Annotated in this window: 53 protein-coding genes, 2 tRNA genes and 1 other RNA gene; 21 read left to right on the top strand and 35 right to left on the bottom strand. The window is 63.1% G+C overall.

Translation table 11 applies throughout. The features are described 5' to 3' along the window. Positions 1 to 59 precede the first annotated feature (59 nt). Positions 60 to 2,024 (top strand): adenylate/guanylate cyclase domain-containing protein, encoded by a 1,965-nt coding sequence (locus tag AYK65_RS01250; RefSeq protein ID WP_046120058.1) that lies wholly within the window; start codon positions 60 to 62, stop codon positions 2,022 to 2,024. 73 nt (positions 2,025 to 2,097) lie between these two features. Here AYK65_RS01250 and AYK65_RS01245 read toward each other — a convergent pair. Beyond that, positions 2,098 to 2,182 (bottom strand) — tRNA-Leu (locus AYK65_RS01245). A 1,062-nt stretch (positions 2,183 to 3,244) separates the two neighbouring features. Further along, a complete protein-coding gene (locus AYK65_RS01235) occupies positions 3,245 to 3,574 on the bottom strand; it encodes a DUF6665 family protein (protein ID WP_081157817.1) in 330 nt (109 codons plus the stop codon). 287 nt (positions 3,575 to 3,861) lie between these two features. On the opposite strand from AYK65_RS01235, the gene AYK65_RS32300 reads away from it, so the two are divergent. After that, positions 3,862 to 5,436, top strand: coding sequence for a hypothetical protein (locus AYK65_RS32300; protein WP_046120059.1), 1,575 nt, complete (start codon positions 3,862 to 3,864; stop codon positions 5,434 to 5,436). A 199-nt stretch (positions 5,437 to 5,635) separates the two neighbouring features. On the opposite strand, the gene rpsA is transcribed toward AYK65_RS32300, so the two are convergent. From rpsA to aroA, 3 genes are all read right to left on the bottom strand, one after another. Continuing rightward, complete coding sequence (gene rpsA / locus AYK65_RS01225) at positions 5,636 to 7,342, bottom strand: 30S ribosomal protein S1 (protein ID WP_026613612.1); 1,707 nt, start codon at positions 7,340 to 7,342, stop codon at positions 5,636 to 5,638. Positions 7,343 to 7,501: 159 nt separating this feature from the next. Further along, a complete protein-coding gene (gene cmk / locus AYK65_RS01220; RefSeq protein WP_026613613.1) occupies positions 7,502 to 8,140 on the bottom strand; it encodes a (d)CMP kinase in 639 nt (212 codons plus the stop codon). Next, on the bottom strand, positions 8,140 to 9,507 hold the full coding sequence (gene aroA / locus AYK65_RS01215; RefSeq protein WP_081157816.1) for a 3-phosphoshikimate 1-carboxyvinyltransferase: 1,368 nt from the start codon (positions 9,505 to 9,507) through the stop codon (positions 8,140 to 8,142). The genes cmk and aroA overlap by 1 nt, the downstream gene beginning before the upstream one ends. 296 nt (positions 9,508 to 9,803) lie before the next feature. On the opposite strand from aroA, the gene AYK65_RS01210 reads away from it, so the two are divergent. Together AYK65_RS01210 and AYK65_RS01205 are read left to right on the top strand one after the other, a co-directional pair. After that, the gene (locus tag AYK65_RS01210) at positions 9,804 to 10,193 is read left to right on the top strand and encodes a TIGR02300 family protein (RefSeq protein WP_026613615.1); all 390 of its coding nucleotides are present in this window, start codon (positions 9,804 to 9,806) and stop codon (positions 10,191 to 10,193) included. 242 nt (positions 10,194 to 10,435) lie between these two features. Then, positions 10,436 to 10,511 (top strand) — tRNA-Ala (locus AYK65_RS01205). 71 nt (positions 10,512 to 10,582) lie between these two features. Here AYK65_RS01205 and AYK65_RS01200 read toward each other — a convergent pair. Next, positions 10,583 to 11,011, bottom strand: a complete 429-nt coding sequence (locus tag AYK65_RS01200; RefSeq protein ID WP_051440411.1) for a cupin domain-containing protein — start codon at positions 11,009 to 11,011, stop codon at positions 10,583 to 10,585. 258 nt (positions 11,012 to 11,269) lie between these two features. Here AYK65_RS01200 and AYK65_RS01195 point away from each other — a divergent pair, with 258 nt between their 5' ends. Next, positions 11,270 to 12,058, top strand: a complete 789-nt coding sequence (locus AYK65_RS01195; RefSeq protein WP_081157815.1) for a YdcF family protein — start codon at positions 11,270 to 11,272, stop codon at positions 12,056 to 12,058. A 115-nt stretch (positions 12,059 to 12,173) separates the two neighbouring features. Further along, positions 12,174 to 12,809 carry a trimeric intracellular cation channel family protein gene (locus AYK65_RS01190; protein ID WP_026613617.1) on the top strand — a complete coding sequence of 212 codons (636 nt, stop codon included), beginning with the start codon at positions 12,174 to 12,176 and terminating at the stop codon, positions 12,807 to 12,809. 59 nt (positions 12,810 to 12,868) lie between these two features. On the opposite strand, the gene irrA is transcribed toward AYK65_RS01190, so the two are convergent. Continuing rightward, complete coding sequence (gene irrA / locus AYK65_RS01185; protein WP_026613618.1) at positions 12,869 to 13,291, bottom strand: iron response transcriptional regulator IrrA; 423 nt, start codon at positions 13,289 to 13,291, stop codon at positions 12,869 to 12,871. Positions 13,292 to 13,658: 367 nt separating this feature from the next. Between irrA and fabA the strand changes: the two genes are divergently transcribed. The 3 genes from fabA to fabI are packed head-to-tail and all read left to right on the top strand — an operon-like array spanning position 13,659 to position 16,257. Beyond that, a complete protein-coding gene (gene fabA, locus AYK65_RS01180; RefSeq protein WP_046120062.1) occupies positions 13,659 to 14,174 on the top strand; it encodes a 3-hydroxyacyl-[acyl-carrier-protein] dehydratase FabA in 516 nt (171 codons plus the stop codon). 51 nt (positions 14,175 to 14,225) lie between these two features. Next, positions 14,226 to 15,446: a beta-ketoacyl-ACP synthase I gene (gene fabB / locus AYK65_RS01175; RefSeq protein ID WP_081157814.1), complete on the top strand. Its 1,221-nt coding sequence runs from the start codon at positions 14,226 to 14,228 to the stop codon at positions 15,444 to 15,446. 4 nt (positions 15,447 to 15,450) lie between these two features. Continuing rightward, positions 15,451 to 16,257, top strand: coding sequence for an enoyl-ACP reductase FabI (gene fabI, locus AYK65_RS01170; RefSeq protein ID WP_026613621.1), 807 nt, complete (start codon positions 15,451 to 15,453; stop codon positions 16,255 to 16,257). A gap of 233 nt (positions 16,258 to 16,490) precedes the next feature. Here the strand turns inward: fabI and AYK65_RS01165 are convergent, their stop codons facing one another. From AYK65_RS01165 to rimP, 10 genes are all read right to left on the bottom strand, one after another. Continuing rightward, complete coding sequence (locus AYK65_RS01165; protein ID WP_026613622.1) at positions 16,491 to 17,507, bottom strand: class I SAM-dependent methyltransferase; 1,017 nt, start codon at positions 17,505 to 17,507, stop codon at positions 16,491 to 16,493. Between the two features lie 128 nt (positions 17,508 to 17,635). Further along, positions 17,636 to 19,789, bottom strand: a complete 2,154-nt coding sequence (gene pnp / locus AYK65_RS01160; RefSeq protein ID WP_081157813.1) for a polyribonucleotide nucleotidyltransferase — start codon at positions 19,787 to 19,789, stop codon at positions 17,636 to 17,638. Positions 19,790 to 20,250: 461 nt separating this feature from the next. After that, on the bottom strand, positions 20,251 to 20,520 hold the full coding sequence (gene rpsO / locus AYK65_RS01155) for a 30S ribosomal protein S15 (RefSeq protein WP_026613624.1): 270 nt from the start codon (positions 20,518 to 20,520) through the stop codon (positions 20,251 to 20,253). Between the two features lie 226 nt (positions 20,521 to 20,746). After that, entirely contained in the window at positions 20,747 to 22,465 is a 1,719-nt protein-coding gene (locus tag AYK65_RS01150) for a sensor histidine kinase (RefSeq protein WP_026613625.1), read from the bottom strand. Positions 22,466 to 22,732: 267 nt separating this feature from the next. After that, the gene (gene truB, locus AYK65_RS01145; protein WP_026613626.1) at positions 22,733 to 23,668 is read right to left on the bottom strand and encodes a tRNA pseudouridine(55) synthase TruB; all 936 of its coding nucleotides are present in this window, start codon (positions 23,666 to 23,668) and stop codon (positions 22,733 to 22,735) included. An 8-nt stretch (positions 23,669 to 23,676) separates the two neighbouring features. Further along, complete coding sequence (gene rbfA, locus AYK65_RS01140; protein WP_026613627.1) at positions 23,677 to 24,084, bottom strand: 30S ribosome-binding factor RbfA; 408 nt, start codon at positions 24,082 to 24,084, stop codon at positions 23,677 to 23,679. 274 nt (positions 24,085 to 24,358) lie between these two features. Then, positions 24,359 to 27,025, bottom strand: a complete 2,667-nt coding sequence (infB, locus tag AYK65_RS01135; RefSeq protein ID WP_046120067.1) for a translation initiation factor IF-2 — start codon at positions 27,023 to 27,025, stop codon at positions 24,359 to 24,361. Between the two features lie 105 nt (positions 27,026 to 27,130). Continuing rightward, on the bottom strand, positions 27,131 to 27,823 hold the full coding sequence (locus AYK65_RS01130) for an RNA-binding protein (protein WP_026613629.1): 693 nt from the start codon (positions 27,821 to 27,823) through the stop codon (positions 27,131 to 27,133). A gap of 5 nt (positions 27,824 to 27,828) precedes the next feature. Beyond that, positions 27,829 to 29,445 carry a transcription termination factor NusA gene (nusA, locus tag AYK65_RS01125; RefSeq protein ID WP_081157812.1) on the bottom strand — a complete coding sequence of 539 codons (1,617 nt, stop codon included), beginning with the start codon at positions 29,443 to 29,445 and terminating at the stop codon, positions 27,829 to 27,831. A gap of 45 nt (positions 29,446 to 29,490) precedes the next feature. Further along, the gene (gene rimP / locus AYK65_RS01120) at positions 29,491 to 30,108 is read right to left on the bottom strand and encodes a ribosome maturation factor RimP (protein ID WP_026613631.1); all 618 of its coding nucleotides are present in this window, start codon (positions 30,106 to 30,108) and stop codon (positions 29,491 to 29,493) included. A gap of 259 nt (positions 30,109 to 30,367) precedes the next feature. Between rimP and AYK65_RS01115 the strand changes: the two genes are divergently transcribed. Continuing rightward, positions 30,368 to 31,996, top strand: a complete 1,629-nt coding sequence (locus tag AYK65_RS01115) for an MFS transporter (RefSeq protein WP_046120068.1) — start codon at positions 30,368 to 30,370, stop codon at positions 31,994 to 31,996. Positions 31,997 to 32,256: 260 nt separating this feature from the next. On the opposite strand, the gene arsK is transcribed toward AYK65_RS01115, so the two are convergent. Next, a complete protein-coding gene (arsK, locus tag AYK65_RS01110; RefSeq protein WP_046120069.1) occupies positions 32,257 to 33,489 on the bottom strand; it encodes an arsenite efflux MFS transporter ArsK in 1,233 nt (410 codons plus the stop codon). 1 nt (position 33,490) lies between these two features. Further along, positions 33,491 to 33,856, bottom strand: coding sequence for an ArsR/SmtB family transcription factor (locus AYK65_RS01105; protein ID WP_081157811.1), 366 nt, complete (start codon positions 33,854 to 33,856; stop codon positions 33,491 to 33,493). A gap of 42 nt (positions 33,857 to 33,898) precedes the next feature. Between AYK65_RS01105 and AYK65_RS01100 the strand changes: the two genes are divergently transcribed. Next, complete coding sequence (locus tag AYK65_RS01100) at positions 33,899 to 34,417, top strand: DUF6428 family protein (protein WP_081157810.1); 519 nt, start codon at positions 33,899 to 33,901, stop codon at positions 34,415 to 34,417. A 102-nt stretch (positions 34,418 to 34,519) separates the two neighbouring features. On the opposite strand, the gene AYK65_RS01095 is transcribed toward AYK65_RS01100, so the two are convergent. From AYK65_RS01095 to ffs, 6 genes are all read right to left on the bottom strand, one after another. Continuing rightward, positions 34,520 to 35,818, bottom strand: a complete 1,299-nt coding sequence (locus tag AYK65_RS01095) for a lytic murein transglycosylase (protein ID WP_244559942.1) — start codon at positions 35,816 to 35,818, stop codon at positions 34,520 to 34,522. 10 nt (positions 35,819 to 35,828) lie between these two features. Beyond that, on the bottom strand, positions 35,829 to 36,434 hold the full coding sequence (gene recR / locus AYK65_RS01090; RefSeq protein ID WP_026621831.1) for a recombination mediator RecR: 606 nt from the start codon (positions 36,432 to 36,434) through the stop codon (positions 35,829 to 35,831). 49 nt (positions 36,435 to 36,483) lie between these two features. Continuing rightward, positions 36,484 to 37,095, bottom strand: a complete 612-nt coding sequence (locus AYK65_RS01085; protein ID WP_046120113.1) for a LysE family translocator — start codon at positions 37,093 to 37,095, stop codon at positions 36,484 to 36,486. Between the two features lie 139 nt (positions 37,096 to 37,234). Beyond that, positions 37,235 to 37,558 (bottom strand): YbaB/EbfC family nucleoid-associated protein, encoded by a 324-nt coding sequence (locus tag AYK65_RS01080; RefSeq protein WP_026613638.1) that lies wholly within the window; start codon positions 37,556 to 37,558, stop codon positions 37,235 to 37,237. Between the two features lie 62 nt (positions 37,559 to 37,620). After that, the gene (locus AYK65_RS01075; RefSeq protein ID WP_046120071.1) at positions 37,621 to 39,495 is read right to left on the bottom strand and encodes a DNA polymerase III subunit gamma/tau; all 1,875 of its coding nucleotides are present in this window, start codon (positions 39,493 to 39,495) and stop codon (positions 37,621 to 37,623) included. Positions 39,496 to 39,539: 44 nt separating this feature from the next. After that, positions 39,540 to 39,637, bottom strand: an RNA gene (gene ffs / locus AYK65_RS01070) — signal recognition particle sRNA small type. A gap of 107 nt (positions 39,638 to 39,744) precedes the next feature. Here ffs and AYK65_RS01065 point away from each other — a divergent pair. Then, a complete protein-coding gene (locus AYK65_RS01065; protein WP_026613640.1) occupies positions 39,745 to 40,149 on the top strand; it encodes an HIT domain-containing protein in 405 nt (134 codons plus the stop codon). Between the two features lie 2 nt (positions 40,150 to 40,151). Continuing rightward, positions 40,152 to 41,132, top strand: coding sequence for an NAD(+) diphosphatase (nudC, locus tag AYK65_RS01060; protein ID WP_026613641.1), 981 nt, complete (start codon positions 40,152 to 40,154; stop codon positions 41,130 to 41,132). A 162-nt stretch (positions 41,133 to 41,294) separates the two neighbouring features. On the opposite strand, the gene AYK65_RS01055 is transcribed toward nudC, so the two are convergent. From AYK65_RS01055 to AYK65_RS01045, 3 genes are all read right to left on the bottom strand, one after another. Then, complete coding sequence (locus AYK65_RS01055) at positions 41,295 to 41,432, bottom strand: DUF1127 domain-containing protein (RefSeq protein WP_065285016.1); 138 nt, start codon at positions 41,430 to 41,432, stop codon at positions 41,295 to 41,297. Between the two features lie 353 nt (positions 41,433 to 41,785). Further along, on the bottom strand, positions 41,786 to 42,640 hold the full coding sequence (locus AYK65_RS01050) for a prephenate dehydratase (RefSeq protein ID WP_026613642.1): 855 nt from the start codon (positions 42,638 to 42,640) through the stop codon (positions 41,786 to 41,788). 13 nt (positions 42,641 to 42,653) lie between these two features. Then, on the bottom strand, positions 42,654 to 43,406 hold the full coding sequence (locus AYK65_RS01045; protein WP_081157809.1) for a 3-deoxy-manno-octulosonate cytidylyltransferase: 753 nt from the start codon (positions 43,404 to 43,406) through the stop codon (positions 42,654 to 42,656). A 156-nt stretch (positions 43,407 to 43,562) separates the two neighbouring features. Here AYK65_RS01045 and AYK65_RS01040 point away from each other — a divergent pair, with 156 nt between their 5' ends. Continuing rightward, on the top strand, positions 43,563 to 44,207 hold the full coding sequence (locus AYK65_RS01040; RefSeq protein ID WP_034885806.1) for a c-type cytochrome: 645 nt from the start codon (positions 43,563 to 43,565) through the stop codon (positions 44,205 to 44,207). Between the two features lie 275 nt (positions 44,208 to 44,482). Further along, the gene (locus AYK65_RS01035) at positions 44,483 to 45,580 is read left to right on the top strand and encodes a branched-chain amino acid aminotransferase (protein ID WP_081157808.1); all 1,098 of its coding nucleotides are present in this window, start codon (positions 44,483 to 44,485) and stop codon (positions 45,578 to 45,580) included. A gap of 23 nt (positions 45,581 to 45,603) precedes the next feature. Here the strand turns inward: AYK65_RS01035 and AYK65_RS01030 are convergent, their stop codons facing one another. Together AYK65_RS01030 and AYK65_RS31370 are read right to left on the bottom strand one after the other, a co-directional pair. Beyond that, on the bottom strand, positions 45,604 to 46,548 hold the full coding sequence (locus AYK65_RS01030) for an AEC family transporter (protein ID WP_046120072.1): 945 nt from the start codon (positions 46,546 to 46,548) through the stop codon (positions 45,604 to 45,606). A 10-nt stretch (positions 46,549 to 46,558) separates the two neighbouring features. Then, positions 46,559 to 46,765, bottom strand: a complete 207-nt coding sequence (locus tag AYK65_RS31370; protein ID WP_026616793.1) for a hypothetical protein — start codon at positions 46,763 to 46,765, stop codon at positions 46,559 to 46,561. Positions 46,766 to 46,818: 53 nt separating this feature from the next. On the opposite strand from AYK65_RS31370, the gene AYK65_RS01025 reads away from it, so the two are divergent. Both AYK65_RS01025 and AYK65_RS01020 read left to right on the top strand, forming a co-directional pair. Beyond that, positions 46,819 to 47,094 carry a BON domain-containing protein gene (locus AYK65_RS01025; RefSeq protein ID WP_046120073.1) on the top strand — a complete coding sequence of 92 codons (276 nt, stop codon included), beginning with the start codon at positions 46,819 to 46,821 and terminating at the stop codon, positions 47,092 to 47,094. A 60-nt stretch (positions 47,095 to 47,154) separates the two neighbouring features. Then, positions 47,155 to 47,610 (top strand): SRPBCC family protein, encoded by a 456-nt coding sequence (locus AYK65_RS01020; protein ID WP_026616791.1) that lies wholly within the window; start codon positions 47,155 to 47,157, stop codon positions 47,608 to 47,610. A gap of 10 nt (positions 47,611 to 47,620) precedes the next feature. On the opposite strand, the gene AYK65_RS01015 is transcribed toward AYK65_RS01020, so the two are convergent. Next, entirely contained in the window at positions 47,621 to 48,559 is a 939-nt protein-coding gene (locus AYK65_RS01015; RefSeq protein WP_026616790.1) for a LysR family transcriptional regulator, read from the bottom strand. A gap of 137 nt (positions 48,560 to 48,696) precedes the next feature. On the opposite strand from AYK65_RS01015, the gene AYK65_RS01010 reads away from it, so the two are divergent. Continuing rightward, positions 48,697 to 50,145 (top strand): MFS transporter, encoded by a 1,449-nt coding sequence (locus AYK65_RS01010; RefSeq protein WP_081157807.1) that lies wholly within the window; start codon positions 48,697 to 48,699, stop codon positions 50,143 to 50,145. 219 nt (positions 50,146 to 50,364) lie between these two features. After that, positions 50,365 to 51,234: a ferritin-like domain-containing protein gene (locus AYK65_RS01005; protein WP_081157806.1), complete on the top strand. Its 870-nt coding sequence runs from the start codon at positions 50,365 to 50,367 to the stop codon at positions 51,232 to 51,234. A 126-nt stretch (positions 51,235 to 51,360) separates the two neighbouring features. Here AYK65_RS01005 and AYK65_RS01000 read toward each other — a convergent pair whose 3' ends face one another. Genes AYK65_RS01000 through AYK65_RS00985 form a run of 4 tightly spaced genes read right to left on the bottom strand, consistent with a single transcriptional unit; the run spans position 51,361 to position 54,333 of the window. Continuing rightward, complete coding sequence (locus AYK65_RS01000) at positions 51,361 to 52,164, bottom strand: ABC transporter ATP-binding protein (protein ID WP_026616787.1); 804 nt, start codon at positions 52,162 to 52,164, stop codon at positions 51,361 to 51,363. A gap of 11 nt (positions 52,165 to 52,175) precedes the next feature. Then, complete coding sequence (locus AYK65_RS00995; protein ID WP_026616786.1) at positions 52,176 to 52,880, bottom strand: ABC transporter permease; 705 nt, start codon at positions 52,878 to 52,880, stop codon at positions 52,176 to 52,178. Then, positions 52,880 to 53,605 carry an ABC transporter permease gene (locus AYK65_RS00990; RefSeq protein ID WP_026616785.1) on the bottom strand — a complete coding sequence of 242 codons (726 nt, stop codon included), beginning with the start codon at positions 53,603 to 53,605 and terminating at the stop codon, positions 52,880 to 52,882. The genes AYK65_RS00995 and AYK65_RS00990 overlap by 1 nt, the downstream gene beginning before the upstream one ends. A gap of 29 nt (positions 53,606 to 53,634) precedes the next feature. Further along, the gene (locus AYK65_RS00985) at positions 53,635 to 54,333 is read right to left on the bottom strand and encodes a GntR family transcriptional regulator (RefSeq protein WP_026616784.1); all 699 of its coding nucleotides are present in this window, start codon (positions 54,331 to 54,333) and stop codon (positions 53,635 to 53,637) included. 188 nt (positions 54,334 to 54,521) lie between these two features. On the opposite strand from AYK65_RS00985, the gene speB reads away from it, so the two are divergent. Next, positions 54,522 to 55,589, top strand: coding sequence for an agmatinase (gene speB / locus AYK65_RS00980; RefSeq protein ID WP_081157805.1), 1,068 nt, complete (start codon positions 54,522 to 54,524; stop codon positions 55,587 to 55,589). A gap of 51 nt (positions 55,590 to 55,640) precedes the next feature. After that, positions 55,641 to 56,483 carry a lysine/arginine/ornithine ABC transporter substrate-binding protein gene (locus AYK65_RS00975; RefSeq protein WP_081157929.1) on the top strand — a complete coding sequence of 281 codons (843 nt, stop codon included), beginning with the start codon at positions 55,641 to 55,643 and terminating at the stop codon, positions 56,481 to 56,483. Positions 56,484 to 56,597 lie beyond the last annotated feature (114 nt).

Genomic DNA, 56,597 nt, shown 5'->3' with positions numbered 1-56,597 from the left:
AATCCGGTGCAATGCTGCAAAGATCGACTGCGAATCCGGATCGAAGGGACACTGAACGCATGCAAGGCTCCGACGGAAACAGGCGTCCCGAGACCTGGACGAGCTCGCTCCGGTCGCTGCTCGGTGTCACGATGGTGGTGATGCTCATCGTCGTGTCCGCCACCTTGGTGGGGCTCGATTACCGCCGCGCGCGGAGCGCCGCGATCGCGAATACCGAGGAGCATATGGGCGCGTTCGTCGGCCGCCTCGTCGACCGCCTCGGGGTGCTTTCGGGCGATACGTCGGCCGTCGTCGGCCTCGTCGCCTCCGTTGCCAATTCCTTCCTGGTGCCGCCGCCGGAGCGCATGATCGACAAGGTGGCGGTGCTGCGCGAGGGCATCTCGCGCTCGCCGCACATCGACGGCGTCTATGTCGGCTATCCGAACGGCGGATTTTTCCACATGGTCGATCTGAGGTCGGCTGCCTGGCGCATGGCGCTCGATGCACCGCGCGGCGCGACGCTTGCCGTCCGCTCCATGGAAAGAAACGACCAAGGCAAGCCCTTCGATCGTACGATGTTCCTCGATGCGAGCGGTCTTGTGTTCGCTGAGCGCCGGTCGGCCCCAACCGGCTTCGACCCGCGAAACCGGCCCTGGTACCGCGCCGCCGTCAACGGCAAGGCTCCGGTCGCTACCGGCCCTTACGAAATGGCGACGACGAAGAATTTCGGGATGACGATATCGCAGGCCCACCGCGGCAATGCGAAGATCGTCATCGGAGCCGACGTCGTGCTTGACACGATCACGGACTTCTTGTCCCGCGAGCGGCTAACCGGCGATTCGGTGTCGTTCATTCTCGATGCCGTCGGGCGACCGATCATCCACTCCGATCCGCTGATGATGCAGCGCATCATGGCGGCGAAGGATCGCGACGGACCGGTGGCGGCACCGCAAGGCAATCCGCTGATTGAGAGCATCCGGCTCAACCCGCCTCCCCCAGGCAAGGCCGGTTTCGTGGACGTCGGCGACCGCACTTATCTCGCCATCGTCGCCCCGCTCGAATCGACCCTGCTCCTGTCGGGACACCGGGTCGTCGTCGCCGCCCCGCTCGACGAGCTGATGGCGGCTGCCAACGATACGCTGGTTCAGGGTCTCGCGATTTCTGGCGCCGTCGTGGTGCTCGCCATTCTGTTAGCGCTCGTTCTTGCCCATCTGATCACCAAATCGCTCAATCAGCTTACCGCCAGCGCCCAACGGCTGCAGGATCTGGATTTCACCACGCCGATCGACGTGCCCTCGCGTGTCGCGGAAATCTCCATGCTCAATGGCGCGATGAACAAGGCCCGCGACGCGATCTTCACCTTCGCGCTCTATGTGCCGAAGGAACTGGTGCGCAAGGGCATAGAATCCGGACATTTCGCCGGCCGCGCCGGCTGGCGCCAGGAGGTGACGGCGCTTTTCACCGACATCTACGATTTCACCACGATCAGCGAGCGGCATTCGCCGGAAGAGGTGGTCGCGATGCTTTCGGGATATTTCGACCTTTTCAGCGAGGTCGTCGCCGCGCATGAGGGGACCATCATCCAGTTCCTCGGCGACTCGGTCTTTGCCATGTGGAACGCGCCGGTCGCCGACGCACGCCACGCCGAACACGCCTGCCGCTGCGCGCTCGCGGTCGAGGAGAGGCTGGAAGCCTTCAACGCGGACCAGCGCGCAAAGGGCCTGCCGGAATTCCGCACCCGCTTCGGCATCCACACCGGCACGGCAGTCGTCGGCAGCGTCGGCGCCAAGGAGCGGCTGCAATATACGGCGATGGGCGACACGGTGAATGTAGCCTCGCGGCTCGAAGGCATGAACAAGGATTACGGCACGACGATCCTCGCAAGCGGTGCGGTGGTGGCGCAATGTGAAGATGTGGTGACTTTTCGCCCGCTTGGTTCCGCCCAGGCAAAGGGCCGTGCCTCGGCGCTCGAAATCTACGAAGTGGTGGGTGCGTCCATGATGGCTACGGCGGGTGACAGCGCCGAGACGGGAACGGCGGCATAAACAAAAAAAGCCCGGAAAACCGGGCCTTTTTTGACATCCGAACCGCCGAGCGCGGATTTACGGAAGAAGGAAATGGTGCCCAGAAGAGGACTCGAACCTCCACGCCTCGCGGCACAGGTACCTGAAACCTGCGCGTCTACCAATTCCGCCATCTGGGCGACGGACCGGCATGTAAAAGGCCATGGCCGAAGTGTCAATGGGCATTTTGAAGTTTTCCTGCCGGATCGCCAAAAAGCCCCGCGCAACAGTAGCGCGTCGCATTCAAACGTAATCATGCGATGCGCTTAGGTCTTTGTTTTTGTGCATGTCGTCGTTCCAAAACCGCTCCACGTTTTTGAACGGCATGCATCACCGGCGTCGTCCGTCTGCACCGGTCTTCTCCAGCGATAGGGAAAGAAATTCAGTGACATGCGTCCCAGACAGGCGCATGCTTGGGGACGGCGGATCGGGGCGGAAATCCGGTCGCTTCACTGCGTGATTCCTCAGGGTCGGAAACGATGCAAGGACAAGGTCATGCAGCGGCTGAAAGCGCTACGGCGAGCCGCGTCTCGTTGGATGCGGGAGCGCTGGAAAGCATGCGCGTACCCGGCGTCATGAATAAACACGCGAAAACAAACGTCTATGAAGCAGGGACACAATCGGAAAGCAAAGGCTTTCGGAAAGTGAGGATGAAATGACGAAATTTCGGAATTTCGTTATCAGCTGCGCAGTCGTCGCCACCTCGATAATCCCCTCTGTCACGCCTGCACAGGCCATGCCGCGTCCGGTGCTCGACATCGCGAGCACGGCACCTGCAGATCTACAGAACGTAACGCACCGCGGGCGCTATGGCTGGGGCGGCCCGCGCTTCTATGGCGGCTGGGGGAACGGCTTTTATCCGGGCTGGCACCGCCATCGACGGTCTGGCATAAGCCTGCAGTTCAACTTCGGCCCGAGCTACCCGCGGTATTATCCTGGGCGCTACTACTACGGGAACCGCTATTATTACGGCCCCCGCTATTACGGCCCTGGCTATTACCCCGGTTACTACCCCCGCCGCTACTATCGCCCTAGTTACTACGGCCATCGGTACTACCGACCCGGCTATTACGGGGGCGCCATCGTCCGGGGTTGGTAAGGGCGCACTCGTAGGAGGCGCTGCGGCGGCTCCGCCGGCCTCCTTGATTCTTTGAAGCTGCGACGTGGGCAGACTGCCGCGTCCGCCGTCGCGGACGCGCGGACTATCGTTTTCTGACGATCCCGAGGCGCGCCATCACTTCCTTCGGGATGCCGTAGCGGCGCACCGCATCGCGGCTATCGCGAAGACCGCAGATCTCGCGCTGGATGAGGAAGGCCCAGACGGCGTCGGCCGCCTCGTCGAGCAGCCGTTCGCGCTCGGCCGGCTCGTGCCTGCTGCCACCGTAACCGTTCAAGGCGGCGATCGCCTTCTCGACCTTCAGCCCATGGCGCCCGAGGGCGTCGGCGCGCTCGGCCATCAGCTCGTATTCGAGAACGTTCACGCCGGAGGCGAGATCGAAGCGGCGCAGCGATTGTGGCGGACGAACTGTCATCAAAGCTCCTTCGGTCCAAGCAGGATGGACCCGCAAAGGCGCTCTCGCAAGGGGCTGCGTATCCTCGGATCCCGCTTAGCGCCGTGGCTTTGGTTAACATTCGATAAACTTCTTCGGCTTATTCTCGGCCATCACGCCTTTAGCCCTAGAGTGCCGGGCGTCTGCCTTTACGCGCGGCTGGGCCGATCCGCCGGCCGCGACGCGCATGAGGCGCCCCTCCAACAGAAAGGAATTCGACGGCGAGCGCGGTACTTGGCGGCATCGGTGAGCGGGAATTGGAGATCAGGATGCTGACGCCCATTGTTACGATCAGGACTGCGATCGGCGCCGGTGAGGACGCGACGCCAAGCGTGCACCGTCCGTCGCTCCCGGCCGGCTCGCGTGCCGAAGCGATCCAGAAGATCCTCGATGCGCTGATCCTCCACCTCTCCGGCGAGGAGGTCCTTTCCAAGGACGCGCTGGTGAAGCTGATCGGGGATCTGGCGCTGATCCTCAAATTTCCGCCCCTGCCACAGGAGAGCGGACGCGCCTTCGTTCGCCGGCTAATCAACTTGCTCGAGGCGATGCCTCTGCCGGAACGCATTGTCCTGGAGCGGCAGCTCAACGGGCGCAGCCTCGCGCAACGCATTGCCCTCCTGGCAGTAATGCCGGTGAGCCGCGCGGGCGCATCGCCGCCCGATCAAACCCCGTTTCGAAGCCTGCCGCTGCCGAGTGCGGTGCCGCCATCGTTTCCCACCGCAAGGGTGCTGCCGACCGGCGACGTGGCGCTGCTGCAGGCCTTGCTGCGGGAAACCTATGGCGCAGACACCGACAGCCTCGGAGCCCGAGAGATATTGGAGGATAAAGCGCCGGAGACCGAGCCCGAGGAGACAAGCCGGGCGGAACCGCAGCGGATGTCGAAAGCGGCCGGGAACGCTCCATCCTCTCGGCCTACAGAAACAGCAACGGCTGGGAGGATCGGGTCAGGTTTGGCGCAGGAGCGGGCGGCGGCTGTCGAGACGTCATTGTCGGAGGGCTCCGAAGGAGGCTCCCAAGAGGTCTTGACCGACCACATCACCGTGCCGCAGCCGGGCGGAACCGGTGAAGCGACGAATTCGGAGACGCCATCAGACGTCACATCGGAAAACGTCGAAGCGGCTGCCACCGAAGCCGACAGGGCGATAGCGGAGGGCAGCATCGAAGAGGTCATCGACAGCCTCGAGTCGGACGGAACATACGGCCCCCCGCGCACTGGGGACGAGGATGCGCAACGAGCGCCGCGGGCGCCGGTTCGGAACGGAACGGAAAGTCCCAATCCACGCGTGTCGGTAGAGAGCGTGAAGGCGATCATCCAAGAGAGTCTCGTCCTTCCGGCGACAGCAGAAGCGGGGCGGCCGACGATGGCGGAAAGCGTCGATGCCGATCCCCGCGAGGCCGATACGGCGCCACGGGCGCGCGAGAGCGCCACCATTAACAGAAATGTCGCGGCTGGCGGCGAAGCGCCGGGCGAGCCCACATCCGCCGACGGGGAGGACGTAGCGTTCGCCGACGTACCTCCCCGGTCGGGGCCACGACAGGCCGGCGAGGATGCCGGAACGCCGCAGGCAATCGCGCGGCTTGTCGAGTTCGGCCTTCCGCGCGAGGCCATTCCCTTCACATTGGTGCCCTACCCGCCGGCGCCTGCGGAAATCAAGAGCGAAGCCGATGAGGCGGACCGGCGCCAGCGGGACGATCACGAGGCGGACGCACGAGGCGACGAAGGAGAGCAGGAAGGCCGCGGCCAGGCGCAGGAGCACGCCGGCGGCGGCGAAAGCGACCAGGAGGAGGAGCCAGCCGCAACCGACGCCTATGACCTTTACCGGAAACTCGGCGGCCTCGGCTGAAGGCAACGTCTGCATTACCGCTCCCCTAACCCTCGCCCCGCACGCGCTAAGGCGGACTACGCAGGGCATCGCCGCTCCTTCGCCCCGCCCTCGGGAGAAGCTGGCCGGCGGGCCGGATGAGCGGCGGATATGCGATGCCCACGAAAAAGCCCGCGGAGATCGCTCTCCGCGGGCTTCTCTTATTTCCGTTGTACAACGGTTATTCGTTGCTCTGGCGGTTCTTGAGGGCCGCGCCCAGGATGTCACCGAGCGAAGCGCCCGAGTCGGACGAACCGAACTGTGCCACCGCTTCCTTCTCTTCCGCGATTTCCAGAGCCTTGATCGAAAGCTGGATCTTGCGGTCCTTCTTGGAGAAGTTGGTGACGCGGGCGTCGACGAGTTGGCCGACCGAGAAACGCTCCGGACGCTGTTCGTCGCGGTCGCGCGAGAGATCGGCGCGGCGGATGAAGGTGGTGATGTCCTCGTGGTTGACGAGCTTCACCTCGATGCCGCCATCGTTGACGCCGATGACCTCGGCCGAAACAACGGCGTTCTTGCGCAGTTCGCCGGAAGCGGCAGCTTCACCGACCGCATCGCGGCCGAGCTGCTTGATGCCGAGCGAGATGCGCTCCTTCTCTACGTCCACATCGAGAACGACGGCACGAACGACGTCGCCCTTGTTGTATTCCTCGATGACCTGCTCGCCCGGACGGTTCCAGTCGAGGTCGGAGAGGTGGACCATGCCGTCGACGTCGCCTTCGAGGCCGATGAACAGGCCGAATTCGGTCTTGTTCTTGACCTCACCTTCGACTTCCGTGCCAGCCGGATGGCTGTGCGCGAAGGCCTGCCAGGGGTTCTCGAGCGTCTGCTTGAGGCCGAGCGAGATGCGGCGCTTGGTCGGGTCGACTTCGAGAACGACCACGTCGACTTCCTGGCTGGTGGACAGGATCTTGCCGGGGTGAACGTTCTTCTTGGTCCAGGACATTTCGGAGATGTGGATCAGGCCTTCGATGCCCGGTTCCAGCTCGACGAAGGCACCGTAGTCGGTGATGTTCGTGACCGTGCCGGTGATCTTCTTGCCGACCGGATACTTCGCACCGATGCCATCCCACGGATCGGACTCGAGCTGCTTCATGCCGAGCGAGATGCGGTGGGTTTCCTGGTTGATGCGGATGATCTGAACCTTGACCTGCTGGCCGATGTTCAGGATCTCCGACGGATGGTTGACGCGGCGCCATGCCATGTCGGTGACGTGCAGCAGGCCGTCAATGCCGCCGAGGTCGACGAACGCACCGTAGTCGGTGATGTTCTTGACGACGCCCTCGACAACCTGGCCTTCTTCGAGGTTCTGAACGATTTCAGAACGCTGCTCGGCGCGGGACTCTTCGAGGACCGTACGGCGCGAGACGACGATGTTGCCGCGGCGCTTGTCCATCTTGAGGATTTCGAAGGGCTGCGGGTTGTGCATCAGCGGCGTGACGTCGCGGATCGGACGGATGTCGACCTGCGAACGCGGCAGGAAGGCTACGGCGCCGTCGAGATCGACGGTGAAGCCGCCCTTGACCTGGTTGAAGATGATGCCTTCGACGCGTTCGCCGGCTTCGAACTTCACTTCCAGACGCTGCCAGCTTTCTTCGCGGCGAGCCTTTTCGCGCGACAGAACAGCTTCGCCGAGCGCGTTTTCGATACGCTCGACATAGACTTCGACTTCGTCGCCGACCTTGAGCGAGCCGTCCTTGGCCTTGGCGCCGAATTCCTTCAGCGGCACGCGGCCTTCGACCTTCAGACCGACGTCGACGATGGCGACGTCCTTTTCGATCGCCGTGATGACGCCCTTGGCGACATAGCCTTCGGCGAGGTCCGTCTTGGCGAAGGACTCTTCCAGAAGAGCGGCGAAATCATCACGGGTGGGGTTGGTTGCAGACATATAATCTCCTGCTGCATCTCCTGCCGGAGACGCATATGCGCCGGTGGCTAGCGTTAACGGGCCTGAACCCAGTCCGCTCCTGTCATGGAGCAATCCGGCGCGTGGACGGAATTTCAGGCTATCTTCAAGAAGGCTATGCGGCCGCAGCCAAGCTCTTCTTCAAATTTTCTTTTTCAAGGCAGCGTCGATCAAGGTCTTCGCCGCCCGGAATGCCGCCTCTATACTCATTTCGGACGTGTCGAGCAAGTGCGCATCCGCGGCGGGCTTGAGCGGGCTGTCCACCCGCCCCATGTCGCGCTCGTCGCGCTTCTTCACGTCCTCGAAGATCGCGGCATAGTCGGCCGTCCCGCCGCCGGAGACGATCTCGTCATAGCGGCGTTTGGCGCGGACCTCGCGCGAGGCGGTGACATAGAGCTTCACGGTCGCATCGGGGCAGACGACGGTGCCGATGTCGCGCCCGTCGAGGACAGTGCCCGGCTCCTTCCGCGAAAAAGCCCGCTGCGCCTCGACCAGCGCACGGCGCACGGCCGGCATCACGGCGATCTTCGACGCCGCCTCGCCGATCGAGTGTGCCGAAAGCACCGAGCGATCGAGCCCGGACAGGTCGACTTCCCGTGCCATCTTCTCGGCAACCGCCTCGTCATCCAACGGCAGTCCGGCATCGAGCAACGCCTTCGCGGTCGCGCGGTAGGTGAGCCCGGTGTCGAGGTGGTGGAAGCCGTACTCCTCGGCGATCCGGCGCGAGAGCGTTCCCTTGCCGGCCGCGGCGGGTCCGTCGATGGCGATCACGTGACTCATCACGCCGCCTTGCTCTCGGCCTGCTCGATCTTCGCGCCCAATCCCGTCATCAGGTCCATGAATTCCGGGAAGCTCGTTGCGATCATCGTCGCGTCGTCGACTGTTACCGGATGTTCCGAGGCAAGACCCATGACGAGGAAGCTCATGGCGATGCGGTGGTCGAGATGGGTTTTCACCTTTTCGCCCGAGGCGTTGCCGAGGCCCTTGCCGCCAGGGCGGCCGCGCACGAAGAGCGAGGCCTCGCCCTCGTCGCAGTCGAGGCCGTTGAGCTTCAACCCGTCGGCAACGGCGGAAAGGCGGTCCGACTCCTTCACGCGCAGTTCTTCGAGGCCGTTCATCACCGTCGCGCCTTCGGCAAAGGCGGCGGCGACGGCGAGCACCGGATATTCGTCGATCATCGAGGGAGCGCGCTCTTCCGGCACGCTGACGCCCTTGAGCTCCGAATAACGTACGCGGAGATCCGCGACGTCCTCGCCGCCGGCGAGGCGCTGGTTCATGACCTCGATTTCGGCGCCCATTTCCTGCAGCGTCAGGATGAGGCCGGTACGCGTCGGGTTCATCAGCACGTTCAGGATGGTGATGTCGGAGCCCGGAACGATGAGCGCCGCGACCAGCGGGAAAGCGGTCGACGACGGATCCCCGGGCACGTCGATCACCTGGCCGATGAGCTTGCCGCGGCCTTCGAGGCGGATGGTGCGCACGCCCTCGGCATCGGTCTCGACCGTCAGGTTGGCGCCGAAGCCCTGCAGCATCTTTTCCGTATGGTCGCGCGTCATCACCGGCTCGATGACGGTGGTGATGCCGGGCGTGTTGAGGCCCGCGAGCAGGACGGCGGATTTCACCTGGGCGGAGGCCATAGGCACGCGATAGGTGATCGGGTTCGGCGTCTGCGGTCCGTGCAGCGTCACCGGCAGCCGGTCGCCCTCGGCCGATTTCACCTGCACACCCATCTCTCGCAGCGGATCGAGCACGCGGCCCATCGGGCGCTTCGTCAGCGAGGCGTCGCCGATGAAGGTCGAGTCGAAATCATAAACGCCTACGAGACCCATGGTGAGGCGGCAGCCGGTGCCGGCATTGCCGAAGTCGAGCGGCGCTTCCGGCGCCAGCAGCGCGCCGTTGCCGACGCCGTTGATGATCCAGGTATCGCCCTCTTTCCGGATCCTGGCGCCCATGGCCTGCATCGCTTTGCCGGTATTGATCACATCCTCTCCTTCGAGGAGGCCGGTGATGCGCGTCTCGCCCGAGGCAAGACCTCCGAACATGAAGGAACGGTGTGAGATCGATTTGTCGCCGGGAATGCGGACCGTGCCCTTGAGATCGGAAGACTTCTTTGCGGTGGCGGGCCTTGGGCTCGAGCCGTGGGACATGATGTTTTTCCTCTGACAATCCGGCTGTTCGGCGGCACGAGGTCGAGCGCCGCCTGGGAGTGAACATCGAACCGCCGGTCTTGCGGGCTCCCTAACATAAAGAGCAAAGTGGGTCATCCTCCCCCACGAAGAAAATGCGGCGAAGAAATGCGGGCGGGCGCGCCCGGAAGTTTGCCTTTGACAGAAGCGGCCAAGACGATTATGGGGACCGGCTAATCATCATAAGCTTGATACCTTCCACCCGCCGGTCTCACCGGCAAGAGCCGGTTCGTCCGGCCATTCAAGAGGCTTTGACTGTGGCAAAACCGGAACTTGGAACAAAGCGCATCGATCCGGAAACGGGGCGCAAATTCTACGATCTGAACCGTGATCCGATCGTCTCCCCCTATACCGGCAAGTCCTATCCGCTGTCCTTCTTCGAGGAGACCTCCGTCGCCAAGGTGCTCGAGAAGGAGGAAGAGGAAGACGTAACGGAAGTCGATACGGAGAACACGGAAGTCGAGCTCGTTTCGCTCGAGGATGCCGACGACGAGGCCTCGGGCGGCGACGATCTGCCGGATCTCGGCGACGACGATGTCGAGATCGACAGCGACGACGACGACACCTTCCTCGAGACCGACGACGAGGATGATGACGACGACATGAGCGACATCATCGGCGTCTCCGATGAGGACGAAGACGTCTGATCGACTTTGGCGACGCGGGCGGGATCACCGCCCGCACGCTCGTTAAGCGCCTAAAAAGACGCGCGAAAACGCCCCGTCCGCCGAAAGAGACCGCGGCCGGGGCACGAAGCCGGAGCCCAAAAATAATTCGCACCGGCCTTCAATTTTCGGCTTGCCATCTGCGGAAAGCAGAAGTAATAAGCCGCCACTCGCCGGGCACAATGCCCGTCGGACTTCCCGGACCGGCACAGCCGGACCCTGATGGGGCTATAGCTCAGCTGGGAGAGCGCTTGCATGGCATGCAAGAGGTCAGCGGTTCGATCCCGCTTAGCTCCACCAAGTTTTCTCGCGTGACACATCGGAATCACTGATACGCAGGCTGCGATCGGCTGATCTGTGCCGTGTAGCCGTCACTTGGCTGCAATGGTTGTCGGCGTCCCTTGGGCGCCGACAAAAACGGCAAGGATCTTGCTCGGTCCGTCGGCCACGTTGAAGGCCTGATGCTTGCGATTCTGCGTTTCGATGAAGGCCTCCCCTGTCTTGTAGCGGTGCGGCTCCTTGCCCTCTGTTCTCAGTTCGATCTCGCCTTCCAGGATGTACACGTAGACGGGCACCGGATGCTCGTGCAGGGGCGTTCTCCCCTCCTTGGCAAGCGTACCTATGACAGAGATCATCTCTGGCGTTCCGCTCGGGTAGGTGATGGGCTCATTGTCTCGGCTCACGCTCGATTTCACCAGCGGCTGCGTTTCAAAGCCTGCCGGCAACGCGTTTTCCTGGGCAAATGCTGCCGGGCCTGTCAGGAGAGCCAGGAGGGTCGTGATTTCACAAATTCGTTTCATGGGTTTTCCTCCCCTTTTTGGCGAACAGCCAGAATTATACGCCAGAGGGGAGGCATCGAGCAGATGCGAACGACGATCAAGCGGCTACTGCATGTTTCGTTAAATCGTAGCTGATTTAAGGACAAAAACATGCAGCGATTCAAAGTGCTACAGCATCCTTTGTGCGTCTGAAAAGACGTACGGCGCTGTAGTTCCCGGCGATGCACGCTGTTCGCCCCATTCTCGAAATGTTAACCACTCGCTCGGAAGAACAATGTCATGTTTCTCGTCTCGAAAATCTTCTGGCTCATCGCCCAGCCGCTGTCGCTCGCCTTCCTGAGCCTGCTCGTCGGCGTGCTGCTCATGCTCGCCAAGTTCCGCCGCAGCGGCGGCGTCTTCGGCGGACTCGGCCTCATCGTGCTCTTCGTGACCCTCTTCACGACAACCGGCTCGTATTTCCTGCAGATCCTCGAGGACCGCTTTCCGCGCCCTTCGCCGGAGCCGGCGGAGCTTTCCTGCATCGTCGTGCTCGGCGGCGCCTTCGAGAATGTGGTGATGGCGAGCCGGGGCGGCGTGGAGTTGAACCAGGCGGCGGAGCGTTTCGTCGAGACCTCGCGCCTCGCCCGGGCCTATCCGGCCGCACGTATCCTCGTTTCCGGCGGCGACGGCTCCTTGAGCGGCATCTATGAAGGCGACGCGCATGCCTCGCAAGCCTTCTTCCAGACCTTCGGGATCGGCGTCGACCGGCTGATCCGCGAGGGAGAGTCGCGGACGACCTTCGAAAATGCGCGCTACACCAAGGACTTGCTCGCCCAGAACAGGCTGGAACGCTGCGCGCTCGTCACCTCGGCCTATCACATGCCGCGTTCGGTCGCGCTCTTCCGGGCAAACGGCATCGATACCCTGCCCTGGCCGACGGACTACCGGACGACCGGCAAGATGCGGCTCGGCCTCGATTTCACCCAGCCCGCGCTGAACGCGCAGCTGACGACGACCGCCGCCAAGGAATGGACCGGGCTTCTCGCCTATTATCTGCTCGGCCGGACACAAACGCTGCTGCCGCAGTGACGTAATGCTCATGGGCATCGGGGGCTGCTAGCGCACTCGGCCTCCTGACTTGTCGTCGGCGGTGCGCTAATGATCGGGGATTGCCAATAGAGACTGGCGCCAAAGCGGAGCACCTATGCCGATCCTCGAAATTCTCGACTATGCCGGCGTCGCGGTCTTTGCGGCGACCGGCGCGCTTTCGGCCTCCCGCAAGCAGCTCGACATCATCGGCTATCTGTTTCTCGCCTCGATCACCGGCATCGGCGGCGGCACGATGCGTGACGTGATCCTCGGCGCGACACCGGTCTTCTGGGTATTGAACCCGGCCTATCTGCTCGTCTGCGCTTCGGTCGGGCTCCTGGTCTTTTTCACCTCGCATCGTTTCGAGTCCCGCTATCGGGTGCTCGTCTGGCTCGATGCAGTCGGTCTTTCTGCCTATTGCGTCATGGGCGCGGCGAAGGGGCTCGCGGCAACCGGGTCTCCGACGGTCGCGATCGTCACCGGCATGCTGACGGCGACCTTCGGCGGCATCCTGCGCGATCTCTTGGCGGGCGAACCATCCGTCCTCTTGCGGCCGGAGATCTACGTCACCGCCGCCCTTCTCGGCGCCGGCGCCTTCGTGCTCGCGACGATGGTCGGCATGCCGCTCGGGGCGACCTCGGCGCTCGGCGTGGTAACGGCCTTTGCGGTACGCGGCGGGGCGCTGCGATACGGCTGGACGCTGCCGACAGGCAAGGCCGGGCCGGGGCGCGACCCAAACGACATCATGTAACGGGAAATATCGAGGCGCTGCGGCAAAGCGCGAGCTGCGCGGGACCTCGACTTATGCGGTCAACGTTCCGACTTGCGCCGCAGCCGGATCACCACGTCGACATGGGAAATCTCCATGCCCTCCGGAGGCTCGGGCAGATTGTCGATCTGAATATTGCTCACCGGAATGTCGAGGACTTCGTTCTGCCCCTCGATGAAGAAGTGATGGTGATCCGAGACATTGGTGTCGAAATAGGTCTTAGCGCTCTCGACGGCCAAGACACGGATCATGCCCGCCTCGGTGAACTGGTGGAGCGTGTTGTAGACGGTCGCGAGCGAAACCGGAACGCCGGCCGCGACGGCCTCCTCGTGCAGTTCCTCCACCGTCAGGTGACGGTCGCCCTTGGCAAAGATCAGGTCGGCAAGCGCGACGCGCTGACGCGTCGGGCGCAGGCCCGAATTGCGCAGCCTCTCCTGCGAGGACATGTCCGTTGCTTTCGTCATCCAGAGCGGTTCCGATATTTCTGCCAAGTCCCTTGGATTATCATTTTGCGATATAACTTCTGACGCCCCCGCTTTCAATAGATTCCGCACGTGCGAAGGCCGCAAACGCTGGAAAAATCGGCCCAAAGCAGGGGAAGGCAGGCATTTAACTCTGGTCGTCGCCACATACATACTGTAAGCGACGGCGGAACGATGTCGCCCTAGCGAGCAGAATGTGGGAGAATTTTCCGTCCACGGACGGCTCTACTTGGAAGGACGTCGAAGCTGCAGGCCGTAGCCGCGGACAGAGGCTACGCTTCATTTCAGGCCGAACTTGCTCTAAAGCAGGTCGGAGAACGCATACACAAATTCGGGGAAGCAACCATCGATGACGACCAGGCAATCCAGCTTCAGCTATGAGGAAATCCTGACCTGCGGCCGAGGCGAAATGTTTGGCCCCGGCAACGCGCAGCTCCCGCTGCCGCCGATGCTGATGTTCAACCGCATCACCGATATTTCCGAAACGGGCGGCCCTCACGACAAGGGCTACGTACGCGCCGAGTTCGACATCACCCCGGACCTCTGGTTCTTCCCCTGCCATTTCATGGGCGATCCCGTCATGCCCGGCTGCCTCGGCCTCGACGCCATGTGGCAATTGACCGGCTTCTTCCTCGGCTGGCTCGGCGAGCCCGGCAAGGGCCGCGCGCTTTCCACCGGCGAGGTCAAGTTCACCGGCATGGTGACGCCCAAGACCAAGCTGGTAGAGTACGGCATCGACTTCAAGCGCGTCATGCGCGGCCGTCTGGTTCTCGGCATCGCCGACGGATGGATGAAGGCAGACGGCGAAACGATCTACAAGGCTACCGACCTCAGGGTCGGCCTCTTCCAGGAAAAGGCCGACTGAATTGCGGGCTTTCGCCCGCGCCGGATCCAATCGAAGAAAAGGTCATCTGACATGAGACGGGTTGTTGTAACGGGCCTCGGCATCGTTTCGTCGATCGGGAACAATTCAGACGAAGTCACCGCGTCGCTGCGCGACGCGAAGTCGGGCATCGCGTTTTCCCCCGATTTCGCCGAGCACGGCTTCAAATGCCAGGTCTGGGGCGCGCCGACGCTCGACCCGACCGATCTCGTCGACCGGCGCGCCATGCGCTTCCTGTCGCAGGGCGGCGCCTGGAACCACGTCGCGATGAAGCAGGCGATCGCCGACTCGGGGTTGGAGGCAGGCGACATCACCAACGAGCGCACCGGCATCATTATGGGTTCGGGCGGCGCCTCGACGCGCGCCATTGTTGAGGCCGCTGAGATCACCCGCAAGAACACCAGCCCCAAGCGCATCGGCCCCTTCGCGGTGCCGAAGGCGATGTCGTCGACGGCTTCGGCGACGCTTGCGACCTGGTTCCAGATCCACGGCGTCAACTACTCGATTTCGTCCGCCTGTTCGACCTCGGCGCATTGCATCGGCAATGCCGCGGAAATGATCCAGTGGGGCAAGCAGGACGTGATGTTCGCCGGCGGCCACGAGGATCTCGACTGGACGATGTCCAATCTCTTCGACGCCATGGGCGCCATGTCCTCAAAATACAACGACACGCCGTCGACCGCCTCACGCGCCTATGACGTCGACCGTGACGGATTCGTGATTGCCGGTGGTGCCGGCGTCGTCGTGCTCGAGGAACTGGAGCGTGCGAAAGCACGCGGCGCCAAGATCTATGCGGAAATCGTCGGCTATGGCGCGACCTCCGACGGCTACGACATGGTCGCCCCCTCCGGTGAAGGCGCGGTGCGCTGCATGCGCCAGGCGCTCTCGACCGTGAAGGGCGAGGTCGACTACATCAATACCCACGGAACCTCGACGCCCGTCGGCGACTCCAAGGAGATCGGCGCCATCCGCGAGGTCTTCGGCGAGAGGATGCCGCACATCCAGTCGACCAAATCGCTGACCGGCCATTCGCTCGGTGCCGCCGGCGTGCAGGAATCGATCTACGGCCTGTTGATGATGCAGGCCGGCTTCATCGGCGAAAGTGCGCATATCAGCGAGCTCGACCCGGAATTCGAAGGCGTGCCGATCGTCCGCAAGCGCATCGACAACGCCAAGATCGATACGGTTCTCTCGAACTCCTTCGGCTTCGGCGGCACCAACGCGACGCTCGTCTTCCAGCGCTACAACGGATAACAACATGAACGGATTGATGAACGGAAAGCGCGGCCTCATCATGGGCGTCGCCAACAACCATTCTATTGCCTGGGGAATCGCCAAGGCTCTCGCAGCCCAAGGCGCGGAACTCGCCTTCACCTACCAGGGAGAAGCCCTCGGCAAGCGCGTCAAGCCGCTCGCCGCCGAGCTCAAATCCGAGTTTCTGCTGCCCTGCGACGTCGAGGACATCGCGTCCGTCGACGCCGTCATCGCGGCCATCAAGGAGCGCTGGGGCGGGCTCGACTTCATCGTCCATGCTATCGGCTTCTCCGACAAGAACGAGCTCAAGGGGCTCTATGCGGATACGACGCGGGAGAATTTCAGCCGCACCATGGTGATCTCCTGCTTCTCCTTCACCGAGATCGCCAAGCGGGCGGCGGAACTGATGAGCGCGGGCGGCACGATGCTCACGCTCACCTATGGCGGCTCCGTGCGGGTGATGCCGAACTACAATGTCATGGGTGTCGCCAAGGCGGCGCTCGAAGCGTCGGTGCGCTATCTCGCAGCCGACTACGGTCAGCGCGGCATACGCGTCAACGCGATCTCCGCCGGCCCGATCCGTACCCTCGCCGGCGCCGGCATTTCCGACGCGCGCGCCATGCTCTCCTGGCAGCAGAAAAACTCGCCGTTGCGCCGCACCGTCACGATCGAGGACGTCGGCAATTCGGCGCTCTACCTGCTTTCCGATCTCTCGCGCGGCGTCACCGGCGAGATCCACTACGTGGATTCCGGCTACAACATCACCTCGATGCCGACGCTCGAAACGCTGCGCGCGGCGGACACGGAGTAACAGCGGGATTGCGCCGCCCGCTGGATTGCCCCTCTCCTCGGGTTTAACCCGAGGACTAACCCTCTCCCCACAAGCGCGGCGAGGGGATACCCGCATGCTTGGCCGCACCCTCGCTTCCCTCGAAGCCCTTCGGAGAGCGGCAAGGGGTCAGAGCGGCCGCAGCAAGTCCCTTCCCCCCGCGAGCGGGGAGAAGGTGGCGGCAGCCGGATGAGGGGCGACGACTTCAACCAGGGTCACCGCTTCGCCCAGAGCACCTTGAAGCGCGCGTTGCGGCAGGTTTCGCCGCTTTCCTTGAAGTTTTCAGCTAGAACCTGTTCGTAAGGCAAGCCGCGATTGGCGACCAGCACTAGCCGGCCGCCGTGCTTGAGCGATTTGGCGGCCGCCTTGATCATCGCCGCGCCGAGCGCCGGCTCAGCGGCGTGGCCCTCGTGGAAGGGCGGATTCATGACGATGAGGTCGTATTTGTCGCGCGTCTCCTCCGCCGTCAGGTCGTGCCAGTAGAAGCGGGCCGGCGTCGAGGGCGCGTTCGCTGCCATGTTCGCCCGCGCAGCCTCCAGCGCTTCAAAATCCGCCTCGAACAGGTCGATGCCCTTGAGGTTCGGCGAGGCCTCTGCCAGCTTGACCGAGAGATAGCCCCAGCCGGCGCCGAAATCGGCGGCATGGCCGGCAAAGTCGTGGGGCAGACGCGAGGCAAGAAGCTCCGAGCCGGCGTCGACACGATCGTGCGAGAACATGCCGGGAGAAGCGTCGAACAGGCCGTCGACGCGCACGGGAACCTTGGCGAGCTTCGACACGGCCTCTGATACGTCTTCCGGTCGCGTGAACCAGAAGGCGACGCCGTGATATTTCGGCATCGAGTCGCCATCCCAGCCGAATTTGCCGATCTTCTTGCGCAGCGGCTGTATGCCATCCTCCTTGCTGCCGGCAACGGCGATCAGCGCGCCCGTGCGGGTGCGCTCCAGCGCTTCGGCGATCCGGTCCTCGTTTTCGCCCTTGTGCTTGCCGCAAAGCACCAGCGCCACGTCATAGGCGTCGCCGGAAGCTACGGGCGTGACGTCGACGCGCGCGGCTTCTAGGGCACGGTAGAGGGGCCTGAGCGGCTGCACGGCGGAGATCGACGCGCCAAAGCCCTCCGGCAGCCTGTAGCCCGCTTCCGCGCCGAGGAAGAGCACGCGTTCGCCCTCTCCCGGCGGATCGATGACGCCTGTCTCGAAGGGATGGAACAAGGTTTTCAGCGCGTCACGGCTCATGGGATCGGATTCCGTTCTTCAACTCGTTCAGGTCCGACGACGGCAACGACGCCGCGTTCTCGACCCGTCACAAAAAAAGGGCGCGAAGCGATCTGCTTCGCGCCCCGATTTCATTCGGCCAGGGCGGCTTATTCGGCCGCTTCGCCGCCGTCCTTCTTCTCGCCATTCTCGGCGACGATCTCCTTGCCGGTCGCCTGGTCGACGACCTTCATGGAGAGGCGGACCTTGCCGCGCTCGTCGAAGCCCATGAGCTTGACCCAGACCTTGTCGCCTTCCTTGACGACGTCGGTCGTCTTGGCGACGCGCTCGGAGGCGAGCTGCGAGATGTGGACGAGGCCGTCGCGAGCGCCGAAGAAGTTGACGAAGGCGCCGAAATCGGCCGTCTTGACGACCGTGCCCTCATAGATCTGCCCGACTTCCGGCTCGGCGACGATCGAGTGGATCCACTTGCGGGCGGCTTCGATCTCCTTCGAAGAGGCCGAGGCGATCTTCACCGTGCCGTCGTCCTCGATGTTGATCTTGGCGCCGGTCTTTTCGACGATTTCGCGGATGACCTTGCCGCCGGAACCGATGACTTCGCGGATCTTGTCGACCGGAATGTTCATGACTTCGATGCGCGGTGCGAATTCGCCGAGCTGACCGCGGCTCTCGGAAATGGCCTTGGCCATTTCGCCGAGGATGTGAACGCGCCCACCCTTTGCCTGGTCGAGTGCGACCTTCATGATCTCTTCGGTGATGCCGGCGATCTTGATGTCCATCTGCAGCGAGGTGACGCCGGCTTCGGTGCCGGCGACCTTGAAGTCCATGTCGCCGAGGTGGTCCTCGTCACCTAGAATGTCGGAGAGAACGGCGAAGCGGTCGCCTTCCTTGATCAGGCCCATGGCGATGCCGGCAACGGGCTTGGCGATCGGCACGCCGGCATCCATCAGCGCCAGCGAGGTGCCGCAGACGGTCGCCATCGAGGAGGAGCCGTTCGACTCGGTGATCTCGGAAACGACGCGCAGCGTGTAGGGGAACTGCTCCGCCGTCGGCAGCATCGGGTGGATGGCGCGCCAGGCGAGCTTGCCGTGACCGATTTCGCGGCGGCCCGGAGAACCCAGGCGGCCCGTCTCGCCGACCGAGAAGGGCGGGAAGTTGTAGTGCAGCATGAAGTTTTCCTTGTACATGCCGGTCAAGGAATCGACATACTGCTCGTCTTCGCCGGTGCCGAGCGTCGCAACGACGATCGCCTGCGTCTCGCCGCGGGTGAAGATCGCCGAGCCATGCGTGCGCGGCAAGAGGCCGACTTCGGCGACGATCGGGCGAACCGTCACAAGGTCGCGGCCGTCGATGCGGCTCTGCGTGTCGAGGATGTTCCAGCGGACGATCTTCGCCTGCAGGTGCTTGAAGACGGAGGCGATCTCTTCCGCCGTATGAGCCGGGTTCTCGATGCCCTCCGGCAGGAAGTGTTCCTTCACCTTGGCCTTGACCGCGTCGACGGCGGCATAGCGCGCCGCCTTCTCGGTGATCTTGTAGGCGTTGCGCAGGTCTTCTTCGGCAATGGAAAGCATGGCGTTTTCGAGGGCCGAGTAATCCTCCGGCTCGAATTCACGCGGCTCCTTGGCGGCGACTTCGGCGAGCTTGATGATCGCGTCGATCACCGGCTGGAAGCCCTTCTGGCCGAACACGACGGCGCCGAGCATGATGTCTTCCGGCAGCTCCTTGGCTTCCGATTCCACCATCAGCACGGCGTCCTGGGTGCCGGCGACGATGAGGTCGAGCGCGGATTCGTCCATCTCGTCGAGGTGCGGGTTGAGCACGTACTGGCCGTTGATGTAGCCGACGCGGGCGCCGCCAACCGGACCCATGAAGGGAACGCCGGAAAGCGTCAGCGCAGCGGAGGCTGCGACCATCGCAACGACGTCCGGGTCGTTTTCGAGGTCATGCTGCATGACCGTTACGATGACCTGGGTGTCGTTCTTGTAGCCTTCCGGGAAAAGCGGGCGGATCGGCCGGTCGATCAGGCGCGACACCAGCGTTTCGTTCTCGCTCGGGCGGCCCTCACGCTTGAAATAGCCGCCCGGGATCTTGCCGGCGGCATAGGTCTTTTCCTGGTAGTTGACGGTGAGCGGGAAGAAGTCCTGGCCGGGCTTCGGCGCCTTCGCCGAAACCACCGTGGCGAGCACGACGGTTTCGCCATAGGTGGCGAGAACGGCTCCGTCGGCCTGACGCGCTATCTTGCCGGTTTCGAGCTTGAGCGGACGCCCAGCCCATTCGATTTCTACCTTGTGGGTCTCGAACATGTTCTGTCCTTCGTGTGCGGCAGACCTTCCGCGGCTCATAAAGCGCGGGCGATCTCAAAGCCGCTTGGTGTGGCGCATCACGGGCAAGACAACGGGAGGCTTCAAGAAAGAACCGGCCGCCAAACCTCTTGCCGAGCTGCCCGTGGCAGCCGCTTCGGCAAGCAGGCGCCGAAGCATCCTGCAATCCTGCCCCATGACGGGCCATCGGTTGATCCGCGGTCCCGGCCCATCCGGTCCGCTGGACGGTCTCTCCGGGTCCCTGCGCCTGCGGCGCCTAGGGAGAGACGATTAGTCGGGCGGTCAAGCGCCCTACTGCATATTTCCTTAAATCGTAGTCGATTCAAGGATAAAAACATGCGGCAACTCAGAGTGCTACAGCGACCGTTGCACGTCTGACAAAACGCGCGGCGCTGCAGTAAAAAAGCCGGCGGATCGCGCAAGCGACCCGCCGGACAACTCTCTTAGCGACGGATGCCCAGGGCACCGATCAGCTTGTTGTAGCGCGCTTCGTCTTTCTTCTTCAGATAGTCGAGGAGCGAACGACGGCTGGAAACCAGCGCGAGAAGACCACGACGGGAGTGATTATCCTTCTTGTGGTCCTTGAAGTGTTCGGTCAGGTTGTTAATCCGTTCCGTCAGGAGTGCAACCTGTACTTCCGGAGAACCGGTGTCACCTTCGGCGGTTGCGAATTCCTTGATGAGCTGAGCTTTGCGCTCTGCAGTGATCGACATCGCGTGATCCTTTCGTTCGAGGATTTCAAGGGTCGCCGGCAGCCGGGATGTCGTCCAGCCGCGGCCGTTCATACGAAGAGGCCTTGCCTTTCGCTGGCGTGCCTATAACCGAAACCGATCCAAAAGGAAAGGGTCATGAAATCCGCAAGAGCGCTCGCCTTGCACCGGCCCGTCAGGCCCTCAGCCGGTGAGATGATTCCGAGGCTGTGACAGGCGGCCGATGGCATTAGCTGGCCGCCTCGCGCGAGGCGTCGCGATCGTCGCGCGGGATGAGTATCCGCCATTCGATACCGTCCGCATGCATCGTCCGTTTGAGCTCGGCGTGCAGTGCCAGACCAAGCATGCGCTCGAGCACGACGGTTCCGAAGCCTTTGCGAACCGCTGCCTCCGCCGGCTCGACGATATCGGCGCCGGTCTCGCGCCAGTGAATCTCGATCGCGCCGTCCGAAACCCTCCATTCGAGCCGGATGGCGCCCGTCGCGTTGGCCAACGCGCCATGCTTTATCGCGTTGGTCGCCAACTCGTGAAGCGCCATGCCCAGCGTCTGCGCCATCTGCGCGTCCAGCCGCAAGGGGGGACCGGAGAGCACGACGCGCTTCTGATCGTCCGGCATGAAGGGCTGGAGCTGGTTCTGCGCCAATTCGCGGAAATCGACGCCAAGGCCGGCATTGGTCAGCATCAGATCGGTCGACCGGGCAAGGCCGGCGAGGCGTTTGCGGAACGCGTCGACGAATTCCGACGTGTCCTCCGCCGAATAGGCGGACTGCGCCAGCATCGACTGGATGACCGTGAGTTGGTTCTTCGCGCGATGTGCGACTTCCCGCATCAGGAGGCGGATCTCCCATTCGGCCTTCCTGCGAGCCTCCGCTGCGCTCGCGAGCGCTGCCGATACGGCCTCTACTTCGGTGATCATGTATCGCCGCGGCTGGATCGGTTCGCCCGCGCCGAGGCGGCGCGCATCCAGCGCCAGCAGCCTGACGCCTTGCGTCAGCAGACGGGCGATCGTCCATGAGCCTGCGATGGCAAGGCTTGCGAAGATGATGCCACCGAGCGACAGCCAAAGGAACGACCAGAACATCGGCTGATCGACGATCTCGCTCGGGGCCCACGCGACGATCCGCCAACCGGTTATGACCGAAAATTCCGACGCGACGCGATAGTCCACCCCACCTTTGCTGACATTGCCGATGCCTATGCTGATCCTCGGGAGCATGTCGAGGAAGAACCGATCGCCGGGCTTCATCGAGGCATCCGAGGAAGCGACCACCCTGCCTTGTCCGTCGACGAGCGCGGCATTCCAGCCGGGCGAAAGCGTATCGCGATTGACCGCCTTTGCCATGCTCCTGGCGTCTTGCGCGAGGCCCAGCAGATACTTTTCGCCGTCAGGAGCCGTTATCGGGAGGTAGGCGTTGAAGACCCATCTCTTCACCGCTTCGTCGAAGAACACGCCGGAAACAAGTGGCGCCGTGCTCTGCAGAGCGCGGTCGATTTCCGGGTCCGGAGCCCGTCCGAGCAGCGTTCCATAGGGAAGGCTGGTGTTCAGTTGCAGGTTCCGTTTGCTGTCCACGACCACCAGATCGGAATCCGTTTGCGCCAGAGCGGTCGACGCGTTGGCGTAGAAAGTGCGCAGGTCACGAAGATCAACTGCCCTTGATTTCGAGAGCACACCAAGCGTGGCGAACATGCCGTCGACCTCGCGTTCGACGATGCGCGCGACGGATCCCGTCGAAGCCCTGAGCAGCGAATTCACTACCGCTTGCTGTGCATCCATGTTGCGCTGCAGGATCACGGACGAAAAGATGAACGGCGGTATGATTGCGATCAGCAATAACGAGATCAGGTAGAAGCTGAACGGGCGCCTGAGGTGCCGGCGAACGAATCCCCCGAGGGCCTGCAGGCCACCGGATGAAGCGCTTCCCAATTTCTTGCCTGACGCCTCGTCCACCCGGGGCCGCCTTTCGCCATCCTTTGCCGCACTGCTGGAGCGGGGACGCAACTTTCCGGCTGCATCCGCCCCTCATCCGGCTTGCGGGCGACCTAATCCCCGTCTCGACGGGGAGAAGGGACTCGCGGCGCGCTCCCAAAGTCCCCTCTTCCCTGCGTGGGAGAGGGTTAGGGTAAGGGGCAAGCGCCTCAGCAAAAGGCAGTATACGCCGCTTGCGCCGCGCGGCTCGATCTTAGACGAGCCAGACAGATTTTTTGACCCGCAGAATCACTGGGTGGCGAACACCCGCTTCGGGCGAAACTCTCCCTCGGCGATCTCGCCGATCGCCACGAGTTTTCCACGCGCCGTCGCATAGGCCTCGGCGGCCGGCAGCGGCGCGTCGCGGCCGCGCAGGATGATGGGGTTGCCCATCCGCAAGCGGTGCGCCTGGTCGTCGTTGACGGCAACGTGCGGCAGGTCCGAAAGAGCCTCGCCGGTCTCGATCAGGAACTCGTCCAGAGCAGCGAGCCGCTCGGCATCGTCCTCGATCTTCTCCAGCGCGACGAGATCGGCGAGCGGTACCATGTCCTCCTCGCCGAAAGGGGCGACGAAGGTACGACGCAGAGACGCGATGTGGCCGTAGCAGCCGAGGTCGCGGCCCATGTCGCGGGCGAGCGATCGGACGTAGGTGCCCTTGCCGCATTCGATCTCGAAATGGGCGAGATGCGGCGTCGAGCCGATCAGCGACAGACGGAATACTTCCACCTCGCGCGCCGGGATCTCGACCGTCTCGCCGTCACGCGCGAGATCGTAGGCGCGTTCGCCGTCGATCTTGATCGCGGAAAACTGCGGCGGCACCTGGCTGATCACGCCCGTGTATTTCGGCAGAAGGGCGCGGATCGCCTCCTCGGTCGGCCGTGCCGCTGAAGAACGGACGACCTGGCCCTCGAGGTCGTCGGTGGAGCGCTCCTCGCCCCAGGCGACCGTGAACTCATAGATCTTGCGGCCGTCCATGACGTAAGGCACGGTCTTCGTCGCGTCGCCGAGCGCGATCGGCAGCATGCCGGAAGCCAGCGGATCGAGCGTACCGGCGTGGCCGGCCTTCTGCGCCTTGAACAGCCACTTGATCTTGGACACCGCCTCGGTCGAGCCGAAATCGAGGGGCTTGTCGAGGATTAGCCAGCCCGAAATCGGACGGCCCTTGGGTTTGCGCGGCTTGGACATTGGTCTTCTTATTCTTTATCGTCGGTATCGGAATCGAGGTCTCGGCTGACTTCGGGGGAGCGCAGCAACTCGTCGATCTTCTGGTAGTTTTCGAAGCTGGTATCGTCGCGGAAGCGCACATCCGGCATGTATTTCATCTGCCGGAGCTGCGGCCCGAGCCGGCCGCGAATGTACTTAGCATGCTTGTTCAGCGCGTCGATGACCGCCGCGTGATCCTTGAGCCCGAGCGGCGTCACATAGGCGGTGGCGATCTTCAAATCAGGCGACATGCGGACTTCCGAAATGGAAATCACCGTCTTTTCGATCAGCGGATCACGCACTTCGCCGCGCTGCAGCACCTGCGTGATCGCGGCGCGCACCTGTTCGCCGACGCGCAGCATGCGCTGGGACGGAGCGGAAGATGTGGATTTGGTCATCATACCTTACCCTGGACCACGACGTCGGGCCGCATTGAGCCTGGTCGAAGCGTGGTCGGTTCCAACATGCGAGAGGCGGGCGGACAACCGCGCGCTATTCCTCGCTCAAAAAAATGCGAGCGCCGGAGCCGATCCGGCGCTCGCCAATCTCCTGCCGGATCGACACGGATCACGAGGATTTGGATTGATGCAATCCAAATCCTGACCGTGATCTGCCCTTAGAAATGGAGCGGGATGCGAGCGCAAAACCGCTTCGCACTTTTCCTCAACCCGCTCAGAGCGTCCGCGTGACGTGTTCGACGCGGAAGCACTCGATCGTGTCGCCGGGGCGGATGTCCTCGTAATTCTCGAAGGCCATGCCGCATTCCTGGCCGGACTGTACCTCGGAGACCTCGTCCTTGAAGCGCTTGAGCGTCTTGAGCTTGCCTTCGTGGATAACGACGTTGTCGCGCACGAGGCGGACGCCGACGCCACGCTCGACCTTGCCCTCGGTGACGCGGCAACCCGCGACCTTGCCGACCTTGGTGATGTTGAACACCTCCAGGATCTCGGCATTTCCGAGGAAGGTCTCGCGCCGTTCCGGCGAAAGCAGACCGGACATCGCCGCCTTAACGTCATCCACCAGGTCGTAGATGATGTTGTAGTAGCGTATCTCGATGCCGGCGCGCTCGGCCGCGTCGCGCGCCTGCTTGTTGGCGCGGACGTTGAAGCCGATGATGGCGGCATTCGAGGCTTCCGCGAGCGAGATGTCCGACTCGGTGATGCCGCCGGCACCCGAATGGACGATGCGCGCGCGCACTTCGTCGGTGCCGAGCTTCTCCAGCGCACCGGAGATCGCTTCGATCGAGCCCTGCACGTCGCCCTTGACGACCAGCGGGAACTCCTTGACGCCGGAGGTCTGTAGCTGGCTCATCATCTGCTCGAGCGAACCGCGCGAGCCGGACTGGCGTGCAACCGCCTTCTCGCGGGCAAGCCGCTGGCGATATTCGGAAATCTCGCGCGCACGGCTCTCGTTCTCGACGACCGCGAAGCGGTCGCCGGCGGCCGGCGTGCCGGAGAGGCCGAGGACCTCCACCGGTGTCGACGGTCCGGCGGACTTCACATGCTCGCCCTTGTCGTTGACAAGCGCGCGTACGCGGCCCCACTGGTCGCCCGCGACGATGATCTGGCCGGGCGTCAGCGTGCCCTTCTGAACGAGGACGGTGGCAACCGCACCGCGGCCGCGGTCGAGCTCGGCCTCGACGACGACACCCTCGGCCGTCCGGTTGGCATTGGCCTTGAGGTCGAGAATTTCGGCCTGCAGCAGGATCGCTTCGAGCAGCTTGTCGAGGTTCGTATGGTTCTTCGCCGAAACCTCGACGTCGAGAACCTCACCGCCCATGGATTCGACGAAGACCTCATGCTGCAGCAGCTCGGTGCGAACCTTCTGCGGGTTGGCGGTCGGCTTGTCGATCTTGTTGATCGCCACGATGATCGGCACGTTCGCCGCCTTGGCGTGGTTGATCGATTCGATCGTCTGCGGCATCACGCTGTCATCGGCCGCGACGACGAGGACGGCAATGTCCGTCGCCTGGGCGCCGCGGGCGCGCATGGCCGTGAAGGCGGCGTGGCCGGGCGTGTCGATGAAGGTGATCTTCTGGCCGTTCTGCTCGACCTGATAGGCGCCGATATGCTGGGTAATGCCGCCCGCTTCGCCGGCAACCACGTTGGCGTGCCGGATCGCGTCGAGCAGCGAGGTCTTGCCGTGGTCGACGTGACCCATGATCGTCACGATCGGCGGACGCGCCACCATCTCTTCTGCGGCGTCGGCAATGTTGAAGATACCTTCCTCGACGTCCGACTCGGAGACGCGCTTAACCGTGTGGCCGAATTCACCGGCGATGAGCTCGGCGAGATCGGCATCGATCAGGTCGCCCGGCTTCATCATCTGCCCTTCCTTCATCAGGAACTTGATGACGTCGACGGCGCGTTCGGACATGCGCTGCGACAGTTCCTGAATCGTGATGGTCTCCGGCAGCACGACTTCACGCGAGATCTTCTCGCGCGTTTCCTGCATCTGGCTGCGCTTGAACTTCTCCTGACGGCGACGCATCGCCGAGAGCGAGCGGCCGCGCTGACCACCGTCCTCGTCGACGGCGGCCGTAAGCGTCAGCTTGCCCTGGCGGCGGCCATCGTCGCCCTTCGGACGGGTGACGGGCTTTGCCGGCTCCGGACGCGCTACCTTGCCACGGACGGCAGCGGCGCCGCCGCGCGGGCGTTCATCCTCGTCCTCGAGGCTCGGCCGGCGGCCACGAAGCGCCGGGCTTACCGGAGCCTCGGGCGTGGGCGCGGCGGGAGCCGGACGCACCGGCTGCGGGCGGGCATCAGGGCGGCGCTCGGCGACGACCGGGCGCTCGTCCTCGAGACTCTCCTGAGCCTTCTCGGCTGCTGGACGCGCGGCCTCCTCGGCGGCGCGACGGGCAGCTTCTTCCTTCTCACGGGCGATGCGCGCCTCTTCCTCCACACGGCGGCGCGCTTCCTCTTCAGCGCGGCGCTTGGCTTCCTCGGCATCGCGAACCTGGGCTTCGGCAAGGGCGCGACGGCGGGCTTCCATCTCACCGGCCGAGAGGTCGTTTAGGACGACGCCGACCCGGGGACGGTTCTGCTCCGCACGCGGCTGATGTGGCTGTGGCTGCGGCGCCGGACGGCCGGCCGGATGCGGCTGAACGGGCCGCGGCTCGGCGGGCCGAGCCGCGGGCGTCGCACTCACCGGCGTAATCGGCCGCTCGTCCTTGTGCCGCGTCAGGCTGCCGAACTTCTTCTTGGTTTCGACCACGACCGCCTTGGTGCGACCGCGGCCCATATCCTGGCGCACCGTGCCCTGCTGCACCCCGGAGGGTTTCAGGGTCAGCGTCTTCTTGCCCGCTACGCTGAGTGTCTTGTCGTCTTTGTTGTCGGTCATTCCGTTCCGTTCCTAGCGATCAGGGCCGGATGCGTAACACCTGACCCCGTCTTCCAATTTGTCTCGAACAGCGCTCGCGATGCCGGCATCTGCCGGTGACGCGTGTCATTGCTGTGGCTTGCCAGCGCCGCCTTCGGCCCGGACCGGGACGGATCCTCGGTACTTTTCGAGCATGATTGCGCGCTTCACTACACCCTCACCCGCCTGCCCTGCAAGCGCTGCGGCATGGATAAAGGCATTACTTCCCAAAAGTCCGTCCATTTCCGCCGCCGTGAAGGGGCGGAAGGCGGGTATTTCCTTTTCGTCCTCGCTGACGAAGCTCATCGCCTTGCGAGCCTGATCGATCTTGCGGACGCCATCGGCGGCCGCATCGATCGCGTGGAAGACGGCAAGCGCCGCGAGACCACGCACCGCCTGCTCCGTCTTCATTGCACCGGAGACGAACTGGCCCGCCTTGCGCGCCATGTTCATCATGCCAGCGAGCTGCTCGACGAGAAGCCGCTCCACCTCGTCGGCAAGCGCCGCGTCGGCATTGACATCGGCCCGGAGCGCGCGGGCGAAGAGCTTCTTCGCCACCGCCTTCTCGACAAGCCCCCGCTCGGCCTTGACCCAGCAGCCGCGCCCGGGAAGCTGCCGCTTCAGGTCGGGCACGATGCGACCGTCGGGCCCGGCAACGAAGCGTATCAGCTCATCGGGAGAGCCGCTCTCGCGCGTGACGATGCAGGTCCGGCTGCTGCCGCTGCGGTCCTTCGGCCCCTTGTCCGAAGGCAGGGCGTCGGCCTCGGTCTCGACGATCATCGCGATCAGGCGTCCTGATCCGCGCCTTCGGCGACCTCGAGCGCCTCATCCTGCTCCTCGTCCTTCGCGAGATCCTCTTCGGTGATCCAGCCGGCAGCAAGCCGCGCCTGAACGATCATCGCCTCGGCCTCCTCACGGGTGACCTCGAATTTCGAGAAGATGCCCTCGAAGCGCTTGGTCTCGCCGTCCTTGCGCTCGGTCCAGCCGACGAGATCGTCGGCGGCGCAGCCGGCGAAATCCTCGACCGTCTTGACGCCCTCCTCGCCGAGAGCCACCAGCATCTGGCCGGTGAGGCCCTCGATCTGGCGCAGCTCGTCGGCAACGCCGAGCTCCCGGCGCTTGGCGTCCATCTCCGCCTCGATCTTGTCGAGATACTCGCGGGCGCGCGTCTGGATCTCGGTCGCGGTCTCCTCGTCGAAGCCCTCGATCGAGGCGATCTCGTCGAGCTCGACATAGGCAAGCTCTTCGACCTGGGCAAAGCCTTCGGAGGCAAGCACCTGGCCGACCATCTCGTCGACGTCCAAAGCCTCCATGAAGAGCTGGGTGCGCTCGTTGAATTCCTTCTGGCGCCGCTCGCTCTCTTCCTGCTCGGTCAGGATATCGATATCCCAGCCGGTAAGCTGCGAGGCGAGGCGGACGTTCTGGCCGCGACGGCCGATGGCGAGCGAAAGCTGCTCGTCCGGAACCACGACCTCGATGCGCTCGGCGTCCTCGTCGAGGACGACCTTTGTCACTTCCGCCGGCTGCAGGGCATTGACGATGAAGGAGGCCGGATCCGGGGACCACGGGATGATGTCGATCTTCTCGCCCTGGAGCTCGCCGACGACCGCCTGCACGCGCGAGCCGCGCATGCCGACGCAGGCGCCGACGGGATCGATCGACGAGTCGTTCGAGACGACGGCGATCTTGGCGCGCGAACCCGGGTCGCGGGCAACGGACTTGATCTGGATGATGCCGTCATAGATCTCCGGCACTTCCATGGTGAAGAGCTTCACCATGAACTGCGGATGCGTGCGCGACAGGAAGATCTGCGGGCCGCGCTGCTCGCGGCGGACGTCGTAGACGAAGGCGCGGACGCGGTCGCCGTAGCGCATGTTTTCGCGCGGGATCATCTCGTCGCGGCGAATGATGCCCTCGCCACGGCCGAGATCGACGATGACATTGCCATATTCGACGCGCTTGACGGTGCCGTTGACGATCTCGCCGACGCGGTCCTTGAATTCCTCATACTGACGGTCGCGCTCGGCCTCGCGCACCTTCTGCACGATCACCTGCTTGGCGGATTGAGCGGCGATGCGGCCGAAATCCATCGGCGGCAGCGGGTCGGCGATGAAATCACCGAGCTTGGCGTCCGGATTGCGGTCGCGGGCGAGCTCGATCGGGATCTGGGTCGAGTAGTCTTCGGCCTTCTCGACCACTTCCAGGAGGCGCTGGAGACGGATTTCACCGGTCTTCGGATTGATGTCCGCGCGGATGTTCGATTCCGAACCATAACGCGAGCGAGCCGCCTTCTGGATCGCGTCAGCCATCGCGGCCAGAACGATCTCACGGTCGATCACCTTTTCGCGCGCCACAGCATCTGCGATCTGCAGAAGTTCGAGCCGGTTAGCACTGACTGCCATATCTTGTCTCCGTCTGTTGCAGAGGCCTCGAGGGCGCACCCTGCCTTATTCGCTATCTCTGTCTTCGTCTTCGAAGTTTTCGTTGGCGGCGCGCGCGGCCTTCGCCTTCTTGTCGGCCGTTAGCGCATCGCGGATGAGGTCGTCCGTCAGGATCAGCCGCGCTTCGGAAAGGGCCGTGAACGGGATGGTGACGGTCGGCTCCTCGCCATAGGCCGGCTGATCACGCTCGAGCCGAAAACCGTCCTCGGTGACCGCCACGATCTTGCCGCGAAAGCGCTTACGCCCCTCGACCATCACCGAGGTCTCGCACTTCATCAGATGGCCCTGCCAGCGGACGAAATCGGACCTGCGCACCATCGGGCGATCGATACCCGGCGACGACACTTCGAGATGATACGCCTTGTCGATCGGATCTTCCACATCGAGCACCGGCGAGATCGCCTTCGAGACCTCTTCGCAATCCTCGACGGTCATGGTGCCGTCGTTGCGCTCGGTCATGATCTGCAGCGTCAGACCGTTCTGCCCGGACATGCGCACACGCACCAGGCGAAAGCCCATCTGAACCAGCACCGGCTCGATAATGTCGGCAATGCGCCGGTCGAGGCCCGTCTCGGTGATCAGCCGAGGTTCGTTTGCATTTTCAGCCGTTGTCGTATCAGACAAACGCTCGTCTCCTCATCGGACCGGCTAATAAAAAAGAGCGGGTCCTGTCGGGCCCACTCTTCATCTAACCGATCAAGAATTTGAGGCCCATATACGCTTCCTCGCCCCAAATTGCAAGGCTTGCGGCCAATCCAGGCAACGAACCCTCGCAAATTGCGACAAAGCCGAGCTAACCGCAAATTTCAGCGGCTGGCGCGCCACATTTCGAGGTTTATAACGAAGGCATCCTATATCGGCATCGAACGAGCGAGATCAAGAGGTGACGAACCGCATATCGCCGCTGGCTCCCTTCCGGCACGAAACATTCCGCACCATCTGGATCGCCAGCCTCGCCTCCAATTTCGGGGGGCTGATCCAGGCGGTGGGTGCGGCCTGGTTGATGACGTCGATCTCGCAATCGGTAAACATGGTGGCGCTGGTGCAGGCGTCGACCTCGCTGCCGATCATGCTCTTCTCCGTCGTCTCGGGCGCACTCGCCGATAATTTCGACCGGCGGCGGATCATGCTCGTCGCGCAAGGTTTCATGCTCGTCGTTTCGGCGGTTTTGACGATCTTTGCCTATTTCGGCCTGGTAACGCCGTGGCTGCTTCTCACCTTCACCTTCCTGCTCGGCTGCGGCACGGCGCTCAACAATCCGTCCTGGCAGGCTTCGGTCGGCGACATGGTCCCGCGAGACGACCTCCCGGCGGCGGTGGCGCTGAACAGCATGGGCTTCAACATCACCCGCAGCGTCGGTCCGGCAATCGGCGGCGCGATCGTGGCGGCCGCCGGCGCCGCGGCTGCCTTCGCGGCCAATGCGCTCAGCTATTTCGCAATTTTGTTCGCGCTTTTCCGCTGGCGGCCCAGTGTCCCGGAAAGCCGGCTGCCGCGTGAAACGCTCGGACGGGCCGTCTCCGCCGGGCTGCGCTACGTGGCGATGTCGCCAAACATCGGCAAGGTGCTCTTGCGCGGCTTCGCCTTCGGCGTCTCGGCGAGCGCCATCCTCGCGCTCCTGCCGCTCGTCGCGCGCGACCTCGTCGGTGGTGGCCCGCTCACTTACGGCATCATGCTCGGCGCCTTCGGCCTCGGCGCGATCGGCGGCGCGCTGCTCAGCGCAAGGCTCCGGGAGTTTCTGACGAGCGAGGCGATCGTGCGCTATGCCTTCGCGGGTTTCGCCTTGAGCGCCTTGGTCACGGCGATCAGCTCCGAGGCCTGGCTGACGTCACTCGTTCTCACCGTCTCCGGCGCCTGTTGGGTGCTGGCGCTGTCGCTCTTCAACACGACGGTACAGCTCTCGACGCCGCGCTGGGTGGTCGGCCGGGCGCTCTCCCTCTACCAGACCACTACCTTCGGAGGCATTGCCGGCGGAAGCTGGCTCTGGGGCGTGACCGCCGAACAATACGGCGCCGCCAATGCGCTCATCGGCTCCTGTCTTCTGATGCTCGCCGGCGCCGCCATCGGCCTGCGTTTCGCCCTGCCGGAGTTCACGTCGCTGAACCTCGACCCCTTGAACCGCTTCAACGAGCCGCTGCTTGCGCTCGACTTGAAGCCGCGCAGCGGTCCGATCGTGGTCATGATCGACTACGAGATCGCCGACGACGACATACCCGAGTTCCTGAAGACGATGGCCGAACGCCGCCGCATCCGCATTCGTGACGGCGCCGGGCATTGGGCGCTGATGCGCGACCTCGAAAACCCAACGACCTGGACGGAGACCTATCACGTGCCGACCTGGGTCGAATATGTCCGCCACAACCAGCGGCGCACGCAAGCCGACGCGTCGGTCGGCGACAAACTCACGGCGCTACATCGCGGCGACCAGCCGCCGCGCGTCCACCGGATGATTGAACGGCAGACGATCATCCCCGATCATTACGAGCGCTACAAGCGGCCGGTGGAGATGCATTGAGCGGCGGACAGGAAAATCCGACGCGTAATACCGGAGCCGAAATGCCGGTTTCGACCCCAACGCCGTCATTCGCCGGTGGCGCCCTGACTATGCTTCCGCTCGAAAGGAAGTCGCACCTGCCCAACAAGTCGTCCGCAGGCAATTCGGAATGCAGAGATCAACGGTAAACTGGAACAAGCCCTGTCGAAGCCGATCCTGTTCACTGCCTGCGTCGTGCTCGGACTCGCGCAGGTGATCGGTAGCGTTGTTCTGTATTTCGCTCACTGATTAGACGTGCACGGCGGCGGTGCCCATGGCGTCGTAGTGGCGGTGCGTTTCGCGGCCGACGCCACCGCAATGAATGCCGCCATACCCACTGCACCAAGGCACCCATTGGCCATCAACGCAACGTTGATCCCGAGCCGCTCCATCAATACGGAGAAAATGAACGGAGCAAGTGCACCCGCCACCAGCCGGGCGGCGGACATGCGGCCGGTAATTGCGCCGTAGCCAACCGATCCGAACAGCCAGAGCGGCAGCGCACCCTGGGCAATGCTGTTGATGCCCGATCCGAGACCAAGACAGATTGCGAAGACCACAGCACCAGGCAGCCACTTTCCGGATACGCCAAGAACGACAACAGCCACGACGATCAGGGCGGCCGAGAGCGTCGCGAGCATCGGTGGCGGCAGGTTCTTGCCGCATGCCATATTGATGAGCCTGCTCAAGACCTGCGCGGGCCCGAACAGCGACCCGATGACCACCGCTGCCGTGCCGAAACCGATCGATCCCAGCATTGGAACCATATGCGTCAGTATCGCCGAAAGCGCGAACCCCTGCAGGGCAAAAGCCAATGACACAAGAAACATGCCACGTCGCCTGACCTCCGGCGGAAGCGCGCCGACGATCGCCTCACCGTCTTGGCGGGTGAATGCGGCTGCTTCGGACCTCCGGCTTCGCATGATCCAATGGTGAAGCGGGAGGCAGACGAGCAGGTTCAATGCCGCGTAGGCGGTGTAGATTTCGCGCCATGTCAGGTGCTCATTAAGGCTCGTGGCGATCGGCCAGAAAATCGTCGACGCAAAGCCCCCGATCAAGGTGAGATAGGTGATGCTGCGTGAAGCCGCCTTGGGCCGGCTTTCCACAAGCGTCGCAAAAGCCGCCTGATATTGCACCATCCCGGATGCCACCTCCAGCAGCACGATCGCGAAAGCGAACACCGCTATCGAGGGAGACCACGCGCAAAGCATAAGGGCAAGTGCGGAGATCCCCGAGCCAATGGTCATGATCGTCGCAGCGCCGACCCGATCCATCCATCGCCCGACGAACGGGGCCGAAAGACCGCCCACGAGCAGCGAAGCGGAGAAGACGCCGAACACCTGCTCGACGTTCAGGCCGAGGTCGCGCGCCATCCCCGGCGCGAGAACGCTGAAGCTGTAGTAGAGCGTGCCATAGCCGACGATCTGGGTGAGACCGAGCGCGGCGACAATCGCCACGGGGATACCGGGCTTCATTTCAAGCATTCTCGCCTTCGATCGTGGCGGAGGAAGTCGGGCAGCACCCATCGTCCTGGTCGACGAGCGCACGTATGCCGGGGTGCCCGGCGCAGCAGTCCTCCATCAGGAACTTCACGACGCCGGACAGTGCATCGTAGTTGGCGCTGTAGAAAATCGAGCGGGCTTCCCGCCTCTGTGTGATCAATCCGGCCCGCTCCAGTTCCTTCAGGTGAAAGGACACATTCGACGGTGAAACACCCATGGTTTCTGCGATGGAGCCTGCTGCCATGCCATTGGGACCCGCCACGACGAGTGTTCTGACAATCCCCAACCGTGTCTCCTGAGAGAGAGCCGCAAAGGACATGAGGGCTTGACGTTCATCCATATTTCAACAATCCTAAAAATGTTGAATCAAGGAGTAGCCCAGATGACGCTCTCCCGCAATACCCGGCACGCGCCCGCCGACATCACGCTTGCCGCACTCTTGGAAAAGCTGGGAGAAGCTGCCGCCATGCCGCTCGTGTTCGAGTACGACGGCAAGACGGTCCGCGCTGGCTACCACGTCACGGAAGTCAAGGCTGGCCAGTTCTCCGCCTTGGATTGTGGAGCGAACCCCGAAGCATGGTCGGAAATCTTCGTTCAGCTCTGGGACGTCGATGACGGTGATCGCACGCACATGACGGCGGGGAAATTCTCGGCGATCGTCAGGAAGGTCTCCGAACACGTCGCCCTCGACGGCTCGGCGAAACTGACGTTTGAGGTCAGCGATGGCGTGAAGCCGATGCAACTCTACTGTGCCGAGGAACCCGTGGAGCGGGGTGACAGCCTCGTCGTTCACCTCGCACCCCGTCCGTCGAGCTGCAAGCCCCGGGACCGATGGCTGGCCGCACAGGTCGCCGCCTCACAATCGAGCTGCTGCGGCCCAACGCGCCCGGAATTCCGGTGACGGCCGCGGATCAGACATTAGTCCAGCGACTGTCGGACTTCCGCTCCCCACCCAGAGCAGCGTCTGCGTCGAGTACTAAGCGTCAGGTTTTCACACCCAAAGTCAGCGCAGCTTCGACTTCAGCGACGGATCGGGAAAGCAGGTCGGTGCCAGGCCGTTCTTGCCCTGCCAGTCGCCGAGCGAACGGCGTGTCTTGTAGCCGGGTAGCCCGTCGGCCTTGCCGACGTCGTAGCCCATGGCGACGAGCGCCTTCTGCATGCCGAGAACGTCGGATCGCAGCATGCCGCCCACATCGCCCCATGCGCTGCGGAAAGCACCGCCGCCCGTGGCGATGCGATCGGCGAGATTGCCGATATAAAGCGCGTAGAGATCGGAGTTGTTGTATTCCTTGATCACGTAGAAATTGGGCGTGACAATGAATTGCGGTCCGTGCGTGCCGGCCGGGACCAGCATCATGCCTGCGGCCGACCGCTCTCCTGCCGGAAAGGGCTTGCCGGAGATGCGGCCGATCCCCATGCCGGCCCATTCGGCAATCGGACGGGCGAGGTCCGGCCCCTCCTGGGCGCAGGAGACGCCTGCAGGGATCGCCACCTCGAAACCCCAGTCGCGGCCGCCCTGCCAGCCCTTCTCAGAGAGATAGTTGGCGATCGAGGCGAGGCTGTCCGGTACTGAATTCCAAATGTCGCGGCGGCCGTCGCCGTCGAAATCCACGGCATATTTCAGGAAGCTCGAAGGCAGGAATTGCGGCTGGCCCATGGCGCCGGCCCAGGAGCCGCGCATTTCCGCCTCCTGGACGTCACCGCTTTGAAGAATATGCAGCGCCGCGATCAGCTCGCGCCGGAAAAGCTCCGGCCGCGTCGACATGAAAGCCTTGGTCGCCAGCACATCCATGATCGGATGCGGGATCTTCGCTCGGCCGAAGCCGGATTCCTTGCCCCAGATGGCGAGAACGATCGGCCCCGGAACGCCATAGGTCTCTTCGATCCGCTTCAAGGTCGAGGCATGGGCGGAGGCGAGGCTGCGGCCGGTCGCGGCCAGCCCCTGAAGGCGTTTCTCCGAGAAATAGGAGCCGGGCGAAGAGAACTCGGCCTGGCTCTGTTTGCGTACCTTGGGTTTGGGAAAGCCGGGGGGCGCAAGGTCGGGCAGCTCCCAATTGAGCTTCACATCGGCAAAGGCCGCTTTGAAGGCCGCGCTCGAAACGCCGGCCTGCTGCGCCTCCGGCCAAAGGTCGCTCTGAAGCCATTGCCGGAACTGGTTTTCGACATCGGCCTTGGTGGCGGCGTAAGCCGGAAGGTGGAGGGTGAGGAACGCGGCGACGGTAGCGAGCAGGCCGGCGCGGCGCTTACCCCCCTCAGCGCAGAGACCGGCAAACCATGAGCGAACGCGAGATTTCAAACGCATCGGCATCCCTTCAAATGGTGGTGCGCGCCCTGAGCGCGGCGGCCAGCGTGCCCTCGTCGAGATAGTCGAGCTCGCCGCCGACCGGAACGCCATGGGCAAGGCGGGTGATCTTCACCTCCATGCCTTCGAGCTGGTCGGTGATGTAATGCGCCGTCGTCTGGCCTTCGACGGTGGCGTTGACGGCAATGATCAGTTCACGCACTCCGCCCTTGGAGACGCGGTCGACCAAGCCCCTGATGTTCAGGTCGTCCGGGCCGATGCCGTCGAGCGGCGACAGCGTGCCGCCGAGCACATGATAGGCGGCATTCATCGCCCCGGCACGCTCCAGTGCCCAGAGATCGGCGACGTCCTCGACGACGATGATCACCGACTGATCGCGCCGCTCGTCGGTGCAGACGGTGCAAGGGTCGATGGTATCGACATTGCCGCAGCAGGAGCAGATCTTGACCTTGCGATGCGCCTCGCCCATTGCCTCCGCCAGGGGGCCGAGCAATTGCTCCTTCTTCTTGACGAGATGCAATGCCGCCCGGCGGGCGGAACGGGGGCCGAGGCCCGGCACCTTCGCCAGGAGCTGGATGAGTTTTTCGATTTCTGGGCCGGTGACTCGCTTTGCCATGGCGGGCTTTTAGCGCATCTCGCCGCCGAACGGAATCGTCTTGAGCGCGTCAGCGCGTTGCAATCGCTACGGCCGCACCGGCCATCGTGCCGGCGCTGGCGCGATTGACGATCCTCACTGCGCGGCGGCTACTCAAGAACTGGCGCGCCTTGGCGGCCATCATGACCCAGGCGAGATCGATGACGACGAGAACGACGAACATGGTGGCAACGAGCTCCGCCCAGCCGAACAGGGTGACCGAGCCGAGATCGATGATCGAGGGCAGCAGCGCCACGTAGAACATCATGATCTTCGGATTGCCAAGGGTGATCGTCAGGCCGGCAAAGAACATCTTCGCCGCCGATCGTGCCTCCGGCAGGCTTTCGCCCGGCGTTTGCGGCTCGGCCGTCCACATCTTCCAGGCGAGGAAAAGGAGATAGGCGACGCCCGCCCATTTTATCGCGACGAACAGCCAGTGAAAGGTCTCGGCGATAGCTGCAAGGCCGGCGACCGCAAAGGAAAGCCAGATTGCCTCGCCGATCCACATCGCCAGAAGGAACGGCAGCACGTCACGCGCGCCCTTCGACAGTACCCGCGCGACGAGCGCCGCGATGCTCGGTCCGGGCGATCCGGCGGCAATCAACAGTGCTCCGGCAAACACCAGCAGCGACGCGACGGTCATGACGATCTCCTCCTCCAAGATGACGCGCGCTCGCTCTCATCGAAAACGAGCGCTGGCCAACTGCCGGCGTCCGATACGCGAAAGCCGCATGCTAACACGCTTTTTCGGCCGCGCCAGCAGCGCGCCCGAAGACCGCCGATCAGAACGGCAGCTTCATTCCCGGGGGGATCGGCAGGCCGGCGGTGAGCTCCCGCGTCTTTTCCGCCTGCACGGCCTCGGCCTTGTCCTTGGCATCCTTGTGAGCGGCGACGATCAGGTCTTCGAGGATCTCGACATCATCTTCCTTGAAGAGCGAGGGATCGATCTTCAGGCTCTTCATGTGGCCCTTGCCGTCGAGCCGGACAGCGACGAGACCACCGCCGGACGTGCCGTCGACTTCGAGCGCGGCGATCTCCGCCTGCAGCTTCTCCATCTTCTCTTGCATTTCCTTGACCTTGCCCATCATGCCCATGATGTCACGCATCGTCGTCTCCTGTCCTTTGGTATGTCTGCCTGAATTCAAGCGCCGCTTCAGCGTTCGCGCATTTACTCGATATCGTCGCCCGGGACGATGTCGCCGTCCTCGGATTGGGCTGCCGCCGGAGCGAGGCTCTCGACCTCCTCTTCCGCGGCGCGGATGCGCACGTCGGTGATTCTGGCACCCGGGAACCGCGCGAGGATCGCGGCGACGTCGGGGTCCTGGCGCGCATCGTTGACGCGCTGCTCCTGGGCGCGCTGCTCGGCCTCGACCAGCGTCGACTCTCCGGGCTCGCGGCTGTAGCTTACGACCCAGTGGATGCCGGTCCATTCCTTGAGCTTGACGGCGAGTTCGCCGAGTAGCGTCTTCGGCGCATCGTCGGGAAGATTGACATCGAGCCGGCCCGGCTCGATGTGCACGAGCCTTAAGAAACCGCGTACCAGCGTCTTCAGCTTGATGTCGCGGTTCTTGGCGCAGAGATCGGCAATGTCGCTGATCGAGTTGACCGGAACCTTCGGCTCGGGCCTGGCCGCGGGGCTCGCGACCGCGCGATCCTCCACGCGACCGATGTCGATCGGCTGGGGCGCGGTGTCCGGCACCGTGCGCAGCATGGTCGCGCCATTGCTCGAAGACCACGGAACCGGTGCCGTCGCCACTGCGCAAGCCTCGACCGGCGCGCTCTCACGGCCCTGGGCTCCGCCATTGCCGCTCGGCATGAGGCGCGTGCCCCCGGTTTCGCCGCCGGAAAGCTCAAGGAGCCGCCGCGTCGCTTCCTCGGGCGAGGGCAAATGGGCGGCGTGTGCGAGCCTGATCAGCACCATCTCGGCGGCGCCGGCCGGCCGTGCCGAGCTTTCCGCCTCGGGAATGCCCTTGAGCAGCATCTGCCAGATGCGCGAGAGCGTCGTCACCGCGACGCTGTCGGCGAATTCTGCCCCGCGTGTGCGCTCGATCTCGCTCAAGGACTGGTCGTTCACCGCGTCGGGGACGTATTTCAGCCGTGTCACGAGGTGGGTGAAATCGGCGAGATCGGTAAGGACCACGGTTGGATTGGCGCCGGCTTCGTACTGTGCCGCGAACTCGTGAAGGGCTCCAGCGACATCGCCCCTGATGACACGCTCGAAGAGATCGACGATGCGGGCGCGGTCGGCAAGCCCGAGCATCGAGCGCACGGTTTCGACTTCGACCGAACCGCCGCCATGGGCGATCGCCTGGTCGAGAAGCGAGAGACCGTCGCGCGCCGAACCTTCTGCCGCCCGCGCTACCATGGCCAGCGCCTCGGGGTCGAACGGCACACCCTCTTTCCCGAGGATGGTGGAGAAGAGGCCGACCAGATCGGAGGCGCTGATGCGCCGAAGGTCGAAGCGCTGGCAACGCGACAGAACGGTGATCGGAACCTTGCGGATTTCGGTCGTCGCGAAGATGAACTTCACATGCTCCGGCGGCTCTTCGAGCGTCTTCAGCAGGCCATTGAAGGCCTGCGTCGAGAGCATGTGCACTTCGTCGATGATATAGACCTTGTAGCGCGCCGAGACCGGCCGATAGCGCACCTGCTCGATGATCTCGCGGATGTCGTCGATGCCCGTGTGCGAAGCGGCGTCCATCTCGATGACATCGACATGGCGGCCCTCCATGATCGCCTGGCAATGCTCGCCCGGCGCTCTGAGGTCGATGGTGGGCTTGTCGATCTCGGCGGTCTTGTAGTTCAGCGCGCGCGCCAGGATGCGCGCCGTCGTCGTCTTGCCGACGCCACGCACGCCCGTCAGCATATAGGCCTGGGCGATACGGCCGGTCTCGAAGGCGTTGGTGAGCGTGCGCACCATCGGCTCCTGACCGACCATCAGATCGGAGAAGTCCTTGGGGCGGTACTTGCGCGCCAGAACACGGTAGGCGGCCGGTTTCTCGACGGATGAAATCGGGGATGAAATGGGCGCTTCGTCGCTCATCGACCCTGCCGCTGTTCGAACTCTTGTCCCGACAGGACGGAGAAGTGGGAGGCTGGCACGATGACCCGTGCCGGGGCTCGTTAGGGCTGCTTCCTTCCGGACCTGACCCGGTTGGCGAGTGGCTCGTCCACCACCAACCTCCCGGCCCTCATATCGGCAATATCTGAACCAAATGCAAGCCAAGCCGTCAAAAAACTGATATCGATATGGGAAACAAAGCGAATCCGTTTCATTGCCGAGGAATTTTTGTTGACGACCTTCACCCTCGACGAGCGACTTCGGCGCGACGGCATCCCGATCTGCAAGCTCGGGCTTTGCGAATTGCGGTTGATGAACGACCGCCGCTGGCCGTGGCTGATCCTCGTTCCGCAGCGCGCCGACGTCTCCGAGGTTTACGAGCTGACGCCGCTCGATCAGGCGATGCTGACCTTCGAGACCAACTTGGTGGCCGCCGCCTTGAAAAAGGTGACTGGCGCCGAGAAGATCAATATCGGCGCGCTCGGCAATATCGTCCGGCAGCTTCATGTGCATATCATCGCCCGCCGGGAGGGCGATCCGAACTGGCCGGGCCCGGTCTGGGGCTTCGGCAAGCCAGAACCCTGGCTCGACGAGGACCATAAGGCATTCGCAGCACGCATTCTGGAAAATCTCTGAGCATGACGAAAACGATCTTCGATCTTCACAGCCCCCATCCGGAGCCGAGCACGCTTGTCGCCTTCGCCGAGAACCACTTGGACCGCCGGTCCGAGCACCGGCCCGACGATTGCGTCGAAACCGCGCTTAAGCATCCGGGCGCGCATTTCCTCGCCTTTTCCGGAGCGAAGCTGATCGTCAAACACGACGAGAAGATCATCGACCCGCTTTTCGCGCCCTACGAGCTCGCGGGGCTCGCGCCGACTCTCGACGAGGCGATCCTGCTCGGCTACCTGCCGAACGGCGATCCGCGCCTTGCTGTCCCGTCCGGGCTGACCGAGGAGACGGTGCCGGAGCCGTTCAAGATCGCCGACGCGCGAACGCTCTACCGGCAACAGATGCTGCCGGAGGAACTGCTCGGCCAATTTGCGCAGGGTTCGAGCCTGATCGTCTGGAACGCCAACAACCGTTTCTGCGGCCGCTGCGGCGGCCCGATGGATGGCGCGGCCGGCGGCTATCGGCGCGTCTGCACGGCCTGCGGCCACATGGTCTTTCCACGCACGGACCCGGTCGTCATAATGCTCACGATCGACCTCGAGCGCGATCTCTGCCTACTCGGCCGCAGCCCGCATTTCGTGCCAGGCATGTATTCCTGTCTCGCCGGTTTTGTCGAGCCGGGCGAGACAATCGAGAACGCCGTGCGCCGGGAAACGCAGGAGGAATCCGGCATTCGCGTCGGCCGCGTCCGCTACCACGCCTCGCAACCCTGGCCGTTGCCGCATTCGCTGATGATCGGCTGCTATGCCGAAGCCAAGTCGACCGTCATCAAGCGCGACGAGCAGGAACTGGAGGACGTGCGCTGGTTCACCCGGGCGGAGATCGAAGCCCTGCTTGAACGCACGACCGGGGTCGCCGACACGGGAGACGAGCACATTCCGCCGCCGAAAGGCGCCATTGCGCACCAGTTGATGCGCGACTGGCTCGCCTGGCCGGAGCGAAGCTGAGTTAGCCGCAAAAGCGACGAGGCCCTCAATAGCATGTCGCTCATGGTCTGCGGCGGCTTGGGATAACTCTATCCCAGAAACGCTCACACCCCGCACGAGAGGACGGCGGGGTGTGGAAGACTTACGGTGCCGCGCCTTCGATCGGGCGCGGGACATTTTGGATTAGCGGCCGTAGACGGCGGCCTGAATCTGAGAACGGGAAATACCGATGTCGCGCAGGGCGTGATCGTCGAGAGCGCGCAACTCGCGGACCGCGCGGCGCATCTGTGCGTATTCCATGATCTTCCGACGGATCTTCATCTTTGACACTCCATTTTTCTTGACGGAGGTCAAATAGGCATTTGCCTAAGATTTAGTAGCACCATGAATGCAAATTAGGCATGCACTGGACGCGTAGCCGGTTAACGAATTTTGCCACGTTCTGGTGCCGGAGGATCGCCACCATTCAAATCTGCAGCGACCCGTACGACCACGCTGCAATGACTCGGTGGCGCCCACCACTGCGTCATCCTCGGGCTTGACCCGAGGATCCAATCGCAAGCACTGCGCAAACTCCTATCTGGGCAGGCGTGGCCTGGATCCTCGGGTCAAGACCGAGGATGACGGCGGAGTGAGTAATTACGCCGGCCGCCGCGTAATAAGCCGGCAGTTCCTCAGAGCACGCCGCGCATCGGATGCGCCTTATAAGTGCCAAGGATGCGTACGTTTTCCGAGAAGAAGCGCAGTTCGTCCATCGCGTGGCGGACTCCCTCATCGTCGGGGTGACCCTCGATATCGGCATAGAACTGCGTCGCCACGAATTTGCCGCCGAGCTGATAGCTCTCGAGCTTCGTCATGTTGATACCATTGGTGGCAAAACCGCCCATGGCCTTGTAGAGGGCGGCCGGGATGTTGCGCACGTTGAAGACGAAGGTGGTGATGATCAGCTCGTCATCGGACTTGCGGGAAATGCGTTGCTCCTCGCGCGAAAGCACGACGAAGCGGGTGACGTTGCTGTCGGTGTCCTCGACGTTCTCGGCGATGATCTCGAGACCGTAGAGGTCGGCGGCGAGGCGCGGGGCCAGCGCTGCCATGGAGCGATCGCCCGTCTCTGCGACGAGCTTCGCAGCTCCGGCCGTGTCCCCCGCGACGACCGGCTTCCAGCGGTTGGCGCGGACAATCTTGCGGCATTGGCCGAGCGCGTGGATGTGGCTGTGCACGGTGCGGATCTCGTCGTGCTTGACGCCCGGCAACACCATCAACTGGAAACGGATCGGCATGAAGTATTCGCCGACGATGTGCAGACGCGATTCCGGCAGGAGATGATGAATGTCGGCGACGCGACCGGCAATGGTGTTCTCGATCGGGATCATGGCAAGGTCGGCCTCACCATTTTCCACCGCGAGGAAGGCATCCTCGAAGGTCTGGCAGGGCAGCGGTTCCATCGCCGGGAACATGTCGCGGCAGGCCATGTCGGAATTGGCGCCATAGTCGCCCTGGAAGGAAATCCGATTGGTCTTGGCGGTCACTTTGGTTTCCCTCTCAAACTTGGGCGGAAAGGATACGACGAGCCTTTTCCAGGTCTGCCGGCGTGTCGACGCCGAGCGGCACGGAATCGATGATCTCGACATCGATGCGCATGCCGGCCTCGAGTGCCCGCAATTGCTCGAGCGATTCGCGCCTCTCGAGCGTCGAGGGCTTCAACGACACGAAGGTCTCGAGCGCCTTGCGGCGATAGGCATAAAGACCGATGTGGTGGTAGAGCGGGCCTTCGCCGTATGGCGCGGTGGCGCGGGTAAAGTAAAGCGCGCGGAGCCGGCTTTCGGAGAGCGGCGAGCCCACGACCTTGACGACATTGGGATTGGTCTTTTCGTGCTCGTCGGCGATCGCCACGGTGAGGGTAGCAATGTCCGTCGAGGCGTTCTCAAGCGGCCTCAGCGCCGCGCGGATCGGTCCGGGCTCTATGGTCGGCAGGTCGCCCTGGACGTTGATGATGATTTCCGCCTTGCCTTCCGGATCTGCCTTCGCCAGCGCTTCATAGATGCGATCGGATCCGGACTGGTGATCGACCCGCGTCATGATCACCTCGAAACCCGCGTCGCTCACTGTCCGAAACACCTCGGGGTCGTCGACTGCAACGACGACTCGACCGACATCCGCTTCCGCCGCGCGCTTTGCCACCTGCACGATCATCGGCAGGCCGCAGATATCGGCAAGCGGCTTGCCCGGCAGGCGCGTGGAGGCCATGCGCGCCGGAATGAGCACGAGGACTTTGCCCGGTTGTTCACGATTCATCGTCTGGCCTTCAAAAACCCCACGGAAAGTGTCAAAAGGTCTCACTTCGGGGTTGATAATCTCTGTTGCAACGCAGAGCCAAAAGACATAGGTTCCGCGCGATTTCAAGATGGGCCGGTTTTTTGTTTGCGCCGGTGGCTAAGGGAGCGTTTGCAGATGAATCCATATGTGAACATGGGTGTGGGTGCCTTGTTGGGTACGGTCTTCGTTCTGATGACCGTATCCATCGCGTCAGAAGGCATTTTCCATTCCGAAGCTCCCGAAAAGGAAGGTTTTGCCATCGTGGCCGAGGAAACGGCAGGCGGCGAAGCTGATGCTGCCGGCGGCGAGGAGGCGAAGTCCGAGCCGATCGGACCGCTGCTTGCCAAGGCGGACGCTGCGGCCGGCGAGGCCGTCTTCAAGAAGTGCGCAAGCTGTCACACCGTGGATAAGGGCGGAGCGAACAAGGTCGGCCCGAATCTCTGGGGTGTCGTCAACCGCCCCGTCGCCTCGCATGAGGGCTTTAGCTATTCCGCCGGCATGCAGACCTTCGCCGAAGGCGGCAAGGTGGTTTGGGACTACGATCACCTCAGCTACTTCCTCGAAGCGCCGAAGAAGCATGTTCCGGGCACGGCGATGGGCTTTGCCGGCCTCAAGAAGGCGGACGAGCGCGCCAACCTGATCGCCTGGCTGCGTCAGCAGGCAGACAGCCCGGCACCGCTGCCGGAACCGGGCGCGACCGGCTCCACCGAAGCCGCACCGGCTCCAGCCGAAAGTGGCCAGGCGGCGGCTCCAGCCCCGGCTCCGGCCCCGGCAAACTGAGCGCAGAACATTTTGGAAGAAAGCCCGGCCGAACGGCCGGGTTTTTTGTTGCCTCACTGCTTTACCAGCAGGAAGGTGCAGTAAGTGCATGGGGCGACCGGAGTGGCAGCTTGCGCCTTTCCATCGATGCCAAATCCGTCGCCGTCATCTGTTGCGGATGCCGCCAAATGTGTAAGACAGAAGCATAAGCGCAACCAAACACCACCCGATCTGAGCCGGGTCCTCCTTCCGCGCGGGTAGGATGGATTCACTCGGAACGAAGGAGGGGATGAGACATGACTGAGAGCGGTGCACAGACTTTCCTGTTCGAGAAGAACCCCAAGGCGATGGCGGCGAGCGAGCGCGAGGCTCTGCTTGAGAATCCGGGCTTCGGCCGCGTGTTCACCGACCATATGGTAACGATCCGCTATTCCGAGGGGCGCGGCTGGCATGATGCGAAGGTCGGACCGCGCGCGGCTTTCGACCTCGATCCGGCAACCTTGGTGCTCCACTACGCCCAGGAGATCTTCGAGGGCATGAAGGCCTATCGCCTGCCCGACGGCGGGGCCGCGCTGTTTCGCCCGGATGCGAATGCGCGCCGCTTCCGCAATTCCGCAACGCGGCTGGCGATGGCGCCCTTGCCGGAGGAATTGTTCGTCGAATCCGTACGGGCCTTGGTCAGGACCGACCGCGACTGGATCCCGGCAGCCGACGGGGCGGCCCTCTATCTGCGGCCGTTCATGATCGCCACGGAGGTCCTTCTCGGCGTGAAACCCTCCGCCGACTATCTCTATTGCGTCATCGCCTCTTCCGTCGGCTCCTACTTCAAGGGCGGCGCCCCGGCGGTGACGCTCTGGGTTTCGGAGAATTACACGCGGGCAGCACCGGGCGGCACCGGCGAGGCTAAATGCGGCGGCAATTATGCCGCGAGCCTCGCAGCACAGGCCGAAGCGATCCAGGAAGGTTGCGAACAGGTGGTGTTCCTCGATGCGGTGGAGCGCCGCTTTGTCGAGGAACTCGGAGGCATGAACGTCTTCATTGTCTTCGACGACGGTTCGCTGCAGACGCCGCCGCTCACCGGCACGATCCTGCCGGGCATCACCCGCGATTCGCTGATCACGCTTGCCCGTGATCTGGGGCTCACCGTGCGCGAGGAGCCTTACGCCATCGACCAGTGGCAGACGGATGCCAGGAGCGGACGGCTTACCGAGGCTTTCGCCTGCGGTACGGCGGCGGTGGTGACGCCGATCGGCAAGGTGAAGGGCAAGAGGTACGGCTTTACCATCGGCGACGGCGGAGCCGGCCCGGTTGCGTCACGGCTCAAGGCGGCGCTGCTCGATATCCAGAACGGGCGGGCGCCGGACCCACACGGCTGGCTCGACCGGCTGTTCTGAACGACTCGCAGAAGAAGCCCGCGTCACATCAACAGATAGGCCCAGGCGGACACGCTGACGACACCGAAGGCCGTCGTCAGCGTGATCGTCGAGGAGGCGAGCGCGTGACCGACATTGAAATGGTTGGCGATGAGCCAGGCATTGACACCGGTCGGGACGGATGAGGTCAGGACGAGTGCGGCGGTCCAGCTATCGCTGAGGCCCAACAGGTGGCAAGCGGCGAAGACGGCGCCCGGCAACACCAGGAGCTTGAGCGTGCTGGCGACGGTGGCAAGCCCGGTATTGCCGGCGAGGCCGTATTTGTCGAGCGCCATGCCGATCGAAACGAGCGCGGCGGGTGCGGCGACGCCAGCGAGCTGATCGACGATGACCTTCGCCGGCCCACCGAGCGGCTGACCGAGACGATGGAAGAGCGCGCCGCAGGCAAGACCTATGACCAGCGGATTGCGGACGAGATTGCGGGCAACGCCGGCCATGAGCTTCAGGATTCCCTGCCCCGGCGCACCCGTCGTCTTGCGTTCCGCGCGCTCCATCAGCACCGTTCCGGCGATCATCATCACCGGCAGGTGGACGGAAAGCAGGATCGACAGCGCCACCACCCCCTCCTCGCCGACCACGCGCGACACCAGCGGCAATCCGATGAAGACAGTGTTGGCGAAAGCCGAGGAAACGCCGGCAAGCACGCCCATGCGCGCGTCGCGGCCGAAGCCGAGCGTGGCCGCGAGATGACCGATCGTCCAGGTCACGGCAACACCGGAAAAATAGGCGACCCAGAGCGGCCAGGGCGATCCTTCCTTGAAGTCCGCCTCGGCGATCGTGCGAAAGAGGAGGACCGGCACGGCGACCCTGAAGACGAAATCGCCGAGCGCGTCGCCGACAGCCGCTTTCAGGTAGCCCAACCGGACGACCAGCCAGCCGGTCAGGATCAGGATGAAGATCGGAAGGACATTCAGGAAGATTTCGGACATGCGGCGAGCCCTACTGCGTGATTCCCTGAACCGGAATCGATTTAGGGACAAAATCATGCAGGTGATTCAAAGTGCTACAGCGGCCTTTGCCCGTCTCGTCCGGATGTGCGGCGCTGCCGGTGGTTGTCGAGGCATAGACCCGTTCGAGCCCCAGACGCAAGAGCAAGGGTCGAAGGCCAGAGGCGGCGGAAGGCACGTCGGCCGCTGCAAGCTTCATCCGGAACAATCCACCCCGAATAGGCGTTGCGACCAGCGAGCGGGAAGACGAGTATGTCGACGGAACATCCGATCTATTCCCACAGGGACGACGATCCGCATCTGACCGACGATGCGCTGGCGGAAAAGGTCATGCATTTCCTTCGCTACGCCAGCATGATCGACACGAGCGAAATTTCCGTGATCGCCCTCGGCAACACGGTGGTCCTCTCGGGTAACGTCTCTCGTGAGGCCGACATCGCCTGCGCCGGAGAGGCCGCCGCCTCGGTCATCGGAGTGGCACGCGTCGAGAACCGGTTAGCGGTGCGTCCGAGCGAGGCCGGGGAGTGAAGGAGCGCACGGCGATTGTAGAGTCACGGGACCTCTATTTGCTGAAGCGGAGACGGGATCATGATCGACCGGATCGAAAAAGAGATCGAACTGGCTGCCCCGGTAGAAAGGGTCTGGCGGGCGCTGACCGACCACGAAGCATTCGGAGAGTGGTTCCGCGTGAAGCTCACGGGACCCTTCGTAGTCGGCAAGGTCACGACTGGCGAGATCACCTATCCAGGTTACGAGGGGCTGCCGTGGACGTCGCTGACCGAGCGCATGGAGGAGCCTCGGCTCTTCGCCTTCCGCTGGCCGCATTCCAAGAACCCGAATGCTGATCTCTCAAGAGAGCCTTCGACCCGAGTCGAATTCCGCCTGAAGCCGACGACGAAGGGAACGCATCTGACGATAACCGAATCCGGTTTCGACTCCCTGCCGGAGGATAGCCGCGAGGAGGCGTGGTGCAGCAACGACAAGGGCTGGGAGATCCAGGCCGAAAACATCAAGGCATTTGTCGAAGGCTCACCTTCTCCTTAGAGGTCTCGACTCAGCCTTCCCCCACTCCCTTACCCATAGAGAGATCGGAGCGTCGGCCCGCGCAAACGTCGCGGATGCAGTTCCGCAGCCAGCGATGCGCCGGATCGGCGTCGAGCCGCGGGTGCCAAAGCAACGAGACCGTGATCTGCGGCACCGCGACGGGAAGCGGAAAACTGAACATTCCGTCGCGCAAACTCCGGGTATGCCTTTCGGGAACGCTGGCGACCAGGTCGGTGGCGCGAGCGAGAGCCAGCGCGGTCGAGAACCCGCCGACGGTCGTGGCGATCTCGCGTTCCAACCCGAACGGCTTCAGCGCGTCATCGATATCGAGCGCTGCCTTGTCGAGACCCCGTCGTGAGACCAGGATATGTCTGCCGGCCGCGTAGCGCTCGGGGGTGATCTCACCCTCGCTCAGCGGGTGCCCCTTGCCGACGACACCGACGAAACTGTCCTGGAAGAGAGCCTGCACACGCAGCTCCGGGCCGGTCATGTCGCCCACGACGCCCGTTTCGAGATCCACCGTTCCTTCGCGCAGTGGCGCGTTGTCCTTGTTCGATTTCTGCATGAAACACAGCCGCACGCCGGGCGCATCCTCGCCTATGCGGGCAATGAGGTCCGGTCCGAAATTCTCGACGAAACCGTCGCTGGTCCTGACCGTGAAGGTGCGGACAAGCCGCTTGAGGTCGAGCTTCTCGGCGGGGCGGAGAACGCTTTGCGCGGCCTCCACGAGTTGGCCGACTCTCTCCTTGAGTTCGAGCGCCCGGGGCGTCGGGACGAGACTGCGTCCGGCCCGGACCAACAGCGGATCGCCCGTCGTCTCGCGCAATCGCTGGAGCGCCCGGCTCATCGCCGATGGGCTCAATCGCAGCCTTCTAGCCGCGCGCGCGACGCTGCCTTCGGCGAGCAGCACATCAAGGGTCACGAGCAGATTGAGATCGGGTTTCGACATGAATCGAGCATAGCGCAGTCTGGCTGATATGTGGCGTCAAACGCACGAATAAAATGCAAATCGTGCGCCTTCCGCCATATAGCGCGACGGCCTAGGCTTCTGACGGCGCCGGTTCGGGCGTCGGGAGAGGGAGCCTTATGTCGAAGCCAAACACCGCAAAGAAAGACGAGCCAGTGGAAGATCGCGCCTCGAGCCGATGGGCGCTCGCCGGCCTTTCGCTGACGATATTGCTGTCTTCGCTCGGCACCAGCATCGCCAATGTTGCCCTGCCGACGCTGGCCGTGGCGTTCGCTGCACCGTTCCAGCAAGTTCAATGGATCGTACTTGCCTATCTCCTCGCCATCACCACGCTGATCGTCAGCGTCGGGAGGCTCGGCGATATCGTCGGCCGCCGGCGGCTGCTCATCACCGGAATCGCCCTGTTCACGGCCGCATCCGCCTTGAGCGGCGTCGCGCCGACGCTATGGCTGCTCATCGCCGCCCGGGCGGCGCAAGGTATCGGAGCGGCGATCATGATGGCGCTTGCCATGGCGCTTGTCGGCGAGACCGTCCCGAAGGAGAAGACCGGAAGCGCCATGGGCTTGCTCGGCACGATGTCGGCCATCGGCACCGCGCTCGGCCCATCGCTCGGCGGCATCCTGATTGCCGGAGCCGGCTGGCGGACGATCTTTCTCATCATGGTTCCGCTCGGCATCCTGAATATCCTTCTCGCTCATCGCTTCCTGTCCGGCCAAGGGCGCAGCGCGAAGATCGATTGCGACGGCTTCGACGGTCTGGGCACGCTGTTGCTCGGCGTGACGCTTGCGGCCTATGCGCTCGCCATGACGGCGGGGCGCGGTCATTTCGACCGACTCAACATGGGGCTCCTGGCGGCCGCAGCCTTGGCAGGCGCCCTTTTCGTACTCGCGGAAGCAAGGGTGGCATCGCCCCTGATCCGATTGGCGGCGTTCCGCAACCCCGTGCTGAGCACAAGTCTTGCAATGAACGCGCTCGTCTCGACGGTGATGATGGCGACGCTGGTGGTCGGCCCGTTCTACCTGTCGCATGCGCTCGGGCTCGACGCGACCCTTGTCGGCATCGTCATGGCGGCTGGCCCGATTATTTCCGCGCTGAGCGGCATCCCGGCCGGCCGTGTCGTCGATCGTTGGGGCGCTGCTTCCGTCGTCATAGCCGGACTGATCGTGATGGCAGGCGGGGCAATTGCTCTGTCCGTGCTGCCGTCGATCTTCGGCGTCGCGGGCTACATTGCCGCCATCGCCGTGCTCACGCCCGGCTACCAGTTGTTTCAGGCGGCCAACAACACGACCGTCATGATGGATGTCCATCCGGATCAGCGAGGCGTCGTTTCCGGCATGCTCAACCTGTCGCGTAATGTCGGGCTCGTCACTGGTGCTTCCGTCATGGGAGCCGTCTTCGCCGTCGCCTCGGCTGCACCCGACATCACGGCGGCACCTGCCGATGACGTTGCCACGGGCATGCGAATCACCTTCGCGGTCGCAGCGGTCCTGATCGTCATCGCTCTCCCCATTGCGGTTGGGAGCCGTGTCCTCGCGAAAGGCGCTGTGCTTCCTCGCAACGCGTCGTGATGCAAGCGTCCGCGACAGCCGACGACCAAACGCCAGTGGTTTCGCAGCCTGCCAGTGTCTTCGGCGGGCAGTCCTACAGCGCCGTGTGTCCAATCGGATGTGCAACGGAATCACGCAGTAGCGGCGCGACCGGAACATTTCCCCTGTCGCGATGTTCGGGTGAGTTGGCCCGCATCGAAGGAGCCAAGACTGACGCCGGCGGGCCTCAAGGAGGAACCAATGCGCGTCATACCTTCGCTTTATCTTCCCCGGCGCAGAGTATTGCAGTTCGGTTTCGGAGCGGTGCTTGCCTCGACCACAGGTTTCCCTGCGGTTTCGCGCGCCGACGAACCGGCCGACATGCAGGATGAGGATATTTTTCAGTTTGCCCTCAACCTGGAGTATATGGAAGCCGAGTACTATTTGCGGGGTACTACCGGCAAGGGAATCGACGATTCCGATGCCGGGGCGGAACCCGGCCCGGTGACCGGCGGCAAGCAAGTTTCCTTTGATACCCCTGCGATCGGCGAGTTCATGCGCGAGGTCGCGGAAAACGAACTTGCGCACGTCAGATTCTATCGCAAAACGCTCGGAGATCAGGCCGTGTCTCGACCGGCGATCGATTTCGATGCCGGCTTTGCTGCGGTTGCAAAAGCCGCCGGCTTGGGCGAGGACTTCGATCCCTTCGGCAACGAAATGAATTTCGTGCTCGGCGGCATGCTGTTCGAAGACGTGGGCGTCACCGCCTATGCGGGTGCGGCGACGGTCCTCAAGAACAAGGATTTTCTCGCCGCCGCCGCCGGAATTCTGGCGGTCGAGGCCTACCATATGGGAATGGCGCGCTCGACGCTCTACAGAATGGGCGAACAGGCCTGGGAGGCGGCAAATGCGGTTTCCGACGCACGCGACAAGATCGATGGACCGGAGGACAAGGATCAAGGGATGCGAATGGACGGCAAAGCCAACATCGTTCCTTCGACGCCGGATGCGATAGCCTTCACCAGAACTCCGGAGGAGGTGTTACGAATCGTGTATCTCACCGATCAGGCAGGCGCGAGCAAGGGCGGCTTCTACCCGAACGGCATGAACGGAGTGATCAAGAGCACCTAAAGCGAGCTTCGAAAAGCCCGCGGCCCGCTAGACCCCGCCTGAAACGAGACGCGAAAACATGGCGCGATAAAAAACAATTGGCGGGGATGGCGGACAGAGTCTTTTCGACTTGGCGAACTTCCAAGACTATCGCTCATTCGAAAGAAACTGCCGGAAGCGCTCGGACTTTGGGTTTCGAAAAACTTCGGCAGGATGCCCCTCTTCCTCGACAACGCCCTTGTGCAGAAACACAACCCTACTGGACACGTCGCGTGCGAACGCCATCTCGTGGGTGACGACGAGCATCGTTCGGCCTTCTTCAGCGAGTGAACGCATAACCTTCAGCACTTCGCCGACAAGCTCCGGATCGAGTGCGGAGGTCGGCTCATCGAAGAGCATGACCTTCGGTCGTTGCGCCAACGCCCGCGCGATCGCGGCGCGTTGCTGTTGCCCGCCAGACAAGTGGCCAGGGTAGAAATTGCGTTTGTCGCCGATACCGACCCGCTCGAGCAAAGCCTCCGCCTCTTCAATGCATTCGGCGCGATTGCGCTTTTGCACATGTACGGGTGCTTCGATCACGTTCTCGAGGATCGTCATATGCGACCACAGATTGAAACTCTGGAATACCATTCCAATGTGTTCGCGAAGACGATCAACTTGCCGCCGATCGGCCGGCTCGGTTTTGTGCCGTCCCTTTTTCAGCCGAAACATTTCACCGCCAATACAGACTTCACCGCTGTCGGGCACTTCGAGCATATTGATGCACCTCAACATCGTCGACTTTCCGGATCCGGATGAGCCGAGGATCGAGATCACATCACCTTCCAGCGCTTCGAGCGAAACTCCCTTCAAAACTTCAAGCGGACCGAAGCGTTTGCGAAGGTCCTTCACCGAGACGGCGGCTGTGCTGTTCTTATTGTCAGCCGTGAGAAACGTTCCCCTGTCAGACATGCGTACTCCCGTTATGCCAAAGTTGGTGGCCTCATGCGAAGATGGGGCGAGAGCCAGAATTCGACGATCATCATCAACCGCGTGACGAGGAAGGTAATCGCGAGATAAATCGCACCGGCGACGATGAAGACCTCGAAGGCTCGGAAGCTGTCGGCAATCAGCTTCCCCGCAAGGCCGGTGACTTCCATGATTGTGATGACGGATGCCAGCGCGGTTGCCTTGAGCATCAAGATGACTTCGTTGCCGTAGGCTGGAAGTGCATGCCGGATAGCGATGGGCAAAACGATGCGCCTGAACAGCAGCGGGCCCGACATGCCGCAGGCACGCGCTGCCTCGACCTGCTGAACGGAAACGGCGTTCAAGCCTCCGCGGAAGATCTCGCTGGTATAGGCCGCTGTGTTCAACGTCAGTGCGATCACTGCACACCAATAGGGCTCGCGGAAGATTGCCCAAAGGCCGAGTTCCTGCAGCAATGGTCGGAATTGCCCAAGGCCGTAATAAATGAGGAACATCTGTACAAGCAGCGGCGACCCTCGAAAGACGAAGACGTAGCCTCGGGTGAAACCACGGCCGATCGGCCCTCCGACCACCGCAAAAAGCGAAAGAAGAAGCGCAAGGATGCCGCCGGCTAAAATGGACGTCACTGCAAGCTCCAGTGTGAGCGGCAAGCCCGTCAGGAGGATGAGGAACGTCTCCCACATGAATGCAAAGTCCATCACAGAGAACTCCGGGTGCCGCGCATGGTTCTCGTCTCCAAATGGCGGAAGGCGATCGACGATGCCCAGGTGATGACGAGATAGAGAACGACGGCAGTCAGGTAGAACTCGAATGGCCGCCGTGTCGAACCGGCCGCGATCTGAGATTGACGCAGAAGTTCGACGAGGCCAGTGACGGAAATCAGCGCCGACTCCTTCAGCACGAGTTGCCAGGTATTGCCCAATCCGGGGATAGCGTAGCGCAGAACCAGGGGGGCGACGATGCGGCGAAACTTCGGCCAGGGCCGCATTCCGACAGCACTCGCCGCCTCGAGCTCGCCGCTGGCAACGGACTTGAAAGCGCCACGAAACACTTCGGATTGATATGCGGCGGAAACAACGCCGAGCGCCAACGTGCCGGTGAGGAAAGCCGGCATGCCAATGAAGCCTTGATAGCCAAAGAGGCCGCCGAGATACCCCAGAAATGCGCTCCCGCCAAAATAGAACAGGTAGATGACGAGAAGATCCGGCACACCGCGCAGGATGGTCGTGTAACCGTCCGCTAGCCAGCGGAGCACCATGTAGCGCGACAACTTCATGAACGTGACGACTGATCCAATCACCGTACCCGCCAGGAAGCCGCAGATCGAGACCCCGAGGGTCATGGCCGATGCGCTAAGAAGCAATGGCCCCCAACCGGTCTCGCCAAAGCCGACGAGCACCAAATACCTGTCAATGAGTTCCATGCGTATCCGGCCTCTCTGCGCCCGGCGAGTTAATCCGCGGCCCGTCGGTGCGCCCAAATGCGCTGCAGTTTCGACATGTTCTTTAGTGAGCTCTGAACATGCGCTCGCGCAGCCGCCTCGGCCGCCTCCGGGTCGCGCGCGCAGATGGCATCGGCAATGGCCCGGTGCTCATCCAAATCGGTGTGTTCGAGATCCACCCACAGAACTTCGAGCCAGAGCGCCAGCCGCAGCTGCTGATACACCTGCTCGCTTAGCCGAGTGAGCGCATCATTGCGCGCCGCCTCCAGAATGACCCGGTGGATGTAAAGACCGAGATCAAGGTTTCGCGCCGCATCGGAAGGAGTGTCATCGGCACTTTCCTTGAGTTCGACCATCTGCGAGATGACGCCGCGAAGCCTGTCGAGATCTTCTTCCGTCGCCGTGACGCAGGCGAGCCGGGCCGCGCACACATCGAGCGCCTCGCGGACAACCAAGAGGTTGCAGAAGGCGGTGATGTCCAAGTCCGAGACCGTGTAGCCGAGGTTTCTTTGGCCGACGACCAGGCCTTCCTCTTCAAGCTTCATCAACGCTTCGCGGAGCGGAGTGCGGCTCACTCCGAGCCTCTTTGCGAGAGCGTTTTCGGAGAGTCGCTCGGAGGGCCGCAGCTGTCCGGTGAGGATCAGATCCTTCAGTCGAGCATATGTCGTTTCACGCAGCGAAGCGCGCGGCTCGTTTTTGGTGAGTGTCAAACCAGTCCCCTTTCATAGTCCGCGGCCGCAAGAGCCGGACTACTGCGAAGAAAGATATCGTTTTTCCTCTTGCCAGATCAAGTGGCATACAGATATGTATACAACGTTGCCCACAGCATCAATGGCATTCTGTCGAAAAGCGGAATCGGCAAGACCCAGGGGGATAAAGGGCGGATGGAGGACCTTGCATGCCTGAGATCTTGAGCCTTGAGGAACTCCGTGCCCGGTATGCGAACGCGTCCGGGGCTGACATTTTCGACCCCGAGTTTCGCAAGGTCGCAGACCAGATCTTCGGCGAAGGCGATAGCCGCCAGGCCCCCTATTGCGGCGTTCCGACGTTGCTGAAAGCCCCTCTTCGGCAAGATGCTGCGCCCGGCTTTACAGATATCGATGTAGCTCTTCTCGGCATCCCGCTGGATCTGGGTGTGACGAACCGCCCCGGTGCACGCTTCGGTCCTCGCGCCGTTCGCAACGTCGAGAGAGTAGGGCCCTTTGATCACGTGTTGCGTGCGGTCCCCACCGCGCATGTCTGCGTCGCGGATGTGGGCGACGTGCCCTTCCGCAGCCGTTTCGATCTCGTTAGTTCGCACGAGGATATAGAGCGGTATGTTCGTGCCCTGATCGACGCTGGCGTTGTGCCGCTCTCGGTCGGCGGTGATCACTCAATAGGACTGCCGCTGCTTCGCGCCGTCGGCCGCGATCGGCCAGTCGGCATGATCCACATCGATGCCCATTGCGATACGAGCGGCTCGTTTGAGGGCTGCAAGTTTCATCATGGCGGTCCGTTCCGGCAAGCCGTGCTCGACGGCGTGCTGGATCCCCGCCGGACGATCCAGATCGGTATCCGTGGCAATTCCGAGTATCTCTGGGAGTTTTCCTACGCCTCTGGAATGACCGTCATTCACGCCGAGGAGGTTGAGGAACTCGGCATCAAAAAGGTGATCGAAAAGGCTCGCGCGGTGGCGGGCGACGGCCCGACCTACGTCAGCTTCGACGTGGATGCCCTGGACCCGGCATTTGCGTCAGGGACCGGCACACCCGAGGTGGGAGGGCTCACCTCCACCCAGGCGCTCGGCATCCTTCGCGGTCTTTCAGGTCTCGACATCATCGGCGGCGACGTCGTCGAGGTCGCGCCTCAATACGATCCGACAACGAATACGGCGCAGATCGCCGCTCAGGTTTTATTCGAAATCCTCTGCCTGGCCGCAGAGGCGATGAGGATCCGCGCTTCCCGGCAGATCGAGGCATCACGCTGATCATAAGCAAGCCGCTCAACAATGAGCGCCAAACCAAAAAGGGGAATGAAAATGAGGAAAATCGAACTTGCACTCGCCAGCATGATTCTTGGCGCCTTCGCTGCGAGTAGCGTCCACGCGCAGGGCAAGCCAACCGAAATCACCATTGCCACTGAAGGCGCCTACGAGCCCTGGAATTTCACAGGACCCGACGGGAAGCTTGCCGGCTTCGAAATCGATCTCGCCAATGATCTTTGCGGCCGCATGAAGATCAAATGCAACATTGTCGCGCAGGACTGGGACGGACTCATCCCGTCGCTGACCGCCAAGAAGTTCGATGTCATCATGGCGTCGATGATCGTCACTGAGAAGCGCCTTGCCGTCATCTCCTTCAGCGAACCCTATGCTCCAACCGCGGCAGCGTTCATGGTTGAAAAGTCGGGCCCGCTCGCAAATCTCCCTGGCACCGGAACGACCATCGATCTTGCGGGCGACAAAGCGAAGGTCGAGCAGGAATTGCAGCCTCTTCGGGACGCCCTGAACGGCAAGGCTGTTGGCGCTCAGGTCTCCACGGCAAACGTCGCCTTCCTCGACACTTATTTCAAGGATGTCGTCGATCCGCGCGAATATAAGACCGTCGAGCAACACGACCTCGATCTGCAGGCGGGTCGCATCGACGCCGTCGTAGCGCAGACGACATCGCTCACCGCGACGCTGTCGAAGGAGGACTTCAAAGACTACACCATTGCCGGGCCGACCTTCACCGGCGGAGTATTCGGCCAAGGTATCGCTGCCGGCCTTCGCAAGGACGATACCGAACTCAAGGCTATGTTTGATGAGGCGATCCGCGCGGCGAAGTCTGATGGCACAATCAACAAGCTTGCGAAAAAGTGGATGAAGATCGGCCTCGAATAATCGACCGGTAGCCTACCTTCTACCCACAAGAAACGACAGCCGTCGGACGCTCGAAAAGTTCGGCGGCTGCATGGAACTGCTGCGAATTTTTCAACACGCCTACAGCGCCGCGCG

Source organism: Ensifer aridi (genome assembly GCF_002078505.1).
Lineage (GTDB): Bacteria > Pseudomonadota > Alphaproteobacteria > Rhizobiales > Rhizobiaceae > Sinorhizobium > Sinorhizobium aridi.
The sequence above is the reverse complement of the archived record's forward strand: the minus strand, read 5'-3'. Positions and strand labels throughout refer to the sequence as shown.

Coding starts and splice junctions, on each gene's coding strand:
- AYK65_RS01250 (WP_046120058.1), top strand. CDS start 60: ATGCAAGGCTCCGACGGAAACAGGCGTCCCGAGACCTGGACGAGCTCG.
- AYK65_RS01235 (WP_081157817.1), bottom strand. CDS start 3,574: ATGACAGTTCGTCCGCCACAATCGCTGCGCCGCTTCGATCTCGCCTCC.
- AYK65_RS32300 (WP_046120059.1), top strand. CDS start 3,862: ATGCTGACGCCCATTGTTACGATCAGGACTGCGATCGGCGCCGGTGAG.
- rpsA (WP_026613612.1), bottom strand. CDS start 7,342: ATGTCTGCAACCAACCCCACCCGTGATGATTTCGCCGCTCTTCTGGAA.
- cmk (WP_026613613.1), bottom strand. CDS start 8,140: ATGAGTCACGTGATCGCCATCGACGGACCCGCCGCGGCCGGCAAGGGA.
- aroA (WP_081157816.1), bottom strand. CDS start 9,507: ATGTCCCACGGCTCGAGCCCAAGGCCCGCCACCGCAAAGAAGTCTTCC.
- AYK65_RS01200 (WP_051440411.1), bottom strand. CDS start 11,011: ATGAAACGAATTTGTGAAATCACGACCCTCCTGGCTCTCCTGACAGGC.
- AYK65_RS01195 (WP_081157815.1), top strand. CDS start 11,270: ATGTTTCTCGTCTCGAAAATCTTCTGGCTCATCGCCCAGCCGCTGTCG.
- AYK65_RS01190 (WP_026613617.1), top strand. CDS start 12,174: ATGCCGATCCTCGAAATTCTCGACTATGCCGGCGTCGCGGTCTTTGCG.
- irrA (WP_026613618.1), bottom strand. CDS start 13,291: ATGACGAAAGCAACGGACATGTCCTCGCAGGAGAGGCTGCGCAATTCG.
- fabA (WP_046120062.1), top strand. CDS start 13,659: ATGACGACCAGGCAATCCAGCTTCAGCTATGAGGAAATCCTGACCTGC.
- fabB (WP_081157814.1), top strand. CDS start 14,226: ATGAGACGGGTTGTTGTAACGGGCCTCGGCATCGTTTCGTCGATCGGG.
- fabI (WP_026613621.1), top strand. CDS start 15,451: ATGAACGGATTGATGAACGGAAAGCGCGGCCTCATCATGGGCGTCGCC.
- AYK65_RS01165 (WP_026613622.1), bottom strand. CDS start 17,507: ATGAGCCGTGACGCGCTGAAAACCTTGTTCCATCCCTTCGAGACAGGC.
- pnp (WP_081157813.1), bottom strand. CDS start 19,789: ATGTTCGAGACCCACAAGGTAGAAATCGAATGGGCTGGGCGTCCGCTC.
- rpsO (WP_026613624.1), bottom strand. CDS start 20,520: ATGTCGATCACTGCAGAGCGCAAAGCTCAGCTCATCAAGGAATTCGCA.
- truB (WP_026613626.1), bottom strand. CDS start 23,668: ATGTCCAAGCCGCGCAAACCCAAGGGCCGTCCGATTTCGGGCTGGCTA.
- rbfA (WP_026613627.1), bottom strand. CDS start 24,084: ATGACCAAATCCACATCTTCCGCTCCGTCCCAGCGCATGCTGCGCGTC.
- infB (WP_046120067.1), bottom strand. CDS start 27,025: ATGACCGACAACAAAGACGACAAGACACTCAGCGTAGCGGGCAAGAAG.
- AYK65_RS01130 (WP_026613629.1), bottom strand. CDS start 27,823: ATGATCGTCGAGACCGAGGCCGACGCCCTGCCTTCGGACAAGGGGCCG.
- nusA (WP_081157812.1), bottom strand. CDS start 29,445: ATGGCAGTCAGTGCTAACCGGCTCGAACTTCTGCAGATCGCAGATGCT.
- arsK (WP_046120069.1), bottom strand. CDS start 33,489: ATGAAGCCCGGTATCCCCGTGGCGATTGTCGCCGCGCTCGGTCTCACC.
- AYK65_RS01105 (WP_081157811.1), bottom strand. CDS start 33,856: ATGGATGAACGTCAAGCCCTCATGTCCTTTGCGGCTCTCTCTCAGGAG.
- AYK65_RS01100 (WP_081157810.1), top strand. CDS start 33,899: ATGACGCTCTCCCGCAATACCCGGCACGCGCCCGCCGACATCACGCTT.
- AYK65_RS01095 (WP_244559942.1), bottom strand. CDS start 35,818: ATGCGTTTGAAATCTCGCGTTCGCTCATGGTTTGCCGGTCTCTGCGCT.
- recR (WP_026621831.1), bottom strand. CDS start 36,434: ATGGCAAAGCGAGTCACCGGCCCAGAAATCGAAAAACTCATCCAGCTC.
- AYK65_RS01085 (WP_046120113.1), bottom strand. CDS start 37,095: ATGACCGTCGCGTCGCTGCTGGTGTTTGCCGGAGCACTGTTGATTGCC.
- AYK65_RS01080 (WP_026613638.1), bottom strand. CDS start 37,558: ATGCGTGACATCATGGGCATGATGGGCAAGGTCAAGGAAATGCAAGAG.
- AYK65_RS01075 (WP_046120071.1), bottom strand. CDS start 39,495: ATGAGCGACGAAGCGCCCATTTCATCCCCGATTTCATCCGTCGAGAAA.
- nudC (WP_026613641.1), top strand. CDS start 40,152: ATGACGAAAACGATCTTCGATCTTCACAGCCCCCATCCGGAGCCGAGC.
- AYK65_RS01055 (WP_065285016.1), bottom strand. CDS start 41,432: ATGAAGATCCGTCGGAAGATCATGGAATACGCACAGATGCGCCGCGCG.
- AYK65_RS01045 (WP_081157809.1), bottom strand. CDS start 43,406: ATGAATCGTGAACAACCGGGCAAAGTCCTCGTGCTCATTCCGGCGCGC.
- AYK65_RS01040 (WP_034885806.1), top strand. CDS start 43,563: ATGAATCCATATGTGAACATGGGTGTGGGTGCCTTGTTGGGTACGGTC.
- AYK65_RS01035 (WP_081157808.1), top strand. CDS start 44,483: ATGACTGAGAGCGGTGCACAGACTTTCCTGTTCGAGAAGAACCCCAAG.
- AYK65_RS01030 (WP_046120072.1), bottom strand. CDS start 46,548: ATGTCCGAAATCTTCCTGAATGTCCTTCCGATCTTCATCCTGATCCTG.
- AYK65_RS31370 (WP_026616793.1), bottom strand. CDS start 46,765: ATGAAGCTTGCAGCGGCCGACGTGCCTTCCGCCGCCTCTGGCCTTCGA.
- AYK65_RS01025 (WP_046120073.1), top strand. CDS start 46,819: ATGTCGACGGAACATCCGATCTATTCCCACAGGGACGACGATCCGCAT.
- AYK65_RS01020 (WP_026616791.1), top strand. CDS start 47,155: ATGATCGACCGGATCGAAAAAGAGATCGAACTGGCTGCCCCGGTAGAA.
- AYK65_RS01015 (WP_026616790.1), bottom strand. CDS start 48,559: ATGTCGAAACCCGATCTCAATCTGCTCGTGACCCTTGATGTGCTGCTC.
- AYK65_RS01010 (WP_081157807.1), top strand. CDS start 48,697: ATGTCGAAGCCAAACACCGCAAAGAAAGACGAGCCAGTGGAAGATCGC.
- AYK65_RS01005 (WP_081157806.1), top strand. CDS start 50,365: ATGCGCGTCATACCTTCGCTTTATCTTCCCCGGCGCAGAGTATTGCAG.
- AYK65_RS01000 (WP_026616787.1), bottom strand. CDS start 52,164: ATGTCTGACAGGGGAACGTTTCTCACGGCTGACAATAAGAACAGCACA.
- AYK65_RS00995 (WP_026616786.1), bottom strand. CDS start 52,880: ATGGACTTTGCATTCATGTGGGAGACGTTCCTCATCCTCCTGACGGGC.
- AYK65_RS00990 (WP_026616785.1), bottom strand. CDS start 53,605: ATGGAACTCATTGACAGGTATTTGGTGCTCGTCGGCTTTGGCGAGACC.
- speB (WP_081157805.1), top strand. CDS start 54,522: ATGCCTGAGATCTTGAGCCTTGAGGAACTCCGTGCCCGGTATGCGAAC.
- AYK65_RS00975 (WP_081157929.1), top strand. CDS start 55,641: ATGAGGAAAATCGAACTTGCACTCGCCAGCATGATTCTTGGCGCCTTC.